This window comes from Rouxiella sp. T17, from assembly GCF_036663475.1.
In the GTDB taxonomy this organism is placed as follows: domain Bacteria; phylum Pseudomonadota; class Gammaproteobacteria; order Enterobacterales; family Enterobacteriaceae; genus Rouxiella.
In genome coordinates, this window is record NZ_JAWUEA010000011.1 from 115,344 (window position 1) to 172,506 (window position 57,163).

General features: G+C 50.6%; 55 protein-coding genes and 2 pseudogenes (2 of these 57 only partly in view). 21 read left to right on the forward strand and 36 right to left on the reverse strand.

Annotated elements, in window-relative coordinates:
- Together SC206_RS03715 and yghX are read left to right on the forward strand one after the other, a co-directional pair.
- Window positions 1-267, forward strand: partial view of a TonB-dependent siderophore receptor gene (locus SC206_RS03715; RefSeq protein WP_332734421.1) — the 3' portion only. The gene continues 1,893 nt to the left of window position 1, outside the view; 267 of the gene's 2,160 nt are visible here — the last part of the coding sequence; the start codon falls outside the window, past its left edge; its stop codon occupies window positions 265-267.
- 195 nt (window positions 268-462) lie between these two features.
- Window positions 463-1,350, forward strand: a complete 888-nt coding sequence (gene yghX, locus SC206_RS03720; protein ID WP_332734300.1) for a YghX family hydrolase — start codon at window positions 463-465, stop codon at window positions 1,348-1,350.
- 115 nt (window positions 1,351-1,465) lie between these two features.
- On the opposite strand, the gene SC206_RS03725 is transcribed toward yghX, so the two are convergent.
- Window positions 1,466-2,041: a C40 family peptidase gene (locus SC206_RS03725; protein ID WP_332734302.1), complete on the reverse strand. Its 576-nt coding sequence runs from the start codon at window positions 2,039-2,041 to the stop codon at window positions 1,466-1,468.
- Window positions 2,042-2,415: 374 nt separating this feature from the next.
- Here SC206_RS03725 and SC206_RS03730 point away from each other — a divergent pair, with 374 nt between their 5' ends.
- On the forward strand, window positions 2,416-3,576 hold the full coding sequence (locus SC206_RS03730; protein ID WP_332734304.1) for a lactonase family protein: 1,161 nt from the start codon (window positions 2,416-2,418) through the stop codon (window positions 3,574-3,576).
- Window positions 3,577-3,714: 138 nt separating this feature from the next.
- Here the strand turns inward: SC206_RS03730 and SC206_RS03735 are convergent, their stop codons facing one another.
- Complete coding sequence (locus tag SC206_RS03735) at window positions 3,715-3,951, reverse strand: DUF2171 domain-containing protein (protein ID WP_332734306.1); 237 nt, start codon at window positions 3,949-3,951, stop codon at window positions 3,715-3,717.
- A gap of 116 nt (window positions 3,952-4,067) precedes the next feature.
- Window positions 4,068-4,970, reverse strand: a complete 903-nt coding sequence (locus tag SC206_RS03740) for a MurR/RpiR family transcriptional regulator (RefSeq protein ID WP_332734308.1) — start codon at window positions 4,968-4,970, stop codon at window positions 4,068-4,070.
- Window positions 4,971-5,150: 180 nt separating this feature from the next.
- On the opposite strand from SC206_RS03740, the gene SC206_RS03745 reads away from it, so the two are divergent.
- The 4 genes from SC206_RS03745 to SC206_RS03760 all read left to right on the forward strand — a co-directional run bounded on the left by SC206_RS03745 (window position 5,151) and on the right by SC206_RS03760 (window position 11,508).
- A complete protein-coding gene (locus tag SC206_RS03745) occupies window positions 5,151-7,292 on the forward strand; it encodes a TonB-dependent siderophore receptor (RefSeq protein ID WP_332734310.1) in 2,142 nt (713 codons plus the stop codon).
- 217 nt (window positions 7,293-7,509) lie between these two features.
- The gene (locus SC206_RS03750) at window positions 7,510-8,598 is read left to right on the forward strand and encodes an ABC transporter substrate-binding protein (protein WP_332734312.1); all 1,089 of its coding nucleotides are present in this window, start codon (window positions 7,510-7,512) and stop codon (window positions 8,596-8,598) included.
- Between the two features lie 77 nt (window positions 8,599-8,675).
- Window positions 8,676-10,445: an ABC transporter permease gene (locus tag SC206_RS03755; RefSeq protein ID WP_332734314.1), complete on the forward strand. Its 1,770-nt coding sequence runs from the start codon at window positions 8,676-8,678 to the stop codon at window positions 10,443-10,445.
- A complete protein-coding gene (locus SC206_RS03760; RefSeq protein ID WP_332734317.1) occupies window positions 10,438-11,508 on the forward strand; it encodes an ABC transporter ATP-binding protein in 1,071 nt (356 codons plus the stop codon). The genes SC206_RS03755 and SC206_RS03760 overlap by 8 nt, the downstream gene beginning before the upstream one ends.
- Window positions 11,509-11,642: 134 nt before the next feature.
- Here the strand turns inward: SC206_RS03760 and SC206_RS03765 are convergent, their stop codons facing one another.
- Together SC206_RS03765 and SC206_RS03770 are read right to left on the reverse strand one after the other, a co-directional pair.
- A complete protein-coding gene (locus tag SC206_RS03765; RefSeq protein WP_332734319.1) occupies window positions 11,643-13,802 on the reverse strand; it encodes an inverse autotransporter beta domain-containing protein in 2,160 nt (719 codons plus the stop codon).
- 218 nt (window positions 13,803-14,020) lie between these two features.
- Window positions 14,021-16,198, reverse strand: a complete 2,178-nt coding sequence (locus tag SC206_RS03770) for an inverse autotransporter beta domain-containing protein (RefSeq protein WP_332734321.1) — start codon at window positions 16,196-16,198, stop codon at window positions 14,021-14,023.
- Window positions 16,199-16,637: 439 nt separating this feature from the next.
- On the opposite strand from SC206_RS03770, the gene SC206_RS03775 reads away from it, so the two are divergent.
- Entirely contained in the window at window positions 16,638-17,600 is a 963-nt protein-coding gene (locus SC206_RS03775) for a D-2-hydroxyacid dehydrogenase family protein (RefSeq protein WP_332734323.1), read from the forward strand.
- A 44-nt stretch (window positions 17,601-17,644) separates the two neighbouring features.
- Here the strand turns inward: SC206_RS03775 and SC206_RS03780 are convergent, their stop codons facing one another.
- The 6 genes from SC206_RS03780 to SC206_RS03805 all read right to left on the reverse strand — a co-directional run bounded on the left by SC206_RS03780 (window position 17,645) and on the right by SC206_RS03805 (window position 22,494).
- Complete coding sequence (locus SC206_RS03780) at window positions 17,645-18,316, reverse strand: GntR family transcriptional regulator (RefSeq protein ID WP_332734325.1); 672 nt, start codon at window positions 18,314-18,316, stop codon at window positions 17,645-17,647.
- 101 nt (window positions 18,317-18,417) lie between these two features.
- Entirely contained in the window at window positions 18,418-19,221 is an 804-nt protein-coding gene (locus SC206_RS03785) for a transporter substrate-binding domain-containing protein (RefSeq protein WP_332734327.1), read from the reverse strand.
- A gap of 152 nt (window positions 19,222-19,373) precedes the next feature.
- Window positions 19,374-20,324, reverse strand: a complete 951-nt coding sequence (speB, locus tag SC206_RS03790; RefSeq protein ID WP_332734329.1) for an agmatinase — start codon at window positions 20,322-20,324, stop codon at window positions 19,374-19,376.
- A 15-nt stretch (window positions 20,325-20,339) separates the two neighbouring features.
- Window positions 20,340-20,996 carry an amino acid ABC transporter permease gene (locus SC206_RS03795; protein ID WP_332734331.1) on the reverse strand — a complete coding sequence of 219 codons (657 nt, stop codon included), beginning with the start codon at window positions 20,994-20,996 and terminating at the stop codon, window positions 20,340-20,342.
- Window positions 20,993-21,817 (reverse strand): amino acid ABC transporter ATP-binding protein, encoded by an 825-nt coding sequence (locus SC206_RS03800; protein WP_332734333.1) that lies wholly within the window; start codon window positions 21,815-21,817, stop codon window positions 20,993-20,995. Before SC206_RS03800 ends, SC206_RS03795 begins: the two co-directional genes overlap by 4 nt.
- The gene (locus tag SC206_RS03805; RefSeq protein WP_332734335.1) at window positions 21,814-22,494 is read right to left on the reverse strand and encodes an urea carboxylase-associated family protein; all 681 of its coding nucleotides are present in this window, start codon (window positions 22,492-22,494) and stop codon (window positions 21,814-21,816) included. The genes SC206_RS03800 and SC206_RS03805 overlap by 4 nt, the downstream gene beginning before the upstream one ends.
- Before the next feature lie 109 nt (window positions 22,495-22,603).
- On the opposite strand from SC206_RS03805, the gene SC206_RS03810 reads away from it, so the two are divergent.
- A complete protein-coding gene (locus tag SC206_RS03810) occupies window positions 22,604-23,566 on the forward strand; it encodes a hydroxyacid dehydrogenase (RefSeq protein WP_332734337.1) in 963 nt (320 codons plus the stop codon).
- 21 nt (window positions 23,567-23,587) lie between these two features.
- On the opposite strand, the gene SC206_RS03815 is transcribed toward SC206_RS03810, so the two are convergent.
- A complete protein-coding gene (locus SC206_RS03815) occupies window positions 23,588-24,358 on the reverse strand; it encodes a LamB/YcsF family protein (protein WP_332734339.1) in 771 nt (256 codons plus the stop codon).
- A gap of 226 nt (window positions 24,359-24,584) precedes the next feature.
- Between SC206_RS03815 and pxpB the strand changes: the two genes are divergently transcribed.
- Together pxpB and SC206_RS03825 are read left to right on the forward strand one after the other, a co-directional pair.
- Complete coding sequence (gene pxpB / locus SC206_RS03820) at window positions 24,585-25,307, forward strand: 5-oxoprolinase subunit PxpB (RefSeq protein ID WP_332734341.1); 723 nt, start codon at window positions 24,585-24,587, stop codon at window positions 25,305-25,307.
- Window positions 25,304-26,272: a biotin-dependent carboxyltransferase family protein gene (locus tag SC206_RS03825; protein ID WP_332734343.1), complete on the forward strand. Its 969-nt coding sequence runs from the start codon at window positions 25,304-25,306 to the stop codon at window positions 26,270-26,272. Before pxpB ends, SC206_RS03825 begins: the two co-directional genes overlap by 4 nt.
- 116 nt (window positions 26,273-26,388) lie before the next feature.
- On the opposite strand, the gene tmaR is transcribed toward SC206_RS03825, so the two are convergent.
- Together tmaR and SC206_RS03835 are read right to left on the reverse strand one after the other, a co-directional pair.
- Window positions 26,389-26,736, reverse strand: coding sequence for a PTS system regulator TmaR (gene tmaR, locus SC206_RS03830; RefSeq protein ID WP_332734345.1), 348 nt, complete (start codon window positions 26,734-26,736; stop codon window positions 26,389-26,391).
- Window positions 26,737-26,800: 64 nt separating this feature from the next.
- Window positions 26,801-27,892 (reverse strand): FUSC family protein, encoded by a 1,092-nt coding sequence (locus tag SC206_RS03835; protein ID WP_332734347.1) that lies wholly within the window; start codon window positions 27,890-27,892, stop codon window positions 26,801-26,803.
- Window positions 27,893-28,243: 351 nt separating this feature from the next.
- Here SC206_RS03835 and SC206_RS03840 point away from each other — a divergent pair, with 351 nt between their 5' ends.
- Window positions 28,244-28,432, forward strand: coding sequence for a hypothetical protein (locus tag SC206_RS03840; protein WP_332734349.1), 189 nt, complete (start codon window positions 28,244-28,246; stop codon window positions 28,430-28,432).
- A gap of 229 nt (window positions 28,433-28,661) precedes the next feature.
- Here the strand turns inward: SC206_RS03840 and SC206_RS03845 are convergent, their stop codons facing one another.
- Complete coding sequence (locus SC206_RS03845; RefSeq protein ID WP_332734351.1) at window positions 28,662-29,021, reverse strand: hypothetical protein; 360 nt, start codon at window positions 29,019-29,021, stop codon at window positions 28,662-28,664.
- Window positions 29,022-29,385: 364 nt separating this feature from the next.
- Window positions 29,386-30,270 (reverse strand): SDR family oxidoreductase, encoded by an 885-nt coding sequence (locus tag SC206_RS03850; protein ID WP_332734353.1) that lies wholly within the window; start codon window positions 30,268-30,270, stop codon window positions 29,386-29,388.
- A 124-nt stretch (window positions 30,271-30,394) separates the two neighbouring features.
- Here SC206_RS03850 and SC206_RS03855 point away from each other — a divergent pair, with 124 nt between their 5' ends.
- Window positions 30,395-31,291: an AraC family transcriptional regulator gene (locus SC206_RS03855; RefSeq protein WP_332734355.1), complete on the forward strand. Its 897-nt coding sequence runs from the start codon at window positions 30,395-30,397 to the stop codon at window positions 31,289-31,291.
- Window positions 31,292-31,298: 7 nt separating this feature from the next.
- On the opposite strand, the gene SC206_RS03860 is transcribed toward SC206_RS03855, so the two are convergent.
- The 7 genes from SC206_RS03860 to SC206_RS03890 all read right to left on the reverse strand — a co-directional run bounded on the left by SC206_RS03860 (window position 31,299) and on the right by SC206_RS03890 (window position 38,789).
- A complete protein-coding gene (locus SC206_RS03860) occupies window positions 31,299-32,234 on the reverse strand; it encodes a dihydrodipicolinate synthase family protein (protein ID WP_332734357.1) in 936 nt (311 codons plus the stop codon).
- 21 nt (window positions 32,235-32,255) lie between these two features.
- On the reverse strand, window positions 32,256-33,245 hold the full coding sequence (locus SC206_RS03865; protein ID WP_332734359.1) for an ABC transporter ATP-binding protein: 990 nt from the start codon (window positions 33,243-33,245) through the stop codon (window positions 32,256-32,258).
- A complete protein-coding gene (locus SC206_RS03870) occupies window positions 33,226-34,938 on the reverse strand; it encodes an ABC transporter permease subunit (protein WP_332734360.1) in 1,713 nt (570 codons plus the stop codon). The genes SC206_RS03865 and SC206_RS03870 overlap by 20 nt, the downstream gene beginning before the upstream one ends.
- A 63-nt stretch (window positions 34,939-35,001) precedes the next feature.
- Window positions 35,002-36,135 carry a M24 family metallopeptidase gene (locus SC206_RS03875; RefSeq protein ID WP_332734362.1) on the reverse strand — a complete coding sequence of 378 codons (1,134 nt, stop codon included), beginning with the start codon at window positions 36,133-36,135 and terminating at the stop codon, window positions 35,002-35,004.
- A gap of 18 nt (window positions 36,136-36,153) precedes the next feature.
- A complete protein-coding gene (locus SC206_RS03880) occupies window positions 36,154-37,260 on the reverse strand; it encodes an ABC transporter substrate-binding protein (RefSeq protein ID WP_332734364.1) in 1,107 nt (368 codons plus the stop codon).
- A gap of 87 nt (window positions 37,261-37,347) precedes the next feature.
- Window positions 37,348-38,052, reverse strand: a complete 705-nt coding sequence (locus SC206_RS03885; RefSeq protein WP_332734366.1) for a type 1 glutamine amidotransferase — start codon at window positions 38,050-38,052, stop codon at window positions 37,348-37,350.
- 71 nt (window positions 38,053-38,123) lie between these two features.
- Complete coding sequence (locus SC206_RS03890; RefSeq protein ID WP_332734368.1) at window positions 38,124-38,789, reverse strand: GntR family transcriptional regulator; 666 nt, start codon at window positions 38,787-38,789, stop codon at window positions 38,124-38,126.
- 395 nt (window positions 38,790-39,184) lie between these two features.
- Here SC206_RS03890 and SC206_RS03895 point away from each other — a divergent pair, with 395 nt between their 5' ends.
- Together SC206_RS03895 and SC206_RS03900 are read left to right on the forward strand one after the other, a co-directional pair.
- Entirely contained in the window at window positions 39,185-39,424 is a 240-nt protein-coding gene (locus tag SC206_RS03895) for a hypothetical protein (protein WP_332734372.1), read from the forward strand.
- 111 nt (window positions 39,425-39,535) lie between these two features.
- Window positions 39,536-40,012, forward strand: a complete 477-nt coding sequence (locus SC206_RS03900) for a GNAT family N-acetyltransferase (RefSeq protein ID WP_332734373.1) — start codon at window positions 39,536-39,538, stop codon at window positions 40,010-40,012.
- 55 nt (window positions 40,013-40,067) lie between these two features.
- Here SC206_RS03900 and surE read toward each other — a convergent pair whose 3' ends face one another.
- The 10 genes from surE to SC206_RS03950 all read right to left on the reverse strand — a co-directional run bounded on the left by surE (window position 40,068) and on the right by SC206_RS03950 (window position 48,761).
- Window positions 40,068-40,838: a 5'/3'-nucleotidase SurE gene (surE, locus tag SC206_RS03905; RefSeq protein WP_332734374.1), complete on the reverse strand. Its 771-nt coding sequence runs from the start codon at window positions 40,836-40,838 to the stop codon at window positions 40,068-40,070.
- A gap of 106 nt (window positions 40,839-40,944) precedes the next feature.
- Entirely contained in the window at window positions 40,945-41,214 is a 270-nt protein-coding gene (locus tag SC206_RS03910; protein ID WP_332734375.1) for an HPr family phosphocarrier protein, read from the reverse strand.
- Window positions 41,215-41,255: 41 nt separating this feature from the next.
- Window positions 41,256-42,095 (reverse strand): class II aldolase, encoded by an 840-nt coding sequence (locus tag SC206_RS03915; RefSeq protein ID WP_332734376.1) that lies wholly within the window; start codon window positions 42,093-42,095, stop codon window positions 41,256-41,258.
- 5 nt (window positions 42,096-42,100) lie between these two features.
- Window positions 42,101-42,844 carry a GntR family transcriptional regulator gene (locus SC206_RS03920; RefSeq protein WP_332734377.1) on the reverse strand — a complete coding sequence of 248 codons (744 nt, stop codon included), beginning with the start codon at window positions 42,842-42,844 and terminating at the stop codon, window positions 42,101-42,103.
- A gap of 182 nt (window positions 42,845-43,026) precedes the next feature.
- Window positions 43,027-44,058, reverse strand: coding sequence for a zinc-dependent dehydrogenase (locus SC206_RS03925; RefSeq protein WP_332734379.1), 1,032 nt, complete (start codon window positions 44,056-44,058; stop codon window positions 43,027-43,029).
- On the reverse strand, window positions 44,055-45,557 hold the full coding sequence (locus SC206_RS03930) for an FGGY-family carbohydrate kinase (RefSeq protein WP_332734382.1): 1,503 nt from the start codon (window positions 45,555-45,557) through the stop codon (window positions 44,055-44,057). The genes SC206_RS03925 and SC206_RS03930 overlap by 4 nt, the downstream gene beginning before the upstream one ends.
- A gap of 77 nt (window positions 45,558-45,634) precedes the next feature.
- Complete coding sequence (locus tag SC206_RS03935; protein WP_332734384.1) at window positions 45,635-47,029, reverse strand: PTS galactitol transporter subunit IIC; 1,395 nt, start codon at window positions 47,027-47,029, stop codon at window positions 45,635-45,637.
- Window positions 47,030-47,041: 12 nt separating this feature from the next.
- Window positions 47,042-47,323, reverse strand: coding sequence for a PTS sugar transporter subunit IIB (locus SC206_RS03940; protein ID WP_332734386.1), 282 nt, complete (start codon window positions 47,321-47,323; stop codon window positions 47,042-47,044).
- Window positions 47,324-47,379: 56 nt separating this feature from the next.
- A complete protein-coding gene (locus SC206_RS03945; protein WP_332734388.1) occupies window positions 47,380-47,844 on the reverse strand; it encodes a PTS sugar transporter subunit IIA in 465 nt (154 codons plus the stop codon).
- Window positions 47,845-48,269: 425 nt separating this feature from the next.
- Window positions 48,270-48,761: a GNAT family N-acetyltransferase gene (locus tag SC206_RS03950; RefSeq protein ID WP_332734390.1), complete on the reverse strand. Its 492-nt coding sequence runs from the start codon at window positions 48,759-48,761 to the stop codon at window positions 48,270-48,272.
- Window positions 48,762-49,009: 248 nt separating this feature from the next.
- On the opposite strand from SC206_RS03950, the gene SC206_RS03955 reads away from it, so the two are divergent.
- The 4 genes and pseudogenes from SC206_RS03955 to SC206_RS03965 all read left to right on the forward strand — a co-directional run bounded on the left by SC206_RS03955 (window position 49,010) and on the right by SC206_RS03965 (window position 52,082).
- Window positions 49,010-50,035, forward strand: coding sequence for an LLM class flavin-dependent oxidoreductase (locus tag SC206_RS03955; protein WP_332734392.1), 1,026 nt, complete (start codon window positions 49,010-49,012; stop codon window positions 50,033-50,035).
- A 140-nt stretch (window positions 50,036-50,175) separates the two neighbouring features.
- Window positions 50,176-50,757, forward strand: a pseudogene (locus SC206_RS03960) (RluA family pseudouridine synthase); the annotation flags it as partial.
- 90 nt (window positions 50,758-50,847) lie between these two features.
- Window positions 50,848-50,946: pseudogene (locus SC206_RS22045) on the forward strand (RluA family pseudouridine synthase); the annotation flags it as partial.
- 233 nt (window positions 50,947-51,179) lie between these two features.
- Entirely contained in the window at window positions 51,180-52,082 is a 903-nt protein-coding gene (locus SC206_RS03965) for a LysR family transcriptional regulator (RefSeq protein ID WP_332734394.1), read from the forward strand.
- Here the strand turns inward: SC206_RS03965 and SC206_RS03970 are convergent.
- From SC206_RS03970 to SC206_RS03980, 3 genes are all read right to left on the reverse strand, one after another.
- The gene (locus SC206_RS03970) at window positions 52,054-52,854 is read right to left on the reverse strand and encodes a substrate-binding domain-containing protein (protein ID WP_332734395.1); all 801 of its coding nucleotides are present in this window, start codon (window positions 52,852-52,854) and stop codon (window positions 52,054-52,056) included. The genes SC206_RS03965 and SC206_RS03970 overlap by 29 nt on opposite strands.
- Window positions 52,855-52,864: 10 nt before the next feature.
- Window positions 52,865-54,175 (reverse strand): MFS transporter, encoded by a 1,311-nt coding sequence (locus SC206_RS03975; RefSeq protein ID WP_332734396.1) that lies wholly within the window; start codon window positions 54,173-54,175, stop codon window positions 52,865-52,867.
- 248 nt (window positions 54,176-54,423) lie between these two features.
- Complete coding sequence (locus SC206_RS03980) at window positions 54,424-54,960, reverse strand: VOC family protein (protein WP_332734397.1); 537 nt, start codon at window positions 54,958-54,960, stop codon at window positions 54,424-54,426.
- Between the two features lie 545 nt (window positions 54,961-55,505).
- On the opposite strand from SC206_RS03980, the gene SC206_RS03985 reads away from it, so the two are divergent.
- Window positions 55,506-56,528, forward strand: a complete 1,023-nt coding sequence (locus SC206_RS03985; RefSeq protein WP_332734398.1) for a LacI family DNA-binding transcriptional regulator — start codon at window positions 55,506-55,508, stop codon at window positions 56,526-56,528.
- A 436-nt stretch (window positions 56,529-56,964) separates the two neighbouring features.
- Window positions 56,965-57,163: the beginning of a gluconate 2-dehydrogenase subunit 3 family protein gene (locus tag SC206_RS03990; protein WP_332734400.1), read on the forward strand. It continues 530 nt past the right edge of the window; 199 of the gene's 729 nt are visible here — the first part of the coding sequence; the start codon lies at window positions 56,965-56,967; its stop codon lies beyond the right edge, outside the window.

The window sequence follows — 57,163 nt, forward strand, 5'->3', positions numbered from 1 at the left end:
AATGCCAACCTGACGACGTATGGCCGTCAAAAACCGCGTACTCAGGTTGAAAGTCGTACCGAAGCGAATAGCGGGCTTTCTGCCAACCAGATTGGCGGTTACTCGATTGTCGGCATCGGCGGAAACTACAGCATCAACAAAAATCTGCGCGTGAATGCGGGTATCACCAACCTGCTCGACAAAAATCTGTATCGCGCAAACGACGGCGCATCAACCTATAACGAACCGGGCCGCGCCTACTACGCGGGCGTGACCACATCGTTTTAATTGTTTGTAAATCAATCATCCTGCTTTCTGAAAGCGCGTGATAGGGTAATTGGGCCCGTTCGAAGAAATTCGGGCGGGCTTTTCTGATTCTGTGGTCAATAAAACGCCTCAATCGACGACGTAACGGAGGCCAGCGGCTATATTTTTAGCTGCACGCTTTGTCGATTCGTTCTCTTTCCAACCTTGGGAGTTGCCATGACACGTCTAACAGCCAAAGATTTCCCCCCCGAACTGCTTGAACTCTATGACTATTATGCCCACGGCAAAATTACCAAACGCGAGTTTCTGTCGATGGCGGCGCGCTACACCATCGGTGGCATGGCGGGTTTGACGCTGCTCAATTACATGAGCCCCAATTACGCGCTGGCGCAGCAGGTGGAATTTACCGATCCTTCGATTCTGCCCGAATATATTCACTACGAATCGCCGCAGGGCAATGGCGAAGTTAGGGCCTATATGGTGAAACCGGCCAATGCATCCGCAAAAACACCAGCTGTCGTCGTGGTGCACGAAAATCGCGGGCTGAACCCGTATATAGAAGACGTGGCCCGTCGCGTCGCCAAGGCTGGTTTTATCGCGCTGGCACCCGATGGCCTAAGTTCGGTAGGCGGCTATCCGGGCAATGACGAAAAGGGCAAAGAGTTGCAGGCGCAGGTCGATCCGACCAAATTAATGAATGATTTTTTTGCTGGCATCGATTTTATGATGCACCACCAGCAAACCACCGGAAAAGTCGGCATTACCGGTTTTTGTTATGGCGGCGGCGTGGCAAACGCAGCGGCCGTGGCGTTTCCGGAATTAGCCGCCGCTGTGCCATTTTATGGCCGCCAGCCGAAAGCCGAAGATGTGCCGCGTATTAACGCGCCCCTTCTGCTGCATTACGCCGAATTAGATAAAGGCATTACCGACGGTTGGCCCGCTTACGAAAAGGCGTTGAAAGCCTCGGGCAAAGTTTATCAAGGCTACGTGTATAAAGGCGCCAACCACGGATTCCACAATGATTCCACGCCGCGTTACGATAAAGCCGACGCCGAATTAGCCTGGGATCGCACCATCAAATGGTTTAAGCAGTATCTTGTTTGAGAGCCACGTTAATTTTAGTCGTATCGGGTTTGTGAAGGCGCAAAAAAAGGCTCTTATGAGCCTTTTCTATTTATGTATTTTCTATTTATTCTGTCATTTACTCAGCACGCTGAGATCAGTTATTCGCCAGATCCATTTTCGGCTTCGACGAATTAAAGGTGATTTGCGCGCCCTGCTCTTTCTGCAATCTGCGCGCTTCGAGATAGACAGATTTCCAGTAAGGATTATTCAGCGATGAACGCATCACGCCTTTACTGACCGAGGCGTGCAGGAATTGCTGATTGGTGTCGTAAAAGCCGACGTGCAGACTGTTTTTAATGCGGAAAAAGACTAAATCGCCGGGCTGAAGATGTCCGGCAGCCACCGGTTGACCCATGGTAATAAGCTGCGTGGTAGTCACGCGATCCATCGGAATATTAAAGCGGTCTTTGAGCGTGCGCCAGACAAAACCTGAACAGTCTACGCCGGATAATTTCGTGCCGCCCCAATGATAAGGCGTGCCTTGCCAGGAATACATTTGGTCATGAAGCGCTGCCACCACCGAAATCAAATCGGGGTTAGGATTGGCAGAATCGCCGGCATCCGCAGAGTCCATATTCGAGTCAGCATTATGGGCAGATTTTGACGAGCATCCTGCCAATACCAGCAACGACACGAACAAAATACTTTTCAGGAGATCTCTCGGCTTCATTAAATAAACCAGGCAATTAAAACAGTTGGGTGAGAATTTATAACCTATATATTGACGTGGCAGAATAGGCTAGGGTTCATCTTACTTTAAATTACATAAGTTTACACTAACTGACTTAAAGACAAGTCTACTAGAAGGCACTAAATCGAAAAATTCTCTTTAAATTATAGGCTTATCTTTAGGAAATGACCTATATTACCTGTAACGCGATTATGTATTTAAGCCCTTAATCGGCGGCTCCGCGTTAGCATTACGATAAGAAAAATGGTACTTAACAATATCTGTGGGGTTTTAAAATGAATATAGTTTTCAAGCGCAACCTGTTAATTCAGGCACTCAAAGTATCCACCCTTTCCCTTATTTTAGGTACCACTATGTCTTATGCGGAAGCGAGAACTTATACGGAAGAAAGTCTTCCATTAACATCAGCGCCTCAAGACCTCCCTGCGCAAACGTTTTTAGTCGGGTCGTGGACAGGTCAAACCACGGGTAAATTAGTGCAGAAAGCTATCTATCCAAGTCAGGGAATTTATCGCCTGCGTTTAAATAGCGATGGCACGCTGCTGCCTCTCGACGTGCTGAAAATATCCAGCCCTTCATGGATAGTTTTTAGCCACGATTATAAATTTGCCTATACCACCAATGAAAACGAAAAGGGTTCGGTGACGTCCCTGCAGGTTTCGCCAGAGGGCAAACTTAAGACGCTGAATGAAGTCGACAGTCACGGGCAGCATCCTACTCACGCCTCCATCACGGCCGACGGTAAATATCTGCTGGCGGCCAACTATTCGGTAGGCCCTAATCAGGCGGGATTTAGTGTCTTCCCTATTCAGGCCGATGGCAGCCTAGGAAATTTATTACAGCACGTGCCTTTAATTAAGGGCTCGCACGCCGTTGCGGACAGACAGGCCAGCGGCCATGCCCACTCGGTTAATATCAGCCCAGACGGTAAACTGTTATTTGTGGCTGATTTAGGCGCTGACGTTGTTCACGCCTATCATTATCAATCTGCCGAGCAACCTCCCTTTATAGCGGCGCCACAGTTTGACCTTCATTTCAAGCCGGGTGAAGGCCCACGCCATATGACGTTCTCCAAAGATGGCAAGTTTGCTTATGTCAGCACGGAAATGTCGGCGAAAGTACACGTATTCGCGATAGAACAAGACAAGCTATCCGAAATTCAAACGTTGGATTTAACGCCAAGCGCTAAAGCAGAAGATAAAGCTGGTGCGGGAATTCTATTTAGCCCAGACGGCAAGTTTTTATACGTGGGTAATCGCGGAGAGGTAAACCAAATTGCGGTCTTTAAAGCGGATGCGACGAGCGGCAAATTAAGCTCGGCCAATACTTTCTCGGCGGGCGGTATTGAGCCTCGTGCTTTTGCCTTTGATAAAACCGGGCAGTATTTGCTGATTGCCAACGTCTATTCAAATAATATCGTCGAGTTACGTCGTGACGCTGATACCGGTGCGCTAACGCCAACGGGCGTCACGGTGCAAATTGGCACCCCAACCGATATTAAGTTTTTACCGTAATCTCTAATTATTGAATTAACCGGCTTAATAAATGGTTATCAAAGAGTCATTAAGCCTATTGGGAATGAGCCATAACAAAAAAGCCTGCTCACGCAGGCTTCTGGCACTGTTTAAGGATTCACTCTCAAACTTTATCTCTTAAACAGACTGCCACTCTTTTTCAACATCAGACTTGGATTTCGACAACACAACTTTGTTGTCATCTACGTCTTTTACCCAACTAATCGGGATCAGGTGGTGCTTGCCGCCTGCTTCTGGGTCACTTTTTGCCAGCTTGATTTTGTCTTCGCCATCTAGGTGATCGACGATCCCTACATGTTCGCCGTTAACGTCAACAACCTGAGCGTGATCCAGAATTTTGCTTGTATCGACCATACATCCTCCTTTGTTAAAGTTATTTAAGGCTAGTAGAGGGTGGCGATTTTTTCCAAAGTCTCTAGAAAACTAAGATAATCCTTAGGCGCCTAACGGGATCACATTTAGATGCGGCGCTATTTTTTTCGGGTGCCGGGCTTGAGCCCTTTATGAAGTTCCTGCATGCGTTTCATTGAACGCATTGTCCGCTGCGACGAGAGCGAAGCGACCGAAAACACCAGCATTTCAAGGCAGATAAGCACGGTGCCATGTAATGGAACGCGACCGTTTTCACCGCCGCGCGGCACGTTAATGACGACTTCAGCCTCTTTGGCAAACTGCGAATCCACGGCATTAGTCAATAAAATCAGCGGAATACCCAGCCGTTTAGCTTCGCGCAGCGTCGTCATTCCTTCACGATGCGCCGACTTCTGCGCCATCATAATCAGCACGTCGCCTCGTTTTAATGCCAGTAGCTGTTCCGCTAGACCGATTCCAACCCGATTTAATGAGACGGCGGGCAGGCCGATACGATTGAATAATCGCACGCTATAATCGGCAAGAATGCCGGAGGCGTTAATGCCGAATACCGCCACATTTCGCGCCTCGTTTAAGAGTGAAACCGCCTGCGAAAGCGCAATTCTGTTGGCGGCGGACGATAACGCATCGCACGCCTGTCGATGCCCTTCAAGCACAAAATCGATGCTTGATTGCGTATCATGAGTCAGCTCATCGACCGTAGTGTGCATTTTTTCGGTGGAGTTCATGACGGGCTCAAACCAGCGGGCGAGCGTAGTTTTCAGGTCGCGCAGGCCGGTAAATCCGAGAGCCTGTACGGCGCGGACCACGGTAGCGTCGGAGGTATTCACTGCGGCGGCAATTTCCAGCGCGGTATTTTCAAGGATCCCTTCCCTATTTTCGTTTATGTAGCGTAAAACCGACTGTAAGCGCGGCGAAAGCTGATGCCCTCGCGCGCGTAATCGTTCGCCAAAAACGTCACTACGTTGACTGGTTTTTAAGACAGAGGCTGCTGTTTTCATTGTTTTTTATCTCTTAACATCCGTCCTGCGCATCAAAGTCAGGGATGTTCTTTTGTAGTGAATTGCCAATATTACTACAACATTTACTACTACATCACCATATGTTTGAATGATTATCAATTGCGATAAAGAGCGTTTATTTTCGCCGCCGTTTTTCTTCCTCAGGGTCAGTGATTCAAAATGAAAAAAAGCATCAAGGAATACAATTCCAGCCGGTATTCCGTTACCCCTTGCTCGTTGAAAGTTAAAGCGGCGCTCTGTGGCGGCCTTTTCCTTTCCTCTACTGCCGTTTATGCCGCTGAAAACAGCAACACCATTACTGTCACGGCCGACGATCAGCTCGACAATGCCTACAGCAGCCCGGTGACCTCGGTTGCCAGCAAGACGCCAACTTCGCGCCTGAATGAAGCGCAATCTGTCTCCGTAGTGACCGAAAAACAGCTTAACGACTACCAAATTACCAGCCTGAGTGACGCGATGCGCTTTGTGAGCGGCGCGGCGGAAACTAATACACTGGGCGGCACGGAAGATGGCATTGTGCGTCGCGGTTTTGGTACCAACTCCGATGGTTCGATTTTTCGTGACGGCATTCGCAGCAGCCAGGGACTGAATCTTGACGCCACGGCAGAGCGCGTTGACGTCCTCAAAGGCTCCGCCTCGCTGCTTTACGGCATCCTTAATCCGGGCGGCATGATCAACATCGTCAGTAAAAAACCGCAGTACGATTGGCACACTATTGTCGGCGGCCACTACAACAGCACCGGCGGCGGCGCAGGCTCAATCGACGTCACAGGCCCATTAGGCAATGGTTTCGCCTTTCGACTGATTGCCGAAAAGCAGGATCAGGATTACTGGCGCGGATTTGGCAGTCAAAAACACAATCTGATCGCCCCTTCCTTACAGTGGTATGGCGAAAAAGCCAGCTTTTATGTGAGCTACGAGAGCTATCAGTATGATATTCCTTACGATCGCGGCACGGCGTTTATCAACGGCAAACCGGTTTCTATCGGCTATAAAACGCGTCTTGATGACTATACCAACCACGCGTGGGGCCGTAATCAGACCTTTAATTCGCATTGGGATTATCAGCTCAGCGATGTCTGGAGCACGCGCCTGACCTTCGGCATGAACCAGCGTCAGTACAATAATAATGAAGTTCGCGTCACGGCGATCAACGCCACTACCGGCGCGGTGACTCGTCGAGCCGATGCCAATCGCGGCTTTAATCACAAAACCAAATACGTTTCTTGGGATGTTACGGGCACGCCTGAACTCTTTGGCATGACCCACAATCTGGTGCTGGGCACGGATTATGAGATGATCCAGACCTATCGCGCGCACGCCTACACGGGTACAACCAACAGCGTTTACACGTTGGACAACCCCGTTTATGGCATGACGCCGGTCACCGACAGCAGCACGGAAAAAACGTCGACCAGCAATTTACTTAATCGTCTTCACAGCCGCTCTTTGTACGCCAAAGACAGCATTGACCTGACTTCAAAATGGACCGCCGTGGCCGGTGCGCGCTATCAGCATTATGAGCAGCGCCAGTCGCAGGGGTTTAATCCCGTCGTTGAAACGTACAGCGATGAGGGCAACAAATTCCTGCCGCAAACCGGCCTTATCTACAAGCTGACGCCGGATATTTCCCTTTACGGCAGCCTGAGTAAATCCTTTACGCCGTCTACCGATGTTGATGATAACGGCAACGTGGGCAAGCCTGAGCAGGGCACGACCTATGAAATCGGTGGCAAATGGCAGATGACGCCGGCGGTATTTGCCTCCGTGGCGCTCTATCGGATCGATGAAAGAAATGTGTCGTTATCGTTGAATGGCTCAACTTATGCCGTCAATAAAGCCCGTTCGACAGGCGCAGAATTTGAAATCAACGGCGAGATCTTGCCGAGCTGGAATCTCAGCGCCAACTACAGCTACGATCAGGCCAAGATCGTCGACGATCAAAACAACGCGGCGAATAATGGTCATCGACTGCAAAACGCGCCGCGCAATTCGGGTGCCGTCTATCTCAGCCATACACTCGACTGGCATCTCTTGCCGGGTAATTTCCACGTTGGCGGCGGCGCGCGTTATATGGGTTCGCGCGCGGGTGACCCGGATAATAGCTTCAGCCTGCCGGATTATGTGGTGGCCGACAGCTTTATCGGCTGGGACAACACGCTGTGGGGTGAAAAAACGCATCTTCAACTGAACGTTAATAACCTGTTTAACAAGCACTATTACACGTCAAGCGGGGGTAATTTGCGGGTTGAAGAAGGTGAAACGCGTAACGCCGTGCTGAGTGCCAGCGTCGAGTTTTAGTGATCCAGCACTAAGCCATCGATAAACGTAGAGCATTAAGGAAGGGTTGGCGCCCTTCCTTTTGTTATTTATAGCCGCCGCGTTACACGCTGATTGCCGTAGAATTATCGTCCAGCCTCACAAAACGGGAAGATATCCCGCCCTCGCCATTGCGCCCAAGTCCACATCGCCTATATGTTAATTTATATTTCCAATATGTAAACAAGGGTAAATATAAATGTTAAATAAATTCAAAGTTTCTTTGGTTACGTTGACGGTGCTTTTCTCAGTTTCGGCCTGGGCGGATTTTCCGCAAGGGTATCCGGCCGATTATCAAAAAACGGTAGATGGCGCGAAAAAAGAAGGCAAGGTCGTCATCTATTCCACCACGGATACCAAAGCCGCTGGTCCGCTGATTCAGGGCTTTGAGGCGACCTATCCGGGCGTGAAAGTTGAATATAACGATATGAACAGTACCGAATTGTACAACCGTTATATCAGCGAACAGGCGGCGGGCGGCACCAGCGGCGACGTGGTGTGGAGTTCGTCGATGGACACGGCGCTAAAACTGGCGACCGACTACGCCGAAGAGTACGCCTCGCCGGAACAAAAACAGCTGCCAAAATGGGCGGTATGGAAAAATAAAGCCTATGGCACAACCTATGAGCCGGTGGTATTTATTTATAACAAACGTTTAATCCCAGCGGGTGATGTGCCCGATTCACACGTTGCGCTGGCCAAGCTTATCGCCAGCCAAACCGACAAATTCAAACGCAAAGTGACGACCTATGATATTGAAAAATCAGGGTTAGGTTTTATGCTGTCGGTGCAGGATTTCAAAGCGGATCCGGATTACTTCAAAAAGCTCGCCGACATTGCTAAAGGCGGCCTGACGGTGCAGTCCTCGACGGGCACCATGATGGAACGCGTTTCCTCCGGTGAAAACCTGATTGGTTTCAACATACTAGGTTCCTACGCCGAAGCGCGTGCCAAAACTGACCCGACGCTCGGCATCTCTTATCCGAAAGACTATACGCTGGTGCTCTCCCGCGTGAGTTTTATCAGTAAAGAGACCGCCAACAGCAACGCCGCCAAGCTGTGGCTTGACTACGTGCTGTCGGAAAAAGGCCAGAGTATCTTGGCAAATCAGGCCGATATTCCTTCGATTCGCAACGATATCGAAGGCAAAAATGATATCGACGGCATGACCAAAATGCTGGGCAACGCGCTTAAACCGATTCCGGTCGATGAAACGCTGCTGGAATATTTGCAGCAGAAAAAGCGTCTGGATTACATCAAACAGTGGCGCGAAGCGTCGGCAAAATAGCCCTCTTACTTCCCTTCTTCCAATCACGGGGGAAGGGACTTAACGCGTTGTCTTGCTTGAGAATATAGGGACTGTTTATGAGTGGTTTGCTGAGAAAATGGCAAAGTCTGCCGCGCAGCGTGGTGGTGATTATCACGGCACTGGTCATTTATGTGCCGCTCTCCTTTATTATCATTCAGAGTTTCCTTTCTGCCCCGTTCTTCTCGCCCTCCAAAGTCATCAGTCTGGAAGCGTTCGAATTCATCTTCACCGATCCAGACTTTTATAAAGCGTTGAAAAGCGGATTTATTCTCGCCTTTGGGTTGGTGGTGATCGCCATTCCGCTCGGCGGGATCCTGGCCTTTTTAATGGTCAGAACCGATTTACCCGGCCGACGTTTTATTGAACCGCTGATTCTGGTGCCCATTTTTGTTTCGCCGATGGTGCTGGGCTTCGGTTATGTGGTCGCGGCAGGGCCGGTCGGCTTCTTCTCGCTGTGGGCCGAGTCGCTGTTTGGCTTTGTGCCGTGGAATATCTATTCGATGGCGAGCATCGTGGTGATTGCCGGGTTAACTCACGTGCCGCACGCTTATTTGTATATCTCCTCGGCGCTGCGCAGTGTTGGGTCCGACGTGGAGGAAGCCGCGCGAACGGCGGGCGCTTCGCCGCTACAGGTAATGACCGCCGTCTCACTGCCGATGGTGCGGCCGTCTATTTTGTATGCCTGCGTGCTGCTGTTCTTCCTAGGGCTGGAAGTGTTCGGCTTGATGCTGGTGCTTGGCGATCCCGAAGGCAATCTGGTGCTCGCCACCTATCTTTATCAGTTAACCAACAAGCTCGGCACGCCGTCTTATCATCTGATGGCAGCAGTTGCGGTAGTGTTGATTTGTATCACTATTCCGTTGGTGATGCTGCAACGCCGGTTGATGCGCACCGCCAACCGTTTTGTCACTATGAAAGGCAAAGCCTCACAGGCGCGCGCTCTGCCTCTCGGAAAATGGCGCTGGGTAGCCGGTGCGGTGGTGGTATTTTGGCTGACGATCACTATCGGCGTGCCGCTGGTCGGCGTGGTGCTGCGGGCGTTTATTTCTAACTGGGGCGTGGGCGTTTCGCTGTGGGATGAGCTTTCTCTTAATACGTTCCGCACCATTTGGCAGCAGCCAAACCTGCTACGCGCTATCGTTAACTCGATGGCGATTGGCGTGATTGGCGGCGCGCTGGCGGTAGTCTGCTATCTGTTTATCGGCATCGCCATGCACCGCAAACCCGATGGCGCGACGCGTTTTCTTGACTACAGCGTGCTCGTCCCGCGCGCGGTACCGGGACTGTTGGCGGGTCTGGCGTTTCTCTGGGTGTTCCTGTTTCTGCCGATGTGGCTCGACCGCTCGCTTAAAGATGGCTGGCTCGCCGCCTTGCCGATAGCCGATTGGCTGCGCGAACATTTCATCGTCTGGCTTCGCTCACTGCGCAGCACGATTTTCTCCGTTTGGCTGGCTTACACGGTAGTGTGGATGGCTTACGGGCTGCGGCTGATCTCTTCGACGCTGCTTCAGGTAGCGCCAGAATTGGAGGAAGCGGCGCGCAGCACGGGCGCCACGCGCGGGCAGATTACGCGTCATGTCACGATCCCGCTTTCCCGTTACGGGCTGATTGGTTCCTGGCTGCTGATGTTCCTGATTTTCGAACGTGAATACTCGACGGGTGTTTATTTGCTCTCGCCCGGCACGGAAACGATCGGTTCGATGCTGGTTTCTCTTTGGGCCGCGGGCGCGATAGACATTGTCGCCGCCCTCTCCTTTATCAATATTCTGCTGGTGGTGCTCGGTTTGGGGATTGCCCTGCGTTTTGGAGTCAAATTACATGATTGAACTGACGGTAGAAGATTTGCATTTAACTTATGGCGACAATCCGGTGCTGAAAGGCGTCTCGATGGAGTTACGGCGCGGCGAAGTGGTTTCATTGCTCGGGCCTTCCGGGAGTGGAAAAACCACGCTGCTGCGCGCCGTCGCGGGGCTGGAGAAACCTACGCAGGGCAAAATTGTGATTGGCAAGAATACGGTTTATGCCGGAACCTCTCGTAGCGAAATTCCGGCCGAGGAGCGAAATCTCGGGCTGGTGTTTCAGTCTTACGCATTGTGGCCGCATAAAACGGTATTTGAAAACGTCGCCTATCCGTTAAAACTGCGCAAAACCTCAGCTACAGAAGTGAAGGAACGCGTGCAAAGCGTGCTCGATCAACTCGGGCTGGGGCATCTTGGCAATCGGCATCCGCATCAGCTTTCGGGTGGACAACAGCAGCGCGTAGCAATTGGCCGCGCGCTGGTTTACAACCCGCCGGTGATTTTGCTCGATGAGCCGCTGTCGAATCTCGATGCCAAACTGCGCGAAGAGGCGCGAGTTTTCCTGCGCGAACTGATTATCAAACTTGGACTGTCGGCGCTGATGGTAACTCACGATCAAAATGAGGCGATGGCGATTTCCGACCGTATCCTGCTGCTTAATAACGGTAAAATCGAGCAAGAAGGCACGCCGCAGGAGATGTACGGTTCGCCGTCGACCCTATTCACCGCCGAATTTATGGGCAGCAATAACCGTCTGCACGGCAAAGTTACCGAAGTGCGCGACGGAATGGCGAGAATTGAGGGCAAAGATTGGGCGTTGTTGGGCAAAGCCGGACAAGGTTTGCAGGCTGGAACAGAGGGAACCGCCGTGATCCGCGTCGAGCGGGTGCGCTTGACCGACAGAGAGGAAGATAATCAGTTACAGCTGGCGTTATTAACCAGCATGTATCTCGGCGACCGCTGGGAATATCTGTTCCGCACGCAGGCCGATGACTTTGTTATTCGCGCTTACGGATCTGACGTCAGGGAGTCGGCAACCTGCCGTCTCACACTGCCGGCCAATGACGTGTGGATATTTCCAAAGGCCTGATTTTGGAGAATAAATAGTTTTACCGAGTAAACTATCAGGCAATAAAAATGAAGCCCTTACTGTTAATGCAGCATAGGGCTTCTTTTTTAGAGATATAACAGAGGAGATTTAGCCAATTCTTTTATGCAATTCATTTATGCAAATCTTTTATGCAATTCATTTATACAATCAATGTTATGGAAATTTAATTTTACTTCGGAAGAAATATTATCAGTCACTTTAGCTCTCACGAAAAAATCGCCTTCTACTACGCTGGTCGCAACAAATTCGATAAAGCCGCCTTCAACCGTTTGGTAATCTTTACCTTTTTCCAAACCTTTTATATTGGATGAAAAATTAACAGTTTGCCCAGCCAGAAGTTTACCCGTTTTATCAGCGACTACTGCTCTTACAACCGTGAATTCACCGAGGCAATTTGCTATTACGTTAGAGGTTAAGGTCAGGGTTGCTGGAATAGCATTTTCAGTAAATTTCAGCCATAACATCTCTGACCAAATTCCCTCCACATAGGCTCTTATTTGCACATCATCGGCTAAATTAAAAGACACATTAGCGGTAGCAATACCTTCGCTATTGGTCATCAATATTTCATCGGTAAAGGTTAAGTTGCTGCCATAAGTAGCAAAAGTAATTTCTTTACCTTTAATCGGATCGCCCTGTTTATCCATAACCTTCATGGTCAGTTTGATTTGTTGATTAATCGTGGCTGAATGCTTGTCTGACGTTATTTCAACCTTTGCCACGGGTGTATTTGGATTGAGCGTAAGTTTTACCTTATCAAGCACCTGACCGTTGAACGAAGGAACCAGCGTCACCACGCCCTCTTTGGAACCTGCTTTTATCGTGGCGGAATACGTGCCTAAGGTCGTAGTTTCGGCAAACTGCGTAAAGGTCACCAGATTCTCGCCGCTTTTGGTTGCTTCCATCGCCAGACTCAATTGACTCTGAGCACCGGAAATAACATTGTGATTTTTATCCACTAACTTGACGGACAAAATCGTTGTTGCCGTGCCATTAGCGATTAAATCTGGAACATCGATGACGGCCGTGGAATTGTCCGTGCTGAGGTCTGGCAAAACCATTATCTTTGCAATAACGGGTGTTGATTCCTTGCCATTAATATCGATGGCGACAGCCGTTAACGGATACGTATTCGCTTCGCCTTCTTTATAAAGCGGAAAAATAAGCGACGCCTCTTTACTCTCTTCGTTAATAAAATTCCCGCCGGCATTAATAAACTCTGGCGCGTCCAGACGCAATTTTTTAAAGGCGTGAGTTGAAGAGACATTGATACCCAGCGCAATATTTTTACCCGCTGTACCGATCAGTTCTTTGTTCATCGACATAGCGATCAATGTCTGTTTACGGTAGTCCAGCACAATGCGATTATTGCGCGAAACCAGCTCGTAACGACTGCCCTGCAGGCTTCGGCTGGCAGCGACCTGAGTGGGATCAAGACTTGCCGACAGCGAGCTGCCAAACGAATGGTTAAACATTACGCTTACCCGATTATCGGCCTTGCCGCCCATCGACGCGCGATGCTCGCCTTCAAACGTGACCAGCGGAACGGGTGTCCAGTTAATGGCGGCGCTCAGTGCGGAAGGATCGCTTTGCAGCGAATTTCGACTGATTAACGCGACGTTTTGACCATAATATTTTTCGTACTTCAACGTGCCGCCAATTTGCGGATAGGCGGGTAACCAGCTTTGCGCTTCAATGTCCCAGCCGTTGGCCGGACGCTCCTGCAAATCAGCGCCGTTGCGGGAGGCGTGCCATTCGGTGATGCGCCGATAGCCGTTGGCAGACAGGCGAAGATTATCGGTCCACCATTCCGCGCCAAGCCCCCAGCGACGGTTTTTCCCCGTAATGTCGTTATCAAAGAAGGCGTTAGTACCGAACATCCAGGAATCGGTAAAATAGCGGCTGCCTAAGCCAAGATTGAGCGTATTTCTGGAGTCAATGCGACGAAAACCGAGCTGGGTGAAAAACAGGTTTTCTTTTTGATTATCAAACAGCGGGATCAAGAGATCTGCGGCCATTGCAGAATGAGGTGAACCCCATCCGGTTCCCAGCGTAATACGCGACGAGCCGCCAAATTTATTAAGCAAATTTTCAACCCGTTGGCTGGCGGCCTCACTTGCCACACCCGAGGCATAGCTGGCGGCATCCGTATCTTTTTCGACCGGCCCCCCTTCAAACGGCTTGTTATACAGCCCGGGCTTATCCTCTTTCGGCTGGGGAGCAGCGTTGGCCTGCTGGCAAACTGTTAGGGAAAATATAATAAACAGGGCCATTTTTAGTTTGGGTCGCGTAATTAGTGGTGAAGTTAATGACGTAATTAGTGATGCCAAATAAGGTTTGGCGCTTAATTTAAATAGTGATTTCATACAAGATAATTCCTTTTAACCCTATTAAGCTCAAAGCCCAAACTGCAAGGCTTTACTCTTCTATGCTTTCTGTTTGGCATTGCCCAACACCATTGATGCTGGGCGTAATAAAAGGGTGTGAAGCATTAAGGTTTTATAAACTGGATTTTTATCGTATTGGAAGTTACGCCATCAACGGTTGCGATAAATTGAATATCTTCTTCTTTTGAGTGTGAAACTTCAAAGCTCGCAATCCCCTTCTTGTCAGAAATAGGAATTAATGCAGTGACAGGAACAGTATTGCCGATTGATTTTACTGTGACACTTTTACCCTTAAGCGGCCGATTGTGGATACCTTTTACAAGAACATTTAAAGATAACTCCTGACCCAAATAAGCAAAGTTTTTATCTCCGCTCAAACCTAAAGAAATTACAGCGTCACTAAAGGTTATCGTTTTCTCCAATATCGGACCGGTGCCGACTTGGGCGGTATACGTTGTTGCCCCCGCAACATCGCCGGTTATAATGGCGTCGGCAACGCCATCGCTCATGGTTATTACAGTAAAAGTTTTTCCGGTCGATTTATTGGTGATGACCACCTTCTCTTTCATTACCGGTTTGCCCTCTTTATCACGAACGGTCGCGTGAAGATCAATTTCCTGACCAATAGCCATGACATCAATATTGGATTCAAATCTTGAAACTCTATTGTTTAATCCTAATGCCGAGGTTAACGTCAGATCACTGCCACTGAGATCTTTACCGTCGTAAGAAGGTATCAGCGTTACAGTACCGGCATTATTGCCCGCCGTTATCGTTGAGAAATAAGTCCCGTCAACACTGTCGCTCGGCCTAAAACGACTCGCCGTCACCAGATTATTGTTATCCTTGCCTGCAACGCCCTGAAGGGTCAGTTTATTCTGAGCGCCGGTAATTGCCTTGCCTTCTTTATCGACTAAGGCGACAGAAAACGTTGTCTCGCTATTACCATCGGCGGTTAAAAATAAATCTTTGATTTTATTAGCGGCATTTACACCTTCGACGCCTTGATAAACCGTTATTGTGGCTTCTACAGGCGCTGAATGCTTGCCATTACTATCAATCGCGATAGCCGTTAACTTATAGTTATTTATTCCATTTTCTATAAAGGGAGGAAGAATGATTTCTGCCTCTTTCGTCTTACCGTTAATAATCTCCCCTTTAGCCTTCAGAAATTCTGGCGCTTCCAAACGCAATTCTTTAAAGGTATTAGTAGACGTCATTTCGATGCCCAGCTTTATTCTCTGCCCCGCCGTGCCGCTGAATTTTTTAGCCATCGTCATACCAGGCAATGTCTGTTTACGGTAGTCCAGCACAATGCGATTATTGCGCGAAACCAGCTCGTAACGACTGCCCTGCAGGCTTCGGCTGGCAGCGACCTGAGTGGGATCAAGACTTGCCGACAGCGAGCGGCCAAACGAATGGTTAAACATTACGCTTACCCGATTATCGGCCTTGCCGCCCATCGACGCGCGATGCTCGCCTTCAAACGTGACCAGCGGAACGGGTGTCCAGTTAATGGCGGCGCTCAGCGCGGAAGGATCGCTTTGCAGCGAATTTCGACTGATTAGCGCGACGTTTTGACCATAATATTTTTCATACTTCAACGTGCCGCCAATTTGCGGATAGGCGGGTAACCAGCTTTGCGCTTCAATGTCCCAGCCGTTGGCCGGACGTTCCTGCAAATCAGCGCCGTCGCGGGAGGTGTGCCATTCGGTGATGCGCCGATAGCCGTTGGCAGACAGGCGAAGATTATCGGTCCACCATTCCGCGCCAAGCCCCCAGCGACGGTTTTTCCCCGTCATGTCGTTATCAAAGAAGGCGTTAGCACCGAGCATCCAGGAATCGGTAAAATATCGGCTGCCTAAGCCAAGATTGAGCGTATTTCTGGAGTCAATGCGACGAAAACCGAGCTGGGTGAAAAACAGGTTTTCTTTTTGATTATCAAACAGCGGGATCAAGAGATCTGCGGCCATTGCAGAATGAGGTGAACCCAATCCGGTTCCGAGCGTAATACGCGATGAGCCGCCGAATTTATTAAGCAAATTTTCAACCTGCTGGCTGGCGGCCTGACTTGCCACGCCCGAGGCGTAGCTTGAGGCGGACAAATCTTTTTTAACGGGGCCGTCGTTGGAAGTAACCGTGTTTTCAGGTGAAATAGCCTTTTCAGCGGCATTCGCCTGTTGAAAAGAGGCCTGTTGAAAACATAATAAGGCTACGATAATTCCAAGAGAGATTTTCGCAGGATTTAAGAACGTCCCGTTTCTAAAAATAATTGATTCCATTTAATATAAATCCTTCTAATAATCATGAATGATTAAATCACAGACGCGCAAACCCTGTGGCTGAGGTAATAATGAGATAATGGGAAGGCATAATGCAGATTGTAATTATGAGAATAAAGTCATTTCTTCTTCATTGAAAACATAGAAAGCAAATAAAATTAATAAGAGCGAAATATAATAGATATAAATTTTCTATTTAAGATCACCTTAGCTTCTTTAATAATAATTAAGCGACCTAACCTTTCTGTTCTTTTATAAGCGCTTTTCTTCTATAAGAAAGGTATTTTTATTAAATGTATTTTTGCAACAGCAATCCACGCCTATTTTTGTTGCCAAGATCCTATTTCACTAAAGGAAGCCTTTCCTGGTTGAGTCGTCCCTGCTATAACTTTTAGACACTATCCCGCGAATCATTGCCCCCTAATAGCAGAGAAAAATTATGACGCTACGCTGCATTATTCTCGATGATTATCAAAATGTTGCATTATGTCAGGCCGATTGGTCCGTGCTGATGCCAGAGGTTGAAACGGTAGCCTTACATAATCCCTGCCATCAGCCTGAAAAGTTAGTCGAGGCGCTAAAAGAGGCCGATATTCTGGTCATTATGCGCGAGCGCACGCCCATGACGGCGACATTGCTGGCGCAGTTGCCCAAATTAAAGCTATTGATTACCTCGGGAATGCGGAACGCCTCCATCGATCTCGCCGCGGCCAAGGCACAGGGGATCACGGTTTGTGGCACCGGCAGCGGTTCGGATGCGCCCGTCGAGCTGACGTGGGCCTTGATTCTCGGCTTGGCGCGTCACCTAACCGTTGAAAATCGTTCAATACGTAACAGTGGTCCGTGGCAAAGCACGCTGGGCGTTGGGCTGCGAGGTAAAACGTTAGGGCTTATCGGCTTGGGCAAGATTGGGCAGAAAATGGCGGTGATCGCGCAGGCGTTTGGTATGAAGGTGTTAGCGTGGAGCCAAAATCTCACGGCCGAGCGAGCGGCCGAATTTGGCGCGGAGTTTGCCGAATCAAAGCAGGCGCTGCTGGCGCGGAGTGACGTTGTTTCCCTGCATTTGGTGCTCAGCGAGCGGAGCCGCGGGATTATCGGCGCAGAAGATTTAGCCTCTATGAAGCGCAACGCGTTGCTGATTAACACCTCGCGTTCCGGACTGGTCGATCAGCCCGCCCTGCTTGAAGCGCTGTTGAATTACCAGTTGGCCGGAGCCGGGCTCGACGTGTTTGATCAAGAGCCATTGCCCGACAATCACCCGTATCGCCATTTGCCCAACGTGTTGGCGACGCCGCATCTGGGCTACGTCACGGACGATAATTACCGCATTTATTTCAACGAAGCGATTGAAGATATTCAGGCATGGCAGGCGGGTCAGCCGTTGCGCATTTTAGCGGGCTGACCCTAGTCTTTTTATTAATAAGTCGTGTTTTTAATCATAGGGAGTTAAAGCTGACTCAACCGGCGCACGATGCTTTCTTTTACGTTATCAATGTGTTTGGCGGCGGCAACGCGCGCGGCGTCGGCATCTCCGCTACGCAGCGCGGCGATGATTTCCAAGTGTTCGTGATGGCCGCTGACAAAGCGTTCCGGCACCTGACGCAGGTTAAACATCCGCGTTTTCAGACGCAGGCTTTCAATATACTGGGTTAAAAGCTGGTTGCCGCTGTACTGCGCCAGCGCGTTATGCAGGCGGCTGTCGATTTCCCAGTCATCTTGCGGACTCGGATTCTGCTCGGCCAGCAGCTTGCGGATCCCGGCTTCGATAGCATCAAGCTCGGCGGGAGGCACGCGACCTGCCGATAAGCTGGCCGCCTCCGATTCCAGCGTTCGCCTCACGTGGAGCGTTTCGATTAGCTCGCGAATGGAAAACTCTTTCACCACGGGCGTTCTGCCACCCGCACGTGTAATAAATCCCTCGTTTTCCAGACGGTTAAGCGCGTCACGAACCGGCGTGCGTGAAATGTTGAGCAGTTCGGCCAGCTTTCTTTCCTGTAGCACCGTATTAACCGGCAATTCGCGGTTAATCAGCATCTTCAACAGCACCTCGTAGGCCTTTGTGCCGAGATTCTGCTCGCGCTCACCAATCAAATCAGAGGAAATTTTAATGGGATCCATGGAGTGATTTCACATTAACAAGACTGATAAAAAAGGCAGGCGTTGTGCCTGCCATGCTTTACGTGCCACCAAACCGCGTCGCGCCATGGGTCATGACATGGTTATTGAGGCAGCGTGCGAACCGGATCTTTAGGTGCCGGATCGAAGCCCACAATGGGGGTCACGAGTTTAGCATAAGTGCCATCGGCCTTCATATCCGCCAGCGCCTTGTTGACCGCCGCCACCAGATTTGGCTTACCTTTTTTGAAGGCAAAACCTTTCTGAATCACGCTGACATAGTCTGGCGTCTGGGTTAAAGGTAAGTGCATGTCCTTGATAAGATAGGCGTTACCGATAGAATCGTTAATCACGCCGTCGATATTGCCGTTGGCGAGATCCTGCACCGCCGCCGTGACGTCAATATAGTTTTTCAGCGTCGCGCCGTGATCGACAGCCAGCTGCGCATAAGTGGAAGAAACCTGCGCACCGATGCGTTTGCCTTTTAAATCCTGCGCCGATTTGATGGCAGAATCTTTAGGCAAAATGATGCGCCCGCCAGACTCAATCCAGCCGTCGGAAAAGACGATCGCTTTCTGCCGCGCTGGCGTAATGTCCATCGCGGCGCTGCTCATATCAAACTGGTTGGCCTGTAAGCCGACAAGAATCGAGTCCCATTTGGTGATAACCGGCGTGTATTCCAGGTGCAGGCGGCGCGCCACCTCTTTCATGATACGAATTTCCAGACCGTCAAGCTGGCCGTTTGCGCCACGCATGCTAAACGGTGGATCGGTGCCTTCTGTCGCGACAGAAAGTTTGCCCGGATTCAGTAATTCAAGGCTGCCAGTGCTCTCTGCGGCGCTGGCGAAAAATGGCGTTGAAATAGCGGCGAGAACGGTGGCAATGCTGAGAAAATGCTTAATTTTCATGATGTCACTCTCTTTTTAGCTGTAAAAAATGAGTTGGGAATAATAAATAGTTGGATGCAAGTCATCGTTGCATCAACAGCCCTGTATGTTGTAACTAGCTTAACAAGTGAAGCTCATCGAACAGTATGTTGTAACTATTTTAACGTTCACGCCTATGCCGCGCGCTCACTGGCTAACAGCGCCAAAAGTTCGGCCATCACCGTCGCGCCGAGAAGCGCGGTAATTTGCCCCGGTCCGTCGTACATCGGACTAATTTCCGTTACGTCGCAGCCCACCATATTGATGCCTTTCAGTGCTCGCAGCAGCAGCAACGCTTCGCGCGCGCTCGGCCCACCGGCCTCCGGCGTTTGCACGCCCGGCGCAAAAGCAGGGTCGACAAAATCCATGTCGAAGGTAATAAAGGTCGGACGACCCGCCGTGCGCTCGGCAATCCGCTGCGCCATCTCTTTAATGCCCAAATCAAACATCTGGTCCGTGGTGAAAACTTCATAACCTAAATCAAGGGATTGCGTGATATCGGAGGTGCGGAACAGCGACCCGCGCAGGCCAACCTGAATCGAATACGACGGGTCAACGAGATCCTCTTCTACCGCGCGACGAAACGGCGTGCCGGCGCTGTAACGTTTGTCGGCAAAATATTTGTCCCAGGTGTCGCTATGTGAATCAAACTGAACCAACGCCAGCGGGCCGTGAACTTTCGCCACGGCGCGCAGTTCGGCCAGCGTCACGGAGTGATCGCCGCCAATGCCGCACGGCACCACGCCCGCGCTCGACAGGGCATAAACCGCCTGTTCGATACGTTCTAAACATTCCACTTCATAACCCGGCACCGTGGCTGCATCACCGGCATCGGCGCAGCGTAACGTCTCAAAGATATTGATATCGTTACGATAAGGGTTAATCGGCCGCAGCATGATAGACATCGCCCGCACGGCGTTGGGCCCAAAACGCGCCCCTGTGCGAAACGGCGCGCCAGAGTCGGAAGGCAGGCCGATTATCGCCGCATCGAGCTGGCTCAGATCGGTCGCCATTGGCAGGCGCATAAAAGTAGGCACGCCGCAAAAGCGTGGCGTTTCCAGAGAATCGGTCGGTAAAACGCTCATAAAAGGCTCCGAAAGTTAGCTAAAGCGTGCCTGACGACGTTCGAGCCAGTCAGAAAGCTCGGTCAGCAGCGTGGTCAGCAGCAGGTAAATCAGCGCCGCCGCGATATAAAACTGGAACGGGCGGAACGTCGCGGAAATGATGGTTTGCGCGTACAGCGTGATATCCACCACCGTGATCGTTGAAAGCAGCGAGGTATTTTTCAGCGTCGAAATCGCCTCGTTGGTCAACGGCGGCAGCACGATGCGAAACACCTGAGGCAACACAATGCGGCGCATAATCTCGTTTTTACTCATCCCTAGCGCCGAGGCAGACTCCACCTGACTGCGCGGAATGGCTTTCAGACCCGAGCGAATAATCTCCGCCACGTAAGCGCCGCTGTTGAGTGCCAGCGCCAACACGCCCGCAACGAAAGGCGAAAGGTGGATGCCGATTTGTGGAAAGCCGAAATAGACCACAAACACCTGAATCAGCGCAGGCGTACCGCGAATAAACCAGATATAGAAACGGCCTGCGCCACGGAAAAACTTAACCGACGAGGTTTTGGCGCTCACGGCGACGAATCCAAACACCCAGCTGAGAATGATGGTCGAGATAGTGATCAGCAAAACGGTCCACGATGCCTCGAGAAATCCCATGCCGTAGGTGTTGATGTCGCTCCAAATCTGGTTCATGGGCGGCTCTCCTGCGACTTGAAATCTTCATGCAAAATACGGCTGAGAAACTGACGTAAACGCGGGCTTTCAGGATTGTGCAGCACCTGCTTTGGCGGCCCGTCTTCGGCCATCACGCCCTGATCGAAAAAGACCACCCGCGAAGAGACTTCCCTTGCGAAGGCAATTTCGTGGGTCACCAGCAGCATGGTCATCCCCTCATCTGCCAGCGATGCCATCAATGCCAGCACCTCACCGACCAGCTCGGGATCCAGCGCGGAGGTGACCTCATCAAACAGCATGAGCTGGGGTTTCATCGCCAGCGCGCGGGCGATTGCCACCCGCTGCTGCTGTCCGCCCGACAGTTTTGCCGGATACTGATAACGCTTTTCATACAGGCCCACGCGGCTCAGCAGGCTTTCGGCCAGCTCAACTGCCAGCTTGCGTGACATCTTTTTAACCCGCAGCGGCGCTTCAATCACGTTTTCCAGCACTGTCATATGCGGCCACAGGTTATAGCTTTGAAACACCATGCCGATGCGCGCCCGCAGAAGTCTCAACTGCTCTTCCGTCGGCTGCGCCCGTGCGCCATCGCGAAAATCGAAGGCAAATTCATCGAAATTCATAAAACCGCTTTGCGGCATTTCCATCACGTTAAGGCAGCGCAGGAAGGTGCTTTTGCCAGAACCGCTGGCGCCAATAATCGACACCACCTCGCCTTTATGAACGTTGAGCGCAACGTTTTTCAGCACGTGCAGATCGCCGTAACTTTTATTAAGTTCGCGGATAGTTAATAAAGGCGCCGTCGTTTCCAGAGCGCTTTCAATCGATGATTCAATCATTTGTTCGCCTCCGGCACGTTTTCTGCATTAACAGACTCCACGTGGGTCATAAACGGAAAAGGAGAAATCGCTAATCCGATGTCGGCAGGCTGTCGCGACGCGCCATTTATCGGCGTGATGTCCTGTGGGCATGCTGAAAGCACCACGTAAATATCGGCCTCGGCGCGCAGTTGCAACACGTCACCGGCGACGGAGCGCGGCGGTACGCGGTCGAGTTCGCCAGCTTCGGTGATCGGCACATTCATGAATAGATTTAACGAAGCTGGGGTAAACGGCAGGCTAATCCCCTGTTCTGCCAGCGCTTCGTGGAAATTATCGGTACAGCTGCGATGATATTCCGTGCAGCCAAGCTCGCGATAAATGGCGGCATTGCACGGGCAAAGCAGAGTGTCGTGACGTCCCGGCGTCGTGTCGCCGACCAGCGTGAACATCGGTTGGCGATAAACGCTGACCACCGGCATGTTCAACTGATAAAACAAATTGCTGTTAAATGAGCGCGTATGTTCCATTGACGAGTGTTCGAAAGGGTCGGACTGCATTACAGCCCACGCATCAACAACTTGATTTCCCTGGAGATTGGTTATGTGTAGCACCTGACCTTTTTGTAACGCGACTGCGGTCCCGCGCGTGGCATCCAATACAAAGTCGGACAGAAATGAGTCGTTTTTAGCGGTCATACCGTTCCTTTTAAATAAAAAGTTAAAACAAAATTGGCATTATTTTGGTATACAAATGAAATGCAATTAAAATGCCAAGCGCACGTTATCCACTAAAAAGAGTGAAAAAATGAACAAAATCTGTTTAATTCCTCAGCCAATCCACGCCTTAGGTTTGCAGCAACTTAGGGATAACGGCCTCGAACCGGTCGTTGGCGAGGCCGCCTGCGAGGCCGCGCCAACTGAAAACGTGGTCGCGGCAATCTATCGCAGCGGACAATTTTCGCGCACTCGCATGGTGCAGTTGCCTAATCTGCGGGCAATCGCCGTGCATGGCGTGGGCATCGACGGCATCGATTTAGACGCCGCCAATGAATTGGGCATCGCCGTGTTTAATACGCCGGGCGCAAATAATCGTTCGGTCGCGGAACACGCGCTTGGGCTGATGTTTGCGCTCACCAAACGTATTACCGAGTCCGACCGCGCGGTGCGAAACGGTGAGTTTTCATTTAGATTTCAAGGCGGATTACGCGAGCTTTCAGGCGCGACGCTGGGCGTGGTCGGTTTCGGCGCGATCGGCCAAATCGTCGCGACGCTGGCGCAGGCAATGGGTATGCGGGTGTTGGTGTTAAGTCGCCGAAGCGAAATAGAGCTGGCGGAGCTTGGCTTGCACAAGGCGCAGAGTCTCGAAAACTTGCTGACTGACAGCGATATCGTGACGCTGCACGCGCCGTCCCTGCCAGAAACCCGCCATCTCATCGGCGCAGAGCAGCTTAAATTAATGAAGCCTTCGGCCTATTTGATCAATACCAGCCGTGGCGCGCTGATAGATGAAGCCGCGCTGATAAATGCGCTGCAAAACGGCGAGATTGCGGGCGCGGGGCTAGACGTTTTTGCGGTTGAACCTCTGCCTGCCTCAAGCCCGCTGACGCTGCTGCCCAACGTGGTATTAACGCCTCACGCGGCGGCATCGGCGGAGCAGGCGTTGATGCGCATGGCAAGTGCCACCGCGACGGGTGTAGTCAATGTGTTAAACGATCGCCCGCCCGCCGCGCTGCTTAATCCGCAAATTTGGGAAACCCGCCGTCGCTAATCGGCGACCTAAAAGCCAGCGTTAAGCAATAACTTTTGCCATCGTCGCCAGCGTCAATCCGTTGCTTTCGAGCAGCGTTCTGAGCTGGCGCGCCATTTCCACCGCGCCCGGCGTGTCGCCGTGAACGCAAATACTGTCGATGCGCGTCGGCAGTTTCTTGCCGTCGAGCGTGAGAATGGCCTGACTTTCAATCATTTGCATGACGCGCGTGGCGGCCTGCTGCGGGTCATGAATCACCGCGCCCGGCAGCTTGCGCGAAACCAGCGTGCCCGCTTCGGTATACGCGCGATCGGCATAGATTTCTCGCACCATTCTCAGCCCCATTTTTTCCGCCGCCCTTTCCGTTTCCATTCCCGGCATGACCACCATGATTAACTGCGGATCAACGAGGTAAATCGCCCGCGCCACGGCCATCGCCAGCTCTGGGTCTTCCGCCGCCATGTTGCCCATCGCGCCGTGGGTTTTAACGTGTTGCAACGGAAAACCGAGACTTTCAGCAAGCGCTTTGAGTGCGCCAATTTGATAAATAATTTGCCGTTCGATTTGCGCGGGCGTTTCCCCCAGGATCTGCCGGCGGCCAAAGCCCTGAATATCAAGGAAACTCGGGTGTGCCCCTGCTCCAACGCCGTAAGTTTTCGCCGCCTGCAACGTGTCGCACATCACGTCGGGATCGCCCGCGTGGAAGCCGCAGGCAATATTGGCGGAGGTGACGATTTTAAGCATTTCTTCATCTTCGCCCATCTTCCAGGCACCAAAGCTTTCGCCCATGTCGCTGTTAAGGTCAATTAACATTCTTTCTCCCGTTATGTGCGCGGTTGGCACTTTTATTGCCTGTTAGTTGCTAGCGGCAAGTCGTTTTGTATAAGGAATAGTAGGCAAGACCATGCAAAAGCGCGGCCACTATCTTTTAAACAAAGTTAATAAGGCATCATTAGCGCAAAGTTGGTATGCCAAAAGTATTCCGCAGAAATTGCGATAGAAATGACTCAGTAGAGTGAAATGAAAACAGGAGCGCATTTTGACTGAACAGGCTGTTTCATGGCGGATTTTGCCGATTGCCGATCAGGCGGTAGCTATCGATTTTGGCGAGGTGATTGACGAGGCGGTTAATGCGCGAGTCACTGCGCTGGCGGCGCGCGTGCGTCAGAATCAGGTTGAGGGCGTAACGTCGCTGGTGCCCACTTATCGCGCCTTAACCGTCGGTTATGACTCCACGCAAACGCGCCAACACACGCTTATCGCGACCCTTACGGCGCTGTTGTCACAGCCTGATGCGCCGGCAGAACGGGTGCGAATGTGGGACATTCCGGTGAATTACGGCGGCGAAAACGGCGTCGACCTCGAATGGCTGGCGCAAACCCACGGCCTGTCGCCGCAGGAAGTTATCACGCGCCACACCGTGGCCTCTTATCGGATTTACATGATGGGGTTTATGCCCGGCTTTGCCTATCTCGGCGGGTTGGATCCGCTGCTGCACACTTCGCGCCGCGAATCTCCTCGTTTAAAAGTACCGCAAGGCAGCATCAGCATTGGCGGGATGCAAACTGCAGTGGGTTCAGTCGAAGCGCCAAGCGGTTGGCACCTGATTGGCCGCACGCCGGTACGCAGCTTTGATCCCCAGCGCACGCAGCCTTTTCTGTTTAGCGCGGGCGACAGGGTGAAATTTTCAGCGATAGGCGTTGATCAGTATCAGGATTTACAGGCGCAGGCCGATTATTTACCTCAATGGAGATGGCAATGAACAGGGGTTTTGAGGTGCTTTCACCCGGACTATTCACCACCTTGCAGGACCTGGGCCGTTTCGGCTTTGAAGACTGCGGCGTGCCGCCCTCAGGCGCGATGGATGAAATGAGTTTTGCTATCGCCAACGCGTTGGTCGGAAACGAGGCAAATACCGGCGCGCTTGAATTTACCTTAACCGGCGCAACGCTGCGCCTGACGGGCAATCACCCTTGCAGCATTGCCGTCAGCGGCGATATGGCGCTGACACTTGATAACATCTCGGTTGCGCCCTATCGGCGTTTTACCATGATGCCCGGCAGCACGTTGCGCATTACTCGTGCTTTGAGTGGCGCGCGCGGTTATTTGGCGGTGGCCGGAGGTTTTGAAGTGCAGCCCGTGATGGGCAGCGTATCGACCCTTATGCGCGCCGCGTTGGGTGGATTTTCGGGCCGTCAGCTGCAAAAAGGCGATTGGCTGCCGTTGGCCGCGCCCCTTTCTTCCTCTATTAATGAACAGCGCGGCGAACCGGAACAGCGGCTGATGCCCCAGCGCGAGCGGCGGCCGATTCGCGTGATTGCGGGTCCGCAAGACGACCATTTTGCGGCGTCTGCATTTCAGCAGTTTGTCAGCCAGCCTTATCGGGTTAGCGCGCAAAGCGATCGCATGGGTTATCGCCTTACCGGCGCGCCGCTCGCGCATACTAAAGGATTCAATATTGTCTCCGACGCTATCTCGCGCGGCAGCATTCAAATTCCGGGCAGCGGACAGCCGATTATCGCGATGAACGATCGGCAAACTACCGGCGGCTATCCGAAAATCGCCACGGTTATTCGTGCGGATCTCGCCCGTTTGGGTCAGGCAAAGCCGGGGGATATGTTGATGTTTGAGACGATTAGCGTCGAAAAGGCCGAAAATCTGTGGGCCGGGCGTCAAAAATTAATGGAGGATTGGCTGAGCAGCGTGCGACGTTCGGCGAAGGCTTAATGCGTGCAGTTTATGCTGTTGAATTACAGTTTAAATAAAGTTTGCATAAAGTTTGCATAAAGTTTAAATACAGCGGGAAGGCATTCCCCCACGACGGTGGGGGAAAGTAAAGCGGCTTACTTGATTTCGTTGGCTTTAGCTTCGTTGGCTTTCATTTCGCCCATCGCTTTCAACGTTTTCGACATCTCGCGACGCTCTTTCGACAGGTCGGCGTTTTTGATGATGTAGTCGTCAACGCGGTCTTCATAGTCACCGCGCATGTTGGCGATAATCGCCTGCACGTCGTCAATGCTCATACCGGGCTTGATGTAGTCGCTCAGGTTGTCGAGAAGCAGAACACGTTTCTGGTTATCGCGGATTTTCTTTTCGTTATCGACAATTTCACGCTGTAGTTTGTTTTTACGACGAAAAATACGTACAAACTCCAGAACGTCCTGGAAACTCGGCTTAGTAATATTATCCATTTTTACACCTTCGATTAAGTTACACAGATTCATTTACTGACTGCCCGCAATAGCGAACAGACTATCAGGATTCAGGCTTCGCGACCACAACCGGCTCCTGCTTGTCCATCGCCGTGGTTAACAAATCGCCCAGAGATTTTAGCTGATCGGTGACCTGCATGGAGAGCCAGACATAACCATAGATTTGCGCTTCGTTGTTTTTACCGCGATTCATCGACTGCATCAGCTCTTGCAGCTCGAGCGCCGAGTCGTTGAGCTGAACGCTCACCTGTAGCTCGTCGCCCATCGAACCGTTACGCAGCATCAGGCTGAGTTTTTCCAGCGCGTTTAAAATTGAACGCTGGGTGTGCCTGAGCGTGCGGGCGTTAAGCATAATAAAATGGCTCTCCCGCGAACTCCAATAGGCGTCGGCCAACAGTTCGAGCGTACAAAGCAGATTGCGGCACAGCGTTTGCGTGGCATCGAAAACTTCACGCGGAACGTGCGACTCTTTGCTCGAGGCGGCGTGCAGCGCGCGCATTTTGATCATCTGCGCCATCGCCTGCTTGAGTTTTTTCTGCAATCGCGGGCGTTCAAGCATGTTCGGCGACAGCCACGCGCTGTGCAGCTTGTTCAGCGACATCAGGTAGTCGGCCATCTGCATGCGCCAGTGAATAAAGGCGCGCTGCGGATAAATACTGGAAAACAGCAGCGCCAGCAGCGAGCCAATCAGCACGTCGCCGCTTCGCCAGAGTGCGGTTTCCATATCGCCCGGCCCTGCGCCGATAATAACCGCCAGCGTAACACCGAGCAGCAGGCCCGCGTAGGCGCGTTTACCGAGGGCAAGATAACCACTGGCAAACACCACCAGCCCGCACCAGGTCAGCATCAGCGGTAAGGAATAAAGCTCCAGCCACAGCGCCGCCATGCCCGCAATCGAGCCGCCGACCGTGCCGATAATCCTTTCCGAAACGCGCTGCACCACGTTTCCCCAAAACGAAATCGGCCCCATCACCACCACTAGCGTGATCATCGGCCACGTCGCTTCGGGTAATTGAGTGAGGCGCACAATAAGGAAGGTCAGCACAAAGGCGACGCCCATCCGTAGCCCGTGAGTGACACGGTAATTGGAGTAAATAAGATTATCGAGCGAAGATATTTTCTTGTCTAAACGCACAACCGGTACCGCCTGCATTAAACCGGATAATAATATTCCTACATGTTATCCGAGATGTATCTGGCAATCACTCGCCAATTAGGGAAAAAAGTCCTACTTTTCAGGCTGGCGCGTTTTGTGCAACGCCCGTGTAATAGGAGGCGAACGATTAAGACCACCGGCAAAGGTGTCGAAAAATGCGGTTAGCCTCGGGAAACTAAGACATTTTTGCAGTCGCTGTAAAATTGTGTGATACCTTTTGCATCGTTTTCGGATATTTTGTGTAGTATTTGGTAAAGATTACATTCTGATCCCAGCCTTTCAGGTTGTAAGGATCGCAAAATGAATTTTACATTCTGCCGAGGTGGGCTTATGAAGTTAGACAATGAAGATGCATTTAAACTTGCTTCAAAATATATGGATCACAATGTAGAGCACCTGTCCGAAATCAATTATTTCGTCAAATTTTTGGAAGCCTATTCAAAATTCGACGAATGGCTGTTGGCAGAACATCCGGTTGAAGCCGCCAAGGCCGCCAAGAAACACGCTAAATTCGTGTAACACGCACGATTATTATGATTTAAGTTTTATAAGGTCTTTTGGTTAATAAGGTCTTATAGTTCATAAGGTCTATTGATTAACAAGATCTTTACTGCCTTTGTGCGCTAAAACAAAAACCCGCCGCAGCGGGTTTTTTTGTCTCTGAAATTCGTTCTGTCAGCTATTCACATTCACGCTTCACGACTAGCTCTTCACGACTTACTTTTCACAACTAACTAGCCGCTAACAGCTATTGCGACGCTTTGCAGTTGGTATAAATGTAGCCTTCCTTGCTGTTTCTCATCACGTAGCTGTCACTAAACTTCGCATACATCATGCCGTCTAACCCTTTTGCCGTCATTATCTGACCCCCATCGGGAGTTTTGACGGTTTTAAGCGCAGGACTGGTTTTCTCGCCCATCCCTTCAGGGGTAATGGTAAAGATATTGCCATCGTCAACCAGCACCGAATCAGCACTTTGTTCTGACTGCACCACCCCACTTTCATTTTCCGTGCTGTGCGTCACGTTGCAGACAAACTTCTGCGCAGCGGACGCGGCCATCGGTAAAGAAAGCAAAATGATGATTGATATTAATGATTTTTTTAACATGTCACCCCCTCATGATTTATAGGGTCAGAGGATAGCACTGGCGGCGTGTCGCCGAAAACCCCTCGCAGTGCTTTTCCTGGCTGTCGACATATTTGTAACGAGATCTCACGCTCAGAACACCTTGTAATAATATGTTCATGTAATACATGTTTAATCAGGTCACACTATCCTTAAGGGATCGCATAACGAAAATCCCCTTAAGAGGAAAGAAAGGAGTGATATGGTTTATTTAGGTGTAACGCTGCTGTTGCTGATTGTCGTCGCCGTCGGGTGGGTCATCCGCTCGGCCAGTAAAGATGTTGATAACGACTATTAATAAGTCCAGCTAAGCCAGTACGCCCATTTTCTACTTTCCCTCCCTGCGCTATCCCGCCAACTGCTCGAGATCGGTCACCAGCGCCGGTCCTAAAGGCTGCCAATTCAGCCGCGCCCGCGTTAACGCGCTGCTGGCAGACATATCGTGATTAACAAAAGCGCCCATCCAGCCAAAATGTTCTGCGGCCTGTTCTGCTTCGAGGCGAACCACCGGCAGCTTGAGCACGCGCCCTAACGTTTCGGCCAGCGTGCGCATCGAAACGCCCTCTTCCGCCACGGCGTGATAGCGGCTTCCGGCCACGTTTTTCTCCAGCGCCAACAGATAAAGTCGCGCCGCATCGTCAAGAGGCACCGCCGACCAGCGATTTTCGCCATCGCCCACATACGCCGAGACGCCTTTTTGCCGCGCCAACTCAATTAACGGCGTGATAAGCCCCTGTTTTAATGGATTATGCACCTGCGAAAGCCGTACCACTGACACATTAACGCCGCGCGCAGACAAAGCCCGCCCCGCCAGCTCAGACGCCCTGCGCGGATTTGGATGCTCAGGATTAAAGTAGTCTTCGGTGGCCAGCGCGTTATTTCCTGTCGATCCCATGCCCACGCCGGAGGTGATGATCAACGGCTTTTGCGTGCCGGCCAACACGTCGCCCATCGCCTCGATTGCCAGCCGGTCTTTCTCGCAGTTAGCCAAAAAATTTGAAAAGTCGTGGTCGAAAGCGGTATGGATCACGCCGTCACTTTGGCTCGCGCCGCGACGAAGGCTGTCCAATTCTTCAATATCACCAAAATGCGCCACGGCACCGGCGGCGGTCAGCGCCTCTGCGCCCTGCTCGCTGCGGGTGAGGCCAAGCACCTGATGTCCGGCAGCAAGCAGTTGGCTAACAACCGCCGTGCCGATAAATCCTGTCGCGCCAGTCAGAAAAATACGCATTGTGAATTCCTCGTTAGAAACGTTAGGGGCCGCATTTCGGTCCGGTAAACATACTGTAGATTTTTCAACGAATACGATCTAGGCTGGAAAGTCGCTATTTTTGGTCTCATCGTCCAGAGGAATTATGGATCCGCTGTCAGAATTGTTGTCTTTGCTCAAACCTCAGAGCTATGCCTCGGGCGGCGTGGCCTTGAAGCATCCGCTGGCTATTCAATGGCCATATCATGAGGGCATCAAATGTTATGCCGTGGTCTCGGGGCAATGTTGGCTTCGCGTCGCGGGCGTGGCGGACCCTATCCTGCTTAAAGCAGGCGATTGTTACCTGTTGCCGCCCGGACCGCCTTTTAGCTTATCCACAGATTTAGCGGTGGAACCGATTGATTTTGCTCTACTCCTTGCATCACGAAAGTCGAAAGAAACGGTAGCGATAACGCACGATGAAGGCTGTTTTCTGGTCGGCGGGCATTTTGTGTTGACCGGCCATTATGCCGCGATGCTGTTGGGATCGCTGCCGCCGATTGTGCATATTGATAAAGAATCTGACAAAGCGGCCATGCGCTGGTCACTGGATCGCATGGCCGAAGAGGTGCGTAATCCGCAGCCGGGCGGCGCGTTAATCGTCCAGCAATTGGCTTTTATGCTGCTGGTGCAGGCGTTGCGGCTGCATTCAAACGACGCGATGAGCGCTGGCGTGGGTTGGCTAGCGGCCCTTGGCGACAAACAGCTCAGCGCGGCGATTGCCTGTATGCATCAGGATCCGGGCCATAGCTGGACGTTACAGAAACTCGCCGAGCAGGTGGGAATGTCACGCTCGGCGTTTGCGAAACACTTTAGAGGCACCGTTGGCACGACACCCATTGACTATCTGACCCAGTGGCGGATGCTGCTGGCGTGCGATCGGCTAAAAAACTCTGCCGACTCGCTGCCGCGCATCGCCACATCATTGGGTTATGAATCGGAAAGCGCGTTCGGAAAAGCGTTCAAACGGGTGATCGGCTGTTCGCCACGCCAGCATCGTTAAGCTAAACTCAGCCCCGCGCCTGCAATCCTCTTTCGAGACGCGCAATCAGCTGACCCAGCTCGCGCTGGTCGTCGCTGTCGAGTTTCGGGCCGGGCTGGCGCACCGCCGCGCTGCGGATAATGCCGCGTCGGCGCAGGGTCTCTTTGCGCAGCGCCAGCCCAATGCCGAACTGGAATTCATGGCGCAAAAGAGGCAGATATAGGTCAAACAGATCTTCCGCCTCCTCGATTTTACCCGCCGCAAACAGCGCGCAAACCTGCACCAGCATTTCAGGATAGGCAAAACCTGTCATCGCGCCGTCTGCGCCTCGACGCAATTCCTGAGGTAAAAACAGCCCGCCGTTGCCCACCAGAATGCTAATGCGGCGCAGATTACGCTCCTCGCTAAACTTTCTCACCTGACTCAGCTTGCGCAGGCCCGGCAGATCTTCATGTTTTAACATCACCAGCTGCGGCAGCGCTTCAATCAAACGCAAAATCACCGCCACCGAGGTGTGCACGCCGGTAGACTGCGGGAAATCTTGCAGGCAGATAGGCACCTCGCTGCCCAACATATCGGCGACCGTCAGGTAATATTGGCTCACCTGCTCGTCGATTTTGAGATTGCCGACGGGAGCCAGCATCACGCCTGCCGCGCCCATTTCCATGGCGGTGTGGCTGAGCCGCTGAACGTGCTGATGCGAGGCGTGACTGACGCCGACCACCACCGGCACGCGGCCGTTGACCCGCGTCAGCACGCGCCGCATAAACAGCAGCGACTCTTCATCGGTCAGCTTTGGCGCTTCGCCCATCATGCCAAGAATAGTGATGCCGCTGACGCCCTGCTCAAGATAAAAATCGGTCAGGCTGTCGGCGCTGGCTAAATCCAGCGCGCCGTCATCGGTAAAAGGCGTGGCAGCAATGATATAGACGCCGTGCGCCTGTTCGTCGAGTTTATGGGTCATCGTTAGTTTCCTGAAAAACGGCTAGAAGGTTATGGCGTCGCGCGGTTGAAAACCCCAATCGACGATGTTGCCCGGCGTGCGCTCCAGCGGCGAAATATCGGGCGGCGCGTAGGCGATAATGGTTTGGCCCATCGAGGCAATAAACAGTTTCCAGTGCATGCCGCAGAAGGTTGCGACCTGAATCTCGCCCCGATGGCGCTGAGCCACGAATTGGCTCGAGCCGCCAATCAGCAGATGTTCTGGACGAACGCCGAGCGTGGCGCCGCTCTGCTGCGGAATAAAATTACATTCGCCCAGAAATCCGGCCACAAAAGGGCTGCCCGGCCGTCGATAGAGGTTTTCAGGCGCGCCGGACTCCACGATGCGGCCGTTTTCCATAATGACGATAGTGTCGGAAAGGTTCATCGCCTCCTCCTGATCGTGGGTGACAAACACCACGGTTAGGCCAAGTTCCTGATGCAGCTGTTTGATTTGCAACTGAATAGTCTGGCGCAGATTTTTATCCAGCGCGCCCAGCGGTTCATCCATCAACAAAATATCCGGATTAAACACCAACGCCCTTGCCAACGCCGTGCGCTGCTGCTGGCCGCCGGAAAGTTCGCCGGGCATTCGCGCGCGAAACTCTTGCATGCTGACCAGCGCCAGCGCTTCCGCCACTTTGTAGTCAATATCCTGCTTCGCCATGCGGCGCATGCGCAGCGGAAACGCGACGTTTTCAAACACCGAAAGATGCGGAAACAGCGCGTAGTTTTGGAAAACCATGCCGATATTGCGGTCGGCAATCGGCGTGCGGCTGACGTTTTTACCCGCAATGTGCACGCTGCCGCGATCCGGCATTTCAAAGCCCGCAATAATCTTCAGCAAGGTGGTTTTACCGGAGCCGGATGCGCCCAGCAGCGTGCAAAATTCGCCGCGCTGTACCGAAAGATTGACCTCCGGCAGCGCAATCACCTCGCCGTAAGTTTTACGGATCCCCGTTAGGGTCACGTCTTTACCTTGTTGCTGTTGCATTTTTATCTCCCTGGCGAGCAAACAGTGCGTGGGCAATCAGGATCAGCGCGGTGGCGGCGATCAGCACACAGGAGGCGGAGATCACCGTCGGATCGAAATCCATCGACAGCCCTTCATACATTAATTTCGGCAGCGTTCGGGTACGCAAAGTGGTGAGAAACAGCGCCATGACCACGTCATCGAAAGAGGTAATAAAGGCAAATATCGCCCCGCCGATCAGCCCCGGCAGCAGCGCGGGCAGCATGATTCGCTTGAACATTTGCGACCAGCTTGCCCCCAAACTCAGCGCCGCCAGCTCCAGACTCGGATCAAAACTTTGCAACGCCGCGCGCAGCGTGATGTAGACGTAAGGCGTGGCGAGCACGGTGTGGCCGATAATCAGCGCCACGGAATTTTTAATCAGCCCCAAAGGCCCGCAGAGGTAATAAAGTGCCACGGCGGTAATAATTGCCGGCACGGACATTGGGATGATGAAGAGCGTTTCCAGCCAGCCTTTGCGGCCCGGGCGCATCTTGTAAACCGCCAGCGCGGCGCTCGCGCCCAATGCCACAGAAGTCACCGTAACAATCGCGCCAATCTTGACGCTTTGCCACAGCGCGGCCATCCATTTTGGATCGGCAAAGAAATGGCGATACCAGCGCACGCCATATTCCGCCGGAGGAAAGGTCGGAAAGCTGCCGGTGCCGAAGCTCATCGGGATCACGATAATAATGGGCAGCAGCAGAAAGACCGCGCACAGCAGTCCCGCCAGCGCGCTGATTTTGCCGCCGCCGGTGCGTCGCGCGCTGGTTAACTGGCTGCCTTTTCCCGACTGGCCGCCCATCAGTTTGTCTAAACCAAATAGCCGATTAAACAACCAAAGAGAAAACAGCGTGGTCACCAGCAACACGCCAGCCAGCGCGGCGGCAATGCCCCAGTTCAGCTCATCGCTGATATTGTGCGAGATAAGCTCGGCAATCATTCGTTGCGCGGGTCCACCCATCAGCGACGGCGTGATGTAATAGCCCACGGCATTCATGAAAACAATAATTGCGCCCGCCACCACGCCCGGACGGGTCAGCGGCAGAATCACCCGCGTAAAAATGCCTATCGAATCCGCGCCCAAACTCTGCGCCGCCTGAATCAGCGATTTATCCATCGCGCGAAACGACGAGTAGAGCGGCAGCACGACAAACGGCATCAGCACGTGGGTCATGCCAATTAATACGCCGGTAAAGTTATAAAGAAAGGCGACCGGTTGATCGATAAGTCGGGTGCTGACCAGCAGCGTGTTTAACGGCCCGTTTTGCTGCAACAGCGCGATCCACGCCGAGGTGCGCACCAGCGCGCTGGACCAGAACGGCAGCAGCACGGCGAAAAACAGCAGTTTCGACAGCGCGGGTCGCACCGACGCCATCAAATAGGCCAGCGGATAACTCATCACCACGCAACTGCCGGTCACCACCAGCGCGATAACAAAGGTATTTTGCAATACAATCCGATAGATAGGCACTTCAAGCAGGCGCAGGTAATTATCCATCGACAGCGCGCCATTGCTGTAAAAGCCCTGTTTAAGCAGGCCGATAATGGGCCAGATAAAGAACAGCGTCAGAAAAACCAGCAGCGGCAGAGCCAGCAACGTCAGGCGGGAAAAACGGCGCGGCCTCTTTTGCCGTTCCGCCGTCTTGAGCCCGGGTATAGAAGATGTGGTCACGTTTTCTCTCCGGTTTGCACAAAGGCAAGGCGCGGCCAAAAGTAGCCGCACCGACCCGTGGCGCTAGCTGATGAACAGCTGACGCGGGAACTGGGTTAATCGCTCGTAGCCGTCGTCGGTGATGGCGATGGTTTCCGACATGCCGAACCCGCGCGCCAGCACGTAAGTGTGGAAGGTCATGCCCGGCGTAAAATGCCAGTCACAGCCCGGCGCGGCTTCCAGCGGCTCGCCGCCGCTCGGGGCCAATAGCAGGCCGACCGAATAGAACGTTTTATTGGTGTAGGTTTCGCGTAACCCCGCCGCCAGCACGCCCTCGCGGTAAATGGCATCGGGCACCGTGGCCGCCACGCCGGGCTTGACGGCCGCCAGCGCCGCATCCTGAATGGCGATCAGCTGCTCTACCGCGCGGTGATCCTCATCACTCGCCGCTCCCACTCGAATCGGCCGCATAAAGCGCGCGTGATAATGCCGCACGTTAGGCGTGGTTTCGATCTGCACAATATCGCCGTGTGCCAGCACGCGATCGTTATAACCGCCGTGCAAATGGTAAGCGCGCTCGCCCGATGACATCACGCCCGGCCCCGGCAGATCACTGCCCGCGCGGATCATCGCGCTACAGATTTCCGCCGCCATCTCACGCTCGCTCACGCCGACTTTGGCCGAGGCAATCGCCGCCGCCATTCCCGCCTCGGCAGCATGCGCCGCGCCGCGCTGATAGTTGATTTCAGCCGCAGATTTAATAAAGCGCATCTGAGTCACCAGCTGGCTTTCGTCGAGCATCAGCGCATCGGGTAAACCCGCCTTGAGGCCGTTGAAGCGCGCCACCGACAGCGGCCAGGCGCCCATTTCTATTGCCAGTTTTGGCGACGCGCCGAGCCGTGAACGAATCGCCTGCACCGCGACGGCATTTTTATCATCGCTGTCGCTCCACATCACGCGATCGGCATACAGACAGGTGCTGTCGAGATAATAGGCCTCCACGTCACGGCAAATCACCGTCGGTTCGCCGCTGGCCGGAATAATCGCAAACTGGAACGACGAATAGGCGCGAGTGAAAAATCCGGTGATCCACGTTACGCTTTCCGGCATAAATGCCAGCAGCGCGTCGTAGCCTTTTTCCACCAGCTGCTGCTGAACCCGCGCCAAACGCCCTTCGTACTCGGTTTTTTCAAACCAATAGTTGGTTTCCACCATCATCAAAATCCTCTATGTGAATTACTGTTGCATGGCGGTGTTGTAGGCTTCGCCCGCCGCGAGGGAATGCGCAGCCCACCAGTTGATATCCATAAATACCGCGTGGGAGAGACGCTCTGGTGTTGACGGCAATCTTCCCTGCAAAGACTTATCAATCAATGGGATAGATTTCGGCGTAACCGGGCCGTAAGCCACATATTTGCTAAACCGCGCCTGCACTTCCGGACGAACGATGTAGTTAAGGAACTTGACCGCCTGCGCTTTGTTTGGCGCGCCCTTAACAATCATGAAATAGCCGACCTGCGCGACAGACTGGTCCCACGACATGGCAATCGGCAAACCGCCGTCGATCCCGGCTTGAAAACGTCCGTTCCAGCCTAGCGCCATCACCACTTCCCCACTGCCGAGCGCCTGAACCGGCTGTGCACCCGCCGACCACCACATCGCAACATAAGGTTTAATCTGACGAATTTTATTTAATGCCCGCGTCATGCCTGCTGGCGTGCTCAGTGTTTTATAAATATCTGCGGGCGCGACGCCGTCGGCCAGCAGCGCGGCTTCCAGCACGGTATCCGGCTTATCCGGCAAGGTGCGTTTGCCCGGGAATTTTTTAACGTCCCAGAAATCGGCGAAGGTTTTTGGCCCACCGTTTGGAAAAGCCTTGGTGGAATAGCCGATGACGGTGGAGAAGATTTCTGACGGCACGCCGTAATCGTTGCGCGCTTCGGGCAATACGTTGCTTTGATCGACCATTTCAGGGGTGATTTTCTCGAACAGGCCGCTTTTTGCACCCTGCATCAGGCTTGCGCCGCCCGCGGTGACCACGTCCCATTCAACGCTATCGGTATCGACCATCGCTTTAATGCGGGCGATGACCGGATTGGTATCTTCGGTAATTTTAATGCCGGTTTCTTGGGTAAACGGCTTCATCCACGCCTCGCGGATGCCGTCCTGATAGGCGCCGCCCCAGCTGGCAAAGGTCATTTCATCGGCGGCGTTGGCACTCAACGGCAGCGCCGCCGTGACGAGGATCGCCGCCCCGGCAAACAGGCCGCACAGCTTTTTATGCAGCGTTGTCTTCATCTTTTTATGCAAATTTGTCTTCATCTCTTTATGAACGATTGTCATCACTTTTTCCCTTAATGTGGTTATAAAGCTGAAGGTGGTGAATTGAGATTTTTGAGTCGATAGTTTTTGTTTTTTTAAATTTGCTGGTTAACGTGAAGAAACAAAGCTGGCGAAACGGCTTAGCATCGATTTCGCCGCCTCGGCCTCGTCGGCAGTGGCAATAAGCTGCGCAATATCTCCGCCGTCTCGCTCCATCGTCGTGCGATTTTGCTCGAACCACAGCGGGGCCTGCTGCAAGGTAATTTCTGGATGCCCCTGAATCCCCCAGATGGGCTGGTCTTTATAACGCCAGATTTGATTGGGACACTGGTCACTGGTCGCCAAAATCGTCATGTCCGGATGGGCTGCGCGCACCTCATCGTTGTGCCAGACAAACATGTAAACCTGCGGATAAATTCCCGAGGCGATCGCATCGTCGGCCGCGGCGGGCGTCGCCTGTAGCCATTGATTGCCGATTTCACACGACGATCGACGAAATACCTGATCCTTTCCGCACAATGCCGAAGCCAGAATCTGGCTACCAAAACAGATCCCAAGCATCGGAATACCCAGCTCGGCCGCTTCGGCAATCAGCTGGTGTTCGCGATGAATAAAGGGAATATCTTCGTAGGCGCCGTGCGGACTGCCGGTAAGCACTATGCCGTCATAGCCGGATAAATCAGCGGGAAACTGGTTCTGGTAGGCCCAAAAACGTTCAACCTCCAGGCCCCACGATTCAAAACGTTCATCGAGCTTGGCTATCGTCTGTTGCGACGTGCCGTTATGGAGATAAAGCAGACGTTTGCGACCCATTGGACCTCCTTTTGACTATGATTGCTGTTAATAAAACGACCGCCGATGCGGCCACCCTTTACCGTAATTCGTTACCGTATTCCGCTGCCCGCCACCGATTGGACGATGGCGTTGCGCGCGTTTTCGATGTGTCGCGCCATGGCCTGCGCCGCGGCTTCGCCATCACCCGCTTCGATGGCATCGATAATGGCCAGATGCTCCTGGCGGCCCGGCTCAAAACGCGTGGGCACCGTCTCTTTACCGAACATTCGCGTGCGGGTACGTAAATCGCCGAGCAGCCGCAGCAGTAATTTATTGCCACCGGTTTCGGCGATACTGAAATGTATAAAATCGTCGACCTCCCAGTGATAACCGGCGGAGACCTGCTCGGGGCTTGCCATCGCCGTCAGCTTTAGGCGAAGAGCGGCCAGTTTTTCCGCCGACATTTTGCCCGCCGCGCTCCTTGCCGCATCGGCTTCAAGCAGAATGCGTATCGACATGATTTCAAGAATTTCACTGAGCTCGACGCCGTTCACCAGCAGCGTGCGCCCCGAACGACGCAGATAATGACTGCCTTCCAACCGGCCCAGCGCCTCACGAATGGGCGTGCGCGACAGGCCCAGCTCTTCGGCCAGCCGACGTTCACTCACCACCTCGCCGTTAATCAGCGCGCCGACCTGAATCATCTGTAACACGGCGTCAAAGGCATTTTGCGTCAGCGACTGCTCGGCTGTCGGGGTGAACTCCTTTGCTTTCATTTTCGCCTCTTTTTGGCTGTATTTTAGTCATGCTATTTTTGTATTCTATTTGTATACCACTTGGATAATAGGTATTTCATATGGATAAATTTTCGCCAGCCGTCGAGCGTGAGAAGGGGTTTTGATGAGTAAAAGCGTGAGCGTCTGATGCACGTTGAGGAAGTTTTGATAGAAGCATTATTAATATTAATAAGATATTCGAATGGGATTTTTTATTTCCACTGCTTACCAAGCAGTAATTAATTTAATACATTAAATTTTATTCATCTATATTTCCCGCTTAAAGATTGCAGCCATTATTATAATTTCCACTAGCGATTGGTTATTATTACTTTAATTAACTATGCTTCGTGGGTTGGGCCAATGTTGGCTCAATAAAATAATGAGGTCTGGCTATGTCAACTGAAACGCTTAGAACGTTTGTGGAAGAGCAACTCAATCTTGCTGCGCAAAAAATTGTCGATAAAGGCGATAAAACCGATGAAGTCAGCGCGGGTAAAATCGACTTCTTTATCGCGCTCCGCAGCGCACTGTCGGGGGATCTCGACAAAAGGGAGCTCGGTATGCTCGACGCAGTCAATGATACTTTGCAGCACCTTGAACTCATCGACAGTAGCAAGACTTTTTATAAATAACTCGTTTTTCAGCGTTTTATTATCTTTAGTCTATTATCGCCAGCAACCTATTGAAATAGTCCACAAATATGGCCATTATTTCAGGGTTCAGATAATAACTTGAGGTAAGTGATGGAAATCAAATGGCAGGTACTTGAAGGCAATCGTCTCAGCGCAAAACAGCTGCACGATATATTGGCATTGCGCAGCGCAATCTTTGTGGTTGAGCAGACGTGTCCTTTTCAGGATATTGACGGATTGGACCTGCTGGACGATACGCTGCACGTTGCCGGATATAGCGAAGATAAACTCATCGCCTATACGCGGGTATTAAATTTAAGTCATTCCGCCGAAGCAATTAAAATTACCCGCGTAATTGTCGACGGTTCCGTCAGAGGGCAGAAGTTAGGCGTTAAGCTTATGGAAAAAACGCTGTCTGAAATTCACGCTCTTGATCTCAAAAATCTTGATCTCAGAAAAAGCATTAAGCTCTCTGCGCAATCGCATCTGCAAAAGTTTTATGCAAGTTTTGGCTTTGATGTCATATCCGAGGAATATCTTGAAGACGATATTCCTCACGTCGATATGCAATATGTGGGACCTGTTTAATTTCAGGAACGTTATTTCATCCGCGTTCATTGAACAATAATTTGCGTCTATATTGTCAAAACAGCTGCTTCAACCTCTCCCAGGTCGCGACAGCGGTACGCTCGTAAGTCAAAGGCGTGACTGAAATATAACCCTTGTGAACAGCCTCCACCTCACTGTGCTCGGGCAGTTCGTCAATGCCATGTTCAACGCGGATCCAGTAATAATTTTCGCCATGCGGATCCGCGGTTTCAGTAACATCGAGCCCTTTCACCTTACCGATTCCCTGACGACTGATTTTCAATCCTTTCACCTGTTCACACGGCAGATTAGGGAAATTGACGTTTAGGCAACATTCATCGGGTAAACCTGCATGCAATAACTGCTCAAGTACTGGCTGGATAAATTCTTCAGCCACCCGCCAGTCTGGAGCATCCTGCTGCCGTTTATCCTGACTGAATGCGATTGCCGGAATTCCAAGCAGCACGCCGGTCATTGCCGCCCCGACCGTGCCTGATAAAATGGTTTCAAAGCCGATATTTGACCCGCTGTTGATCCCTGACAACAGCAGGTCTGGCGGCGCCTCTTTCATAAAATGCCGTACGGCGAGTGTGACGCAATCGGCCGGTGTGCCATGGACGGCAAACCGACGCTCGCCACGCGACTCAACGCGGAGAGGTTCACGTAGACTGACGGAGTTCGAGACGCCGCTTTTGTCAGTCGCCGGGGCAACCACCCAGACTTCGTCAGCAAAATGCGCGGCAGCACGTTCAAGAATTTTTATTCCTGGCGCATCAATCCCATCATCATTAGCGAGTAAAACGCGGCGAAAAGGTTTCTGAGACACGGTTCGTTCCTCTTGTTACAGACGTAATGAAACCTAAAGCTTAGGCTCTATTTATTACAGGACCAAGTATTACAGGACCAAGAATTACAGCACCAAGAATGAAAGATTATTCTTTTTCGCCAAATCCTTTCGAGAAGAGATCTCTTATTTCGCTCATAAGATTATTTTCATCGCTTCCTTCACAGATAATTTCAATATTTGAATGACCTTTTACGCCGGCACCTAATAATCCCATCATGCCTTTAATGACTGTTTCCTTGCCATTATTAATAAGCGTAACCGACGCTTCATGTTTTTTAATGGTTTTCATTAATATCGCCGCAGGACGTGCGTGCAGGCCCGTGCTGTTAACAACACGTATATTCTCTCGGATCATAGTTGGGTCCTGTATTTAGCAGGTTAATTTAATAGGCGTAATTAAAAGACTCGGTTCATCATTTGAATTTTACTGTAAACATCGGCCTCTACCGCGGCTTTGGCGCTGGTCATCACACGGGCCAGATTGGCCTCATTATTGTTTCGAGTCCAGTCTTGCCCGACGGAGGTAATAAAGGCCTTGCGTAAGTCACTAGCAATATTTAATTTCACCACGTTGTATTTAACAAAACTGCGAATAATGTCTTCGCTTATTCCGGATCCTCCGTGAATAACCAGCGGTACGGGGCAAATCTCGGCGATTTCTTGCAATAGCGGAATATCAATGCGCGGAATATCTTCCAAACCATGCACGTTGCCGACGGATATTGCCAGCATGCTGCACCCGGTTTCCTGTACAAACTGCAATACCTGACGAGGATCGGTTTTGCAATCGGCCTCACTCACGTGGTCATCTTCTTTACCCAAGATTGCCCCCAACTCAGCTTCGACGGGCACGCCAAATGATTTGCAAAAGTCCACGGCCGCTTTGGTAAAGGCAATGTTTTCTGCAAACGGTAATTCTGCCCCGTCGATCATGACCGAAGTAAAACCGGCTCTCACCGCCTGCTTTACATCTTCCAGCTCTTTACCGTGATCAAGGTGCAAACTAATAGGCACATCCATCGTTGCCGCACGTTTTCTAACTATTTCGTAAATATAATCATAGCCGGAAAGTTTAGCGTTAGTCGGTGCAATCTGAATAAAGTTAGGCAGTCCTGAACGCTCGATGGCGTCCAGAATTGAAATAGTGGTTTCTAGATTCGTCGTATTAAATGCGCCAGCCAATACGCCTTGCTCACGAATACGTTCCAGCAGAATATTACCGTTTACTAATGGCATGTTATTTACCTCTCTCGTCGTTGGAGTACAGTACCTAAATAATATTTATCGGATTTAAGCCAGACATTACCAAATTCAATAGGTTTGTCCTGCTCAAAGAAAACTAACTGTTCCAGATGTAATACAGGTGCATCTTCGGTAACGTCTAAATGATGTCCGCGCTCTGCGCCGATAATTTTCGCGGCATATCGGCTTTCGGAAAAACTTATTTTTCTGCCGGAAAGCCGTTCAATTGTCGGAAACAGGTTGTTGTGATTAAAATCGATCGCTTCAATGCCTTCGCAATAGGCTAGATTTATTCGATTCTCAATAAACATGACCTTCTCGCCTTCCACGCTTCGCACTCGCTCGAGGTATAAAATGGGTGCTCCTTCGGCAATTCGTAGTTTTGACGCCACTAACTTCGACGCTTTTTCCTGGCGACAGGTAATGACTTCGGTAGAGAATTTCAGATGCTGACTCTCGAGGGATTCTGCGAAAGACAAAAGCCCTTCCCCCAGCGAATAAGAGATATTTTCGCTTTTAACAAAGGTGCCTTTTCCCTGAACCTGAACTAATACACCCTCTTTAACCAGCATCGTGACGCCTTTTTTGACCGTGCCACGGCTGACATTCAGGATTTCCATAATCTGGTTTTCGGATGGCGTCCGATCGCCTGTACTTAGATCCCCTTTTTGGATTTTTTCTCTAATCCATTCAGAGACTTGCAAATAAAGCGGAATTTCAGAATCTTTCAAAACGGTATTCATGCAATTTTCCTTTTAAGATAAGATCGTCTATATACAACTATGCACAATTATCGTCAGAACATAACCTGAATTCCCGATATAAACAAACGATCGGCCTCACAAAATGCCCGCTGTGGCTTATGCTTTAAAGGAACTTAACGCAGAGTCTGCCTAAGCTCCTTCGCCCTCTCGCATGGGAATTTTTAGTCCATTTTCATAATGATTTTCAGCACATCATTGGCTGGATTCGCAGCAAACTCGATAGCTTCGGTGAGCTGAGACAAGGGATAATGATGCGTGATCATGTCATCAACATTGATTTTATTAAGGCGCAGAATCTCGATGGCCTCGGGCATTTCATAAGGTGAAAGCGAATAAGTGCCTATCACTGAAATTTCGTCGCGGAAGAATCGGCCAGCATCTATATTCACCATGTTGTGGTGATCGAACGGCGAAAAGACCACCACGCGCCCGCCACGTCGCAGCAGATTTATAGCTTGTGGCAAGAGAGAAGAGACGCCCGCCGCGATAATTACTACATCGACGCCAAACCCATCGGTCATATCCTGAATCTGTGCTTCAAGATCATCACGTGCAGGATTGATGGCGTGATTGATGCCAAGACGCAATGCGAGCTCGAGTTTAAAAGGCGAAAGGTCAGAAACGATGACCTTGGCTGCGCCCATCATGGCTGAAAGCTGCGCGCTCAACAGACCGATAGTGCCGCACCCCATCACCAACACGCTACAGCCAGAAGAGATCTTCGCCTGTTTCAAACCGTGCAGGCAACAGCCCACCGGCTCAACCATAGCCGCCTTTTCCCATGACATTTCCTGCGGGATTTTATGGGTAAGATGCTTGACGTGCAGTTCGGGCAGGCGTATGTATTCGGCAAAACCGCCAGGCTCGATATGGGTCGGTTTAAACTGTTCGCACAGTGTGTAATGCCCACGGTCGCAATAATGACAGGTGAAACAGGGAACGTGGATTGCCGTCACCACTCGATCGCCCGGCCTAAAGCGTGTCACGCGTTTGCCGACTTTAACCACTTCAGCGGCGACTTCATGACCCAGCACAACAGGACCCGTTACCGTTTGATGCAGCGCTTTATGAATATCCGTGCCACACAGGCCGCAGCTTTTCATTTGAAGAAGGATATCTCCCTCTTCCAGTTCGGGGACCGGCAGGTCTTCGTAACGAATATCATTTTTGCTGTAGTAAACGCTGGCTTTCATATGGCATTCCTGTCCACTTGATTTTCAATTTTCATTTTCGATTCATAAAGAGGTCGATAGACCTGCTCGAAAATGCCTCTAAAATGGGCTGCCGATTGGGTATTCGGCTGATAAAGGATCTGCATCTCGTCAGGTAACGCGCGTGTTCCAGTCTGATAACCCGCGCCTTTGGCCCCTATTATTGCCGCCCCCTTGCTCACCGCTTCGGGGATGCGACATGCCAATATATTGCGGTTAAGGACGTTTGCCTTAAGCTGCAACCAGTATGGATTCTGGCAGGCCGCGCCAATCACCATCACCGTCTCCCAATATTGCCCTGTCAATTTCTCATAGCTTTCCAGCAGCAGTCTAAGTTCAAAACAGAGCCCCTGAAACAGCGCCTGCAGGATATCCTCGGGCTCTGTTTTTTCGCCAAGCCCGTAGATTAGGCCTTTGGCAAATATACTGCGTTTTGGTGGCCCGCTTCCTCGAAGGTGTGGCATTAAAAAACTTTCACTCGCCTCATCAGCAGCGCCTCGTTGCAGGAGCGACTGAGTCAGGTGGTCGAAATCTGCCGAGGAGACTCCGAATAACGTTTTAAACCACTCAATGGCGTACCCTGCCGACGGTAAAGAGGCATAAAGGGTGAACAGTTCCGCCAGCACGTGCTGACCGTTAGAGACTTTCGATTGAAAATAAGCGTCGGTCACCGAAGGTTGATCGCGCACCACTAGCAGGCCTTCTGTCGTACCGGTCGAATTGAGAATTTGATCTTCGCGAATCACCCCAACCGCTACCGATCCACTCATGTGATCGTGACCGGCAATGGAAATTCGAGTCTCTTCACTCAGGCCCGTAATCTGGCTAACCTCCTGTTTTATATTGCCTATAGGCTCACCCGCCGCGACGAGTGGGCTAAATAATCCTTTAGGTAATGCCATCGCCTGACAGATCTTCTCAGACCAGGTTCCTGACTTGATATCAAACGCCAGCGTGCGTGAAGCCAGCGAATATTCCGCACGCTTGATGCCACTCAAACGAAAGGCAATATACTCGGCTAGACAGAGCCAGCTTGCAGGTTTGGCATTTTCGGCATTTTCGATCCCCCACAAAATTTTGTTCAGACTGTAATTACTGTGAGCAGGGATGCCGGTAATTTCATACAGTAATGCTTCACCCAGACGATCGATGACTTTTTCGCTTTGCGGTTGGGCGCGCGTGTCATACCAAGTCATTACCGGACCGATAATGTTGGCTTGATCATCCATTAATACTCCCGCTTCACCGACACTTGCCACGGCAAGAGTCACGATATTTTGTGGATCGTCGACTGACAGAGCAGTCGTCGTAAGTCCGTCGATAATTCCCTGCCAAATAGCGTTAATGTCAAAATCACTGCCGTAAACCGTCATAATTTTTGGCGTATTGAAACTGTATTTACTGATAAGTTCAAAGTCTGAGATACGGTAGAGACAGATCTTGCAATTTGTAGTGCCGACATCAATACCCAATGAATACATAGTTCCCTCCCGTTCAGGGAATAACATCTTAACCAAGGTATAAGGGGACAATTACGACGTCCCCTTTACCCGAGATGTTATTTGCTTGGTTGCGACATCTGTTGAACAACAATAGTTTCTTCAACGTCGTCCTGCTTAAGCTGTTTATTGGTCATTCGATGAAGCAGCATGCAGATAATGAAAATAATCGGGATAAGTATCAGCGCAAGATAATTACCTTCAAATACTTTCACAGCCCAGAAGCGGAATGGGTTACCGCCATCAAGCAGGCTCGAGATTTCACTGTCCGTTTTCATTGGGAAGTGAATACTCTTTGCCACGGCGGTAATAATCGGTGCGGCCGCTGACGCAACATATAAATTAAGGGTAAGAATAGGAATTCCAATAATAAAGGCGCGTGCGATATTTCCGCGACAGGCCAATACAACCATTGAAATAGGAACCCAGATATTCGCCAGGTCGCCCAAAGGTAACAGGCGATTTCCCGGCAGAATAACGGCCAGCAGTACACCTACGGGAATAAGCAATAGCGCGGTTGAAAGGACTGACGGATGGCCTACGGCGACGGCAACATCCAGACCAATATATAAATCATCGCGGTCGGGATAACGCTTGCGCAGATATTTACGGACAGCATCAGATAGCGGCAGCAAACCTTCCATTAGCAACTTGACCATGCGGGGCATGATAAGCATCACCGCGCCCAGACTCATCGCCAGCGTCAGCACGCCCTTGAAGTCATACTTCGCCAGTAATCCAATCCCCGCACCCAATATTACGCCCAACATCATCGGCTCGCCAAAGATGCCGAAACGTTTCTGAATCGTCTCGGGGTCAGCATTCAACTTATTGATTCCTGGTATCTTATCGAGGATCAGATTGCCTAATAATCCGACCGGAAAGAAGATGGCAGAAGAGAGCGTTGGTAAAGAAATACCGGGCAGATTGAAATATTTCTGCACGAACGGCGCACACCAGTCAGCCAGCAGCAGCGTTATCACACAGGTTACGCCTGCAATGAGTAACCCAAACATGAAGCTGCCCGTCACGTTGTACACCATCGCGCCCACCATCGAAAAGTGCCAGAAATTCCAGACATCGATATTGACGGTTCGCGTCCATTTCAGCGTCAGCATTAATACATTAATACCGAGCGTCAGCGGAACTACAAATGGGGCGACCTGCGAAGCCCATGCAATAGCGGCCAGCGGCGTCCAACCCAAATCCACAACAGGTAAATTAATTCCGGTATTAAGCACCATATCTTTTGCTGCTGGACCCAGTTGGTCAACCAACAGACCGAACACTAAAAATAGGCCAATAAAACCCATGCCAATCGTTAGTGCCGAACGCAGTGCCCTGCTAAAACCGGTACGCAGGCAAAGCGCCATAATAAAGATAATAATTGGCAACATTATAGTGGGGCCCAGCCCCAGCAAATATTGTATCGCGCCATAAATTGAATCGATCATGATGTATCCCCGTTATTTCTTAAGGATGGCAACGATTTTCTCGAGTAATTCTTCTTCTCCAAAACCAGTCAATAATGGCAGACCGTTTAATATCGGAGTTTGAAGATTCATTTTGACCGCCGAGGTAACGATAATAAGATCGGCCATGCCATCCTGACTACCGATAGTGCCGATATTCGATTGCATGGCGTCAACGTTAATACCATTTTCCTTGCAGAAATTTACGACCTTTTCTGTTGCCACTGCTGAAGTTGCAATACCGCTGGTACAGGCGAAGATGATTTTCTTATTCATTTCAGACTCCGGAGTAGAGTAATCGGAAGTTACTAAAAGCTGCTTTAAAACAGTCTTTAATCGAGATTTTTAGCTAATATCTGCAGAACTTCATCCTGAGATGAAGTATGCAAAAGCTTGTGCATCTCATCAGTTTTCTGGAAAAGAGAAATTAATTTCATCAGAAATTCCAGGTGCGCATCTTTCCCTTTAAGCAAAAGAAAGAAGATCACATTTACCTTCATCGTTAAATCAGGGTCTTCAGCCTGATTGAAAATAATCCCTTCTGGGCTGGTCACCACCACGAGCCTTTCTTCACGAACGTGCTCAACGTCAACATGGGGAATAGCCACGCCCATCGTTTCCAGCTGCATAGCTGTGGGATGATGTTGTTCACGCAAAATCAGCGCTTGCGGGTAGCTTTCTTCAACAATTCCCTTAGTGAGAAGCGTTTTGCTTATCTGATCAAATAAAGCATTCCTGTCTTGCTCCGCCTGATTCAAATAGATTAATTCACGCTCAAGTGACGTATTCAGTGACATGTCGAGCTCCTGACCTCTTGTGTAGGGATAATGCTTGAAACTCCTGGGTGGTGACAAGCATGGTTGTCTATGTACAACTATGTTCAACTTGTATAAAACTTACACGCTTCCTCGACGTTGGAGCAATCGCGCTTGTCAGGATTTGTGCTTAACCTCACATAAAATAATTTTGAGGCAGCAAGATATTGGGGAAATTTTAGGCGGAGTGATGAGTAGCCAAATTAGCGGAAACGCGTATTTAATCTTACGTTTTGCCAACAAAAAAAGCGGGAAGTTGAGGGAAATATTCAATAAAACCAATGGCATTAACGTGTCGCTAACGCCATTTAGCTCTGATTTAACTGCGGCTGAAAATAAGGGGTAAAGTCGTTGGAAAGGCGGAGGGATTTTGTAGTCACAGACATAAAACGCCCTCACTTCATCTTTTACAGCGTCATAATCATTTCATGCCACGCCATACCGCCGTGATCCGACTCAGAAGGTCGGACATATTCATAGCCAAATTTCTTATACAGTTCAACGTGTTGTGTTTTGCACATCAAATGAATAGTTTGTTTTTCTCTTTCTCGCATCATCTTCACAAACTCTGTCATCAACAGGCTAGCGTAGCCTTTTCCCTGATGGATCGGGTCGAGAACCACCGACATGATCACGACGTTTGGCGCGGCGGCGTCATGTCCGATAAGTTCTTTAAATTCTTCATCCGACATCACCACGTCCCAGGCACAGCCCGAGTTGATAAAGCCGATAATCTCGCCTTCGTGCTCTAAACAAAGAAATCCTTCTGGATATTGCTGAATACGGGTAGCAATTTTCTCTCTCGTCGCCGCTTCGTCGCCCTCGTAGGCTTCGGTTTCAATAGCATAACAGCGGTCTACGTCAGCTAAGCTGGCGCGGCGAAATAGTGGCTGGCTCATGAATTTTCCATAATGAGTAAAAGGACTGCGATACACTTGATTGTAAAGCAATCATGGAGTTAGCTAAAACTAAAAAAGTAATCGAATAAAGATTCACTCCTCCCTTCATACCCAATTTTTTGATATTGATAGAGCAAGCGGCATTTCCATGTTTTGTACTAAGCATGGCTTTTTTACCTATTTAACTTTATTTTTCGCGTTGCGCATAATGCTCCAACATCGCTATTAACGCTAAAGGACCGAAGCTTATGACGCAGCTAGCCATCTCACATATTGCCTTTTTAACGCCGGGAAACTATCCCGATAATGCGCCGTGGCAAGGGTTGGAAGAATCTCTTCAGCTGTTCGAAACCGGTGAGCGGTTAGGTTTTAACGGCGCATGGGTGCGTCAGCGACACCTTGAACATGGCGTGTCTTCTTCAAGTACATTTTTAGCGGCAGCAAGCCAGCGTACCAAAACGATTGAGCTTGGCACGGCGGTGATCCAGATGGGTTACGAGAGCCCTTTTCGTTTGGCAGAAGACCTGTCAACCGTGGATGTACTGTCTCGTGGCCGTCTAAATGTGGGTCTTAGCGCGGGCCAACCTGCTCATGCTGAACTGCTTGGGCCTGAAGTATTCAACGAAAATTGGCGTAATGAGGATTTTTCATATCATCGCGTTTCGCGGTTGATTGATAACCTGAGCGGCCGTTATTTAGGGGATGAGGAGAGTTTTATCGAATCACCTGGCAACCGCCAACGCCCACGTTTACAACCTTATGCTTCTGGGCTGACCGATCGTATTTGGTATGGCAGCGGTTCTCTACGATCTGCAAAATGGGCGGGAATAAATAACCTCAACCTATTGATTGGTAATCTTACTTCGGGCGAGAACACTGATGACTACTATACTGCCCAGCTTAATCAGCTCGACGCTTTTCGTGCTGCATTACCCGCCGATGCAGTGAGAATACCTCGCATCGCACGAGGCCGCGTAGTGATTCCATTTGACAGCGCCGATGCTTCCACTCGCCGTCGATATACCGATTTTGCAGCCTCGCGCCATGTTCGAACCCTATCGCCGCAGGGCGAGCGTCGTACTTTATTTTCGCCAGATCTCGTTGGCACTGCGGAACAAATCGTTGAGCAACTGCATCAAGACCCGCTGTTACACGAAGTGAGTGAGCTGCGTATCGAGTTGCCTTATGAATTCAATATAGAGGAATACCAGCAGATCCTTACTGACTTTATCGAACGTGTGGCCCCAGAGATTGGTTGGAAAAGAGATGTTTAGAAGCCAGCGCAAGAAATGAATGCACAAGATTATGAATATTGTCCCTTATTGTTTTTGTCTTTAAAGAGGCGACTAATCAGAGTCGCCAGTCTGCCTAAAATTGGTTATCATCCGCCTCCATTCTTTATTCGTGTAGCCTGATGTCCAAGATAATCGATACCTTTATCGCTCCGCCGTGTCATGACAAGATTGAGATTCTCTATCAGGATGAACACCTCGTACTTATTAATAAACCTGCCGGTTTGCTCAGCCTGTCGGGGAAGAATCCGCTAAATCTCGATTCGGTGCATCATCGACTGGTCAAGTTATTTCCGGGCTGCACGTTAATTCATCGCCTCGATTTTGGCACCTCCGGCTTGATGGTTATTGCCCGCAACAAGGCTATTAATGCCGCGCTTTGCCAGCAATTTAGTGAGCGCACAGTGAGCAAAGTCTATAGCGCCCTGCTCTGCGGCCATCTTGAAGCCAATGAGGGAATAATAGATGCAGCGATTGCCAAAGATCCGGCGCTATTTCCGCTGATGTCAATTTGCGCTATAAACGGCAAGCCCGCGCGCTCGGGATATCGGGTTGTGGAACGTTTTCATCAGACATTAAAAGACGGAACTTCACTGCCCCTGACGCGGGTGGAACTCACACCTGAAACCGGACGGACGCATCAATTGCGCATCCATTGTCAGCATTTGGGCCACCCGATTTTGGGCTGCGACCTGTATGGCGGCCTTTCTCTTTCTATATACAAAAAAGAAACAGCAGGATTCACAAAAGAAACAGCAGGCAAAGAAATAGCCGCGTCTGAATTATCCACCGCTGAAAATACGCCGCGACTCATGCTGCACGCCAGCGAGCTGCATTTTATTCATCCGATTAGCGGTGAAAAGATTGAAGCACGCAATGCCAGCCCGTTTTGATTAGGCATCTTGATAACGTGCGCATTTTGAAAAGAAGGCGTGATAAATCGCACACAGTTCTCATTTTAGACATAAATTCCCGTTAACTTTTCTTAGCCCTCTTTGCTTATTACCTTCAATAATTCATATTGTTATCGATAAGAGCTCTCTACCGAGAGCATTGCCACTCTTTATTCCCACTGATTCTTTATTCCTACTGATTCTTTATTGCCACTTAATAAAAGCGATGAATTATGCCTTCAAATCTAGACCTCGCTGACCTTTATGCTTTTCAGGCGCTGGTAAAACATGGCAGTTTTCGCGCAGCCGCAGAAGCCCTGTGTCTTTCACAGCCCGCACTCAGTCGCAGAATTGATAAACTTGAAAACACGCTGGGCGTTAAGCTTTTTGAAAGAACCACCCGCCGCGTCAATTTAACCCTGATTGGCCGCACTTTTGCGCCCCAGGCTGAACGTCTTCTGACGGATTTCGATGAAATAATCAGTGATATCAGCGACACTGCAGGTAATCGTACCGGATTAGTGACGGTCGCCTGTGTGCCCTCCGCCGCCTATTATTTCATGCCGAAGGTTATCGCCTGCTTTCAGTCGCGCTATCCGCGAGTGCGAATTAAATTGATTGATACCAGTGCCGGCAATGTTTATAACGCGGTATTAAGTGGTCAGGCCGATTTCGGGCTCAGTTTTACTACCGCGCCTCAGCCAGAAATGGAGTTTTTGCCTCTTTTGCAGGAAAGCTACGTGGCGGCCTGTCGAAAGGATCACCCGCTGGCCGGAAAAAAGTCTATCTCGTGGAACGAGTTTTATCAGCACAATTACGTGCGGCTTGATAAAACGTCGGGCAATAGAAACTTGCTGGATCTCGCACTGGCGAAAATCGACACTCCGCGCCCTAGCGTCTGCGAAACGCGGCACGTAACCACCCTGCTCGGCATGGTGGAGGCGGGTCTCGGCATCGCCGCAGTGCCTGAAATGGCGATGCCCGGCAATAATCATCCGATATTAACGCGCATACTGCTAACCGACCCTCTGGTGCAAAGAGAGGTCGGTTTATTGAAACGGACTGGCCGATTGCTGTCACACAGCGCCAGCGAACTCGAACGTTTAATTATTGAGCTGCACTCATCTGAACCTTAGCGTTTTCAACAGCATCTAGCCCCGTTGCCTGCACGGTTTTTTGAACCTGCGCAGACGCGAGATAGTCGAGCAGAGCCTTTGCCTCCTGTGGATGTTCAGAGTTTTTAACCACGGCTCCGGCAAAACGGGTGACATACTGTAGATTGTCAGGGATTTTACCGATAAAGGTCACGCCTTGAACGGGTAACAGCTCGCTAACCTGCTGAAAACCTATGGCATATTGGCCATCAGCCACGGTTTGGGCAACCGGCGTTTTCTCGATTTTATGCGCCTTGCCTGCCGTTTCTTTTTCAATACCCAATTTCTTGAACAGCTGTGCTTCGACATATTTGCCGCTGGCACTGTCTGAATAGGCTATCGATTTAGCATTGAGAAGCACCTCGCGCAACGCCGCTTCATGACTAATATCCTGTTTTGGCTGGCCCTGCTTAATCACCGCGCCAATTTTGGAATCAGCCAGCTCTCGACGGGAATCCGCCAACACCCTGCCCTGTTTATCAAGCGCATCAAGGGCATAGCCGACCATAATGACCACGTCGGCCTTTTGCCCTGCCGCCAGTCGAGAAGGAATGGCATCGGGGGAATTACCCATCGATGGGCCCGGAACGGTTTTAATCGTCAGCCCCTCTTTTTTGGCGTAGGCCGGTTCCAGCTTTTCCCACGCGGCCTTAAATCCACCTGAAATCATCACCGTCAACTCTTTGGCCTGCAGACCTGCACTGGTAAAAATCCCGACCAGCAAGAGGCATAAAATTTGAATTTTTTTAGACATAGTGAACTCCTTATCCATAGGTTTTATTGGCGGATGGCTGCGGTAAACTACTGCGACGATAGAGGAAAAGTGTGGCCAGCAAGGCACAGACGGCGGCAAAACTCATCCATAGGCCCGGCGCAGCTTTGTCGCCGGTGACCTCAATTAGCGCCGTCGACATGGCAGGCGTGAAGCCGCCAAAGAGCGCCGTTGCTAAACTGTAGGCCAGTGAGAATCCGGCGACTCGCACCTCAACCGGCATAATTTCGGTTAATGAAGGGATCATTGCGCCGTTATACATGCCGTAAATAAATGATAACCAAAGCAATACGGCTAACATCAAACTAAAACTCGGCGCCGCAGCCAACAGACTGAGCGCCGGATAGGAGGTGAGTATTGCCACCAGCGCCATAGTGACCAGCACGGGTTTACGGCCAATACGGTCTGAAAGTAGGCCGCCAAGAGGTAACCAGATAAAGTTTGAAACGGCGACCAGCAGCGTAACCAGCAGACTGTCTGAGGTACTGAGTAGCAATACTTTTTTGCCAAAAGTCGGGGCGTAAACGGTTATCAGATAAAAAGCGGTGGTGGTCATCGCGACCATTAACATGCCGGAAACAACAATCTGCCAGTTATCGAGTAACGTGCGGCATACCTGAGAAATCTCGGGATGAGTACGACGGGCATTGAACTCGGCGGTTTCCTCCAATTTGCGGCGCAGCAAGAAGATAAAGGGCACAATCAGGCAGCCTAAAAGGAAAGGAATACGCCATCCCCAGTCTTGAATCGCGGCCTCATCAAGCCAGGCATTTAATGCAAAACCAAGCGCTGCCGCGACCATGATAGCCACTTGCTGGCTACCCGATTGCCAGCTGGTATAGAACCCTTTGCGGCCCGGCGTAGCAATTTCCGCCAGATAAACTGACACGCCGCCAAGCTCGGCACCCGCCGAGAAACCTTGCAACAAGCGGCCCATCAGCACCAGCAGCGGTGCCCAAAGTCCGATTCGCTCATAGGAAGGGATCAGGACAATCAGAAAGGTGCCCGCCGCCATGATGGACAACGTAACAATCAGCCCTTTTCTTCTGCCGACCTTATCGATATACGCGCCTAACACCACTGCACCTATCGGACGCATTAAAAATCCTGCACCGAATACGGCGAAGGTCATCATTAGCGATGCAAACTCACTGCTTGCAGGGAAAAACGTATGGGCAATGTAGGTAGCGTAAAACCCACAGAGGAAGAAATCGAACTGCTCGAGAAAGTTTCCAGAAGTAACGCGAATTATTGCACCAATGCGCGCATTGATTGACTGCGGATTGCCAGATATAGGGTTCATTATTTTTCTCCAAAAGGTAATGTTTTTGTTCATTACTTTCAGGAGACTGACCTGAATTTTGAAATTTAATAAGTGCATAGCGCGAATCAATTGATGCGCGACACGCATCAATTGTGCTTAACACCCCATTAACATTGAGTTTTTAGGACTAGTTACCAGAGAAACTTCAGGATTGATGAAACCCGGTTTTTAATGAATTTGTGAGCCAATTCATAATTTAGCGGCGAGTGAAAGACGCTAAATATTTATCATGACCCTTCGGTGGAGCGTGGTATCCATCGGGTTGAAGAGGCAATATCGTCATATTTTAGAGCGGAAGGTAAGGTAATTAGCTCAATCAGCACGCCAAAGGGCGTCATACCAAACCAGGTTTGGTTTCCCTTTCCTTCTTCTTGAGCGAAGCAGTCGGTCGGGCCCTCGAACATTTTGGCCCCATTTTCTCTCATCGATTCCCCGACCTCCTTTATATTATCAACATATAAAGAAAAATGATTAATACCCGGCTGGCTCGGATTAGCCTGATATTCTTTTGCTTCGGGTTGAGTCTGAAATAATTCGACATTACACCCGTTGGCTAATCGAAGCATCGCAAGCCCGCTAATATTAATCTCCGCAGGAAAACCATCTAGCGATAACATATCTTTGCCCTTGAGGCTTTTATCCGGCTCATCGGGTGGAACAATTCTATAAAGAACCGAAGCGCCCAACGCATTCACGAAAAATTTTTCCGCCTCATCAAGATTGCTGACCGTAATACCAATATGTTCAATACCTCGAATTGACATCTCATCCTCCATTTGTGCTAAAAAGTATTGTAATAAAGTGAATCCCAATAATTTCCGATAACTTTAAATCTCAACGAATCTCATTATTTTTGGATAACACTGTAATTAAGGATGGCACATATTTTTATTTTGTCATTTATTCACGAAATTGACTTAATTATTTACATCAAGATTATTTACATCAAGAAAAGTTTGTTCACAAAAACGCCCCTTTAAACGCACTCAGGTGACTTTATCTGATCCCCCTGCACATAGAACGCGCACTGTTACATCTAGCAATAATTTACTAACTTATTGAATAAAATCACTTTACTAAAAAATCATATTACCTGTGCACCACTTTCTGCACCTAGGTGCAGAAAGTGTTTGCAAAATCTTTTTTGAGTTAACATAATCTCAACAATGAATTAAAGGTTTTACCTAAAAGTAGTACGCGATCACAACATCATGGAAGTTTGTGATCGTCCAAGCCTTTACAGAGTTTCTTTTCTTCACCGATTGAAGTTCAATGGTCCTATGTGCAGCTACATCTTATAAGCGGACCAATGACTGAAGAAAAAAAGCCACGGAAACAACCCAAGGCAAATGCAAGCGCCGTCGCCAAACTTGCAGGGGTATCAAAATGGACAGTGTCTCGCGCTTTCACGCCCGGTGCCTATGTGTCGCCCGAGACGAAAGAAAAGGTCATGGCCATCGCGGCAGAACTGGGTTACCGCCCTAACCTGCTGGCGCGCAGTCTGACCAAAAGAAACACTCATATCATTGGTATCGCCATCGATGAGCTGAAAAACCCGCATTCTATGCGCGTGCTTGATGCTGCGACCAAAGAGTTACAGGCCAGAGGTTATCTGGCGCTGGTATTAAATATTACCGCCGGTGAAAACCATCAGTCGGTGATTCAGATGGCCGATCAGCTGCAAGTTGACGGCATCCTTTTTATTGCCAATGTGTTAAGTAACGAACTGTTTGATATCGCTCATAGCCTGCACTCCGTGCCGCTGATTCAAATTTGTCGTAACAGTGAAGACCATCGCAACATTGAAGTGGTTAATATCGACGGCTATGCAGCAGGCCGTGAGATAGGCCAGCTTTTGCTGGCGCAGGGTTACCAAAAATTTGGTTATCTTAAAGGGCCAGATACCGAATCCAGCCATTTGCTGCGTATGGATGGCTATCGGGATGAGCTTGAAGCAAGCCATTTTTCTATTGATTTACAGTTGGTTGCAGGCAGATATGAGCGCAGGCTGGCATACACCAAAATGAAAGAGTATTTGCTGTCAACGCCAGCTGATGAACGGGTTGATGCCCTGTTTTGTGAAAACGATGTGTTAGCCATCGGCGCGCTTGAAGCGATGTATGAGCTTGATGTTTACCATGAAATCGCCATCGTAGGTTTTGATGGCATTGAAGAAGCGGACTCGCCGGTCTGGGAACTGACGACTTATAATCAGAATACCGAAAAGTTGATCGAAGAGGCGATAAATCGCCTGACCGAAGGTAAATCGAATAACGACGGTGACTGGCGAAAAGGTCAGTTGGTAGTAAGGCGTTCGCATCTTATTAAGTGACGATTTACTCAGCCTGTGACTGTTTGCGAATTGACTTCAGTTAATAACGGAAGCAGGCTGAGAAAGCATACATTATTTCGCCTATTTCTTATTAGGCAGCAAAAAAAATGCAGCATACAAAAACAATAATTATTAACTGATAGAACTGACTTATTGCCAATTAATTTATAACACTAAGGGTGCTCCGATGTTAAATAACAACCTCGCGACCTAGTCCATTACTGCCTTATAGCGAAAGAAGCCAAACGCAACCTTTAATTTTTAAGGGTCGATGCTTTACGTCGCTCATATTATTATGCTGCGTTTAATCAACGCCAATTAACCGTGTTTTAACAGGGTTGGCTTCCTATTGCCAATTCTTAAGGTATTCGCCTATTTACACGCGAATTTTAGCAATGCTGATCATTATAATGTCGAGTTATTGAAGGAAATAAACATGAACCGAAGAGAAGCCCTCTTTTCAATCAGTTCACTCGTTGCAACGTTAACGGTCGCCCCCAAGCTGGGTGCCAAAGAGCTGCATAACGTGCCGCTCGAATCGGCATTAAATGCCGACGCCGTTCCCGTTCCCGCGATGCAAGGCGGTTATCGCGTATTAACCAATGAAACAGATCGCAAGAATCTGGCGGCTATTT

Bases quoted from the DNA above. Each gene is read 5' to 3' on its own strand.
- yghX (WP_332734300.1), top strand. From the start codon at position 463: ATGACACGTCTAACAGCCAAAGATTTCCCCCCCGAACTGCTTGAACTC.
- SC206_RS03725 (WP_332734302.1), bottom strand. From the start codon at position 2,041: ATGAAGCCGAGAGATCTCCTGAAAAGTATTTTGTTCGTGTCGTTGCTG.
- SC206_RS03730 (WP_332734304.1), top strand. From the start codon at position 2,416: ATGTCTTATGCGGAAGCGAGAACTTATACGGAAGAAAGTCTTCCATTA.
- SC206_RS03735 (WP_332734306.1), bottom strand. From the start codon at position 3,951: ATGGTCGATACAAGCAAAATTCTGGATCACGCTCAGGTTGTTGACGTT.
- SC206_RS03740 (WP_332734308.1), bottom strand. From the start codon at position 4,970: ATGAAAACAGCAGCCTCTGTCTTAAAAACCAGTCAACGTAGTGACGTT.
- SC206_RS03745 (WP_332734310.1), top strand. From the start codon at position 5,151: ATGAAAAAAAGCATCAAGGAATACAATTCCAGCCGGTATTCCGTTACC.
- SC206_RS03750 (WP_332734312.1), top strand. From the start codon at position 7,510: ATGTTAAATAAATTCAAAGTTTCTTTGGTTACGTTGACGGTGCTTTTC.
- SC206_RS03755 (WP_332734314.1), top strand. From the start codon at position 8,676: ATGAGTGGTTTGCTGAGAAAATGGCAAAGTCTGCCGCGCAGCGTGGTG.
- SC206_RS03760 (WP_332734317.1), top strand. From the start codon at position 10,438: ATGATTGAACTGACGGTAGAAGATTTGCATTTAACTTATGGCGACAAT.
- SC206_RS03765 (WP_332734319.1), bottom strand. From the start codon at position 13,802: ATGGCCCTGTTTATTATATTTTCCCTAACAGTTTGCCAGCAGGCCAAC.
- SC206_RS03770 (WP_332734321.1), bottom strand. From the start codon at position 16,198: ATGGAATCAATTATTTTTAGAAACGGGACGTTCTTAAATCCTGCGAAA.
- SC206_RS03775 (WP_332734323.1), top strand. From the start codon at position 16,638: ATGACGCTACGCTGCATTATTCTCGATGATTATCAAAATGTTGCATTA.
- SC206_RS03780 (WP_332734325.1), bottom strand. From the start codon at position 18,316: ATGGATCCCATTAAAATTTCCTCTGATTTGATTGGTGAGCGCGAGCAG.
- SC206_RS03785 (WP_332734327.1), bottom strand. From the start codon at position 19,221: ATGAAAATTAAGCATTTTCTCAGCATTGCCACCGTTCTCGCCGCTATT.
- speB (WP_332734329.1), bottom strand. From the start codon at position 20,324: ATGAGCGTTTTACCGACCGATTCTCTGGAAACGCCACGCTTTTGCGGC.
- SC206_RS03795 (WP_332734331.1), bottom strand. From the start codon at position 20,996: ATGAACCAGATTTGGAGCGACATCAACACCTACGGCATGGGATTTCTC.
- SC206_RS03800 (WP_332734333.1), bottom strand. From the start codon at position 21,817: ATGATTGAATCATCGATTGAAAGCGCTCTGGAAACGACGGCGCCTTTA.
- SC206_RS03805 (WP_332734335.1), bottom strand. From the start codon at position 22,494: ATGACCGCTAAAAACGACTCATTTCTGTCCGACTTTGTATTGGATGCC.
- SC206_RS03810 (WP_332734337.1), top strand. From the start codon at position 22,604: ATGAACAAAATCTGTTTAATTCCTCAGCCAATCCACGCCTTAGGTTTG.
- SC206_RS03815 (WP_332734339.1), bottom strand. From the start codon at position 24,358: ATGTTAATTGACCTTAACAGCGACATGGGCGAAAGCTTTGGTGCCTGG.
- SC206_RS03825 (WP_332734343.1), top strand. From the start codon at position 25,304: ATGAACAGGGGTTTTGAGGTGCTTTCACCCGGACTATTCACCACCTTG.
- tmaR (WP_332734345.1), bottom strand. From the start codon at position 26,736: ATGGATAATATTACTAAGCCGAGTTTCCAGGACGTTCTGGAGTTTGTA.
- SC206_RS03840 (WP_332734349.1), top strand. From the start codon at position 28,244: ATGAAGTTAGACAATGAAGATGCATTTAAACTTGCTTCAAAATATATG.
- SC206_RS03845 (WP_332734351.1), bottom strand. From the start codon at position 29,021: ATGTTAAAAAAATCATTAATATCAATCATCATTTTGCTTTCTTTACCG.
- SC206_RS03850 (WP_332734353.1), bottom strand. From the start codon at position 30,270: ATGCGTATTTTTCTGACTGGCGCGACAGGATTTATCGGCACGGCGGTT.
- SC206_RS03855 (WP_332734355.1), top strand. From the start codon at position 30,395: ATGGATCCGCTGTCAGAATTGTTGTCTTTGCTCAAACCTCAGAGCTAT.
- SC206_RS03860 (WP_332734357.1), bottom strand. From the start codon at position 32,234: ATGACCCATAAACTCGACGAACAGGCGCACGGCGTCTATATCATTGCT.
- SC206_RS03865 (WP_332734359.1), bottom strand. From the start codon at position 33,245: ATGCAACAGCAACAAGGTAAAGACGTGACCCTAACGGGGATCCGTAAA.
- SC206_RS03875 (WP_332734362.1), bottom strand. From the start codon at position 36,135: ATGATGGTGGAAACCAACTATTGGTTTGAAAAAACCGAGTACGAAGGG.
- SC206_RS03880 (WP_332734364.1), bottom strand. From the start codon at position 37,260: ATGACAATCGTTCATAAAGAGATGAAGACAAATTTGCATAAAAAGATG.
- SC206_RS03885 (WP_332734366.1), bottom strand. From the start codon at position 38,052: ATGGGTCGCAAACGTCTGCTTTATCTCCATAACGGCACGTCGCAACAG.
- SC206_RS03890 (WP_332734368.1), bottom strand. From the start codon at position 38,789: ATGAAAGCAAAGGAGTTCACCCCGACAGCCGAGCAGTCGCTGACGCAA.
- SC206_RS03895 (WP_332734372.1), top strand. From the start codon at position 39,185: ATGTCAACTGAAACGCTTAGAACGTTTGTGGAAGAGCAACTCAATCTT.
- SC206_RS03900 (WP_332734373.1), top strand. From the start codon at position 39,536: ATGGAAATCAAATGGCAGGTACTTGAAGGCAATCGTCTCAGCGCAAAA.
- SC206_RS03910 (WP_332734375.1), bottom strand. From the start codon at position 41,214: ATGATCCGAGAGAATATACGTGTTGTTAACAGCACGGGCCTGCACGCA.
- SC206_RS03915 (WP_332734376.1), bottom strand. From the start codon at position 42,095: ATGCCATTAGTAAACGGTAATATTCTGCTGGAACGTATTCGTGAGCAA.
- SC206_RS03920 (WP_332734377.1), bottom strand. From the start codon at position 42,844: ATGAATACCGTTTTGAAAGATTCTGAAATTCCGCTTTATTTGCAAGTC.
- SC206_RS03925 (WP_332734379.1), bottom strand. From the start codon at position 44,058: ATGAAAGCCAGCGTTTACTACAGCAAAAATGATATTCGTTACGAAGAC.
- SC206_RS03930 (WP_332734382.1), bottom strand. From the start codon at position 45,557: ATGTATTCATTGGGTATTGATGTCGGCACTACAAATTGCAAGATCTGT.
- SC206_RS03935 (WP_332734384.1), bottom strand. From the start codon at position 47,029: ATGATCGATTCAATTTATGGCGCGATACAATATTTGCTGGGGCTGGGC.
- SC206_RS03940 (WP_332734386.1), bottom strand. From the start codon at position 47,323: ATGAATAAGAAAATCATCTTCGCCTGTACCAGCGGTATTGCAACTTCA.
- SC206_RS03945 (WP_332734388.1), bottom strand. From the start codon at position 47,844: ATGTCACTGAATACGTCACTTGAGCGTGAATTAATCTATTTGAATCAG.
- SC206_RS03950 (WP_332734390.1), bottom strand. From the start codon at position 48,761: ATGAGCCAGCCACTATTTCGCCGCGCCAGCTTAGCTGACGTAGACCGC.
- SC206_RS03955 (WP_332734392.1), top strand. From the start codon at position 49,010: ATGACGCAGCTAGCCATCTCACATATTGCCTTTTTAACGCCGGGAAAC.
- SC206_RS03965 (WP_332734394.1), top strand. From the start codon at position 51,180: ATGCCTTCAAATCTAGACCTCGCTGACCTTTATGCTTTTCAGGCGCTG.
- SC206_RS03970 (WP_332734395.1), bottom strand. From the start codon at position 52,854: ATGTCTAAAAAAATTCAAATTTTATGCCTCTTGCTGGTCGGGATTTTT.
- SC206_RS03975 (WP_332734396.1), bottom strand. From the start codon at position 54,175: ATGAACCCTATATCTGGCAATCCGCAGTCAATCAATGCGCGCATTGGT.
- SC206_RS03980 (WP_332734397.1), bottom strand. From the start codon at position 54,960: ATGTCAATTCGAGGTATTGAACATATTGGTATTACGGTCAGCAATCTT.
- SC206_RS03985 (WP_332734398.1), top strand. From the start codon at position 55,506: ATGACTGAAGAAAAAAAGCCACGGAAACAACCCAAGGCAAATGCAAGC.